We start from the raw sequence: 41,935 nt of genomic DNA, 5'->3' as shown, positions 1-41,935 counted from the left end.
GCGATTCGTTGCTGATCTACAACTACCTGCAGGATGACAGTTATTTCGTTCAGGTAGAAGGCACCAATGAACGCTACATCGACTGGGATAGGGTAAACGGAAGCCGACGGTCGCTGTGGAATTCCCGTGATCAGGCGGTGCGGGAACGCACGCGCCAGATGTATTACCAGGGTGATGACCGGGTTTTCGGTAAAGATGAACTGGATGTCCGCCTGCTGCGCTACCACTATGAGTGGTATGACCTGCGCGCGGCGACTGCCGCTAAAAATGACCCAACCAAAACACGGTCGGACTTCATCCGGCGGGATACCATCCTGGTGTATCCGGATACTACGGTATGGCTGAACGACTTTAGCTACGCGCAAAACGAGCCGATGGTCGAAGGCTATTTTTCCCATCCGTCTTTTGACGAGTATCCCGTCGTAGGGGTAACATGGCGGCAGGCACACGCGTTTAACACCTGGCGCTCCAGGCTGTTTGAGAATTATGAAAGAAGCCGGAAATCCACCCGCAGGGAGATCCGCCAACCTTATATGCTTCCGTCGGAAGCTGAATGGGAATATGCCGCCCGCGGCGGCAGGATCGGGTCGCAATACCCCTGGGGCGGTCCGTCAGCCCGCAACGCCAAAGGCTGCCTGATGGCTAATTTTAAACCAAGCAGGGGGAACTACATTGATGACGGCGCGGCATATACCGCCCCTGTTTATTCCTATTTTCCCAACGATTTCGGACTATACAATATGGCGGGAAACGTGGCGGAATGGACGTCTTCCACATTCAATGAATCGGCCTCTTCTTTTGTGCACGACATGAACCCGACGTATCGGTATGACGCCACTTCCGGCGATCCCGAATCGCTGAAACGCAAAGTGGTTCGCGGCGGTTCATGGAAAGATATCGGCTATTTCCTGCAAAATTCGGCACGTGCATATGAATATCAGGATACTGCCAAATCATATATCGGCTTCCGCAGTGTATCTGCTTACCCGGGCGTAGACCCCATGAATAATTAACAGAATAAATCTAGCTAACGAAAAGACGAAATATACCATGGCAAAAAAAGGTAAATTCAAAGTAGGCATTAACAATGTGGTTTCCTGGGGAGCAACCGTTGTGATTATCGGGCTCATGGCCAAGTTACAGCACTGGCCATGGGGTGACTGGATGATTGTGGTAGGACTGGGTACCGAGGCGTTCCTTTTCCTTATTCTGGGTTTCCAGCGGGAGGGAGATGATGTCGACTGGACACGGGTGTACCCCGAACTGGCGGAAGATTATGACGGCGAATTACCGAAAGCCACCACCCGGCCTGCACCGGTTTCCGCCATTGGTCATACGGCGGCGCTGGATAAAATGTTACAGGATGCCAAAATAAGTCCGGACCTGATCGGCAACCTTGGAGACGGTCTCCGTTCATTCGGCGATAAGGTCTCGGCTATATCCAACGTATCGGATGCATCACTGGCAACAGCGCAGTTTACGGAAAAAGTAAAAAGCGCCGCCAGCGGATTTGACCAGTTAAATGTTGCCTTTGAAAAGGCTTCTTCCGACCTGGCTAGCATTGGCAGCGCCAGTACCGACGCGAAAACCTACCAGGAACAGGTAGGGAAGCTGGCCAGCAACTTACAGCAGCTGAATGCTGTATATGAGCTGGAGCTGAACGAATCGGGCCAAAAGCTGAAAACCATTACGCAGCATTATGACAGTATTGCGGAAACGTTGAAGAACTTCAACGACTCCGCAGCAGATACACAACAGCTCAGGGAACAGGTTAGCCACTTGAATAAAAACCTGGCTTCGTTAAACGCCATTTACGGAAATATGCTGGCCGCGATGAATCAGCCCCGTGTGTAATTTACATTTTTAAACACCGACAACCATTTAAAAAAGGGATTACACGATGGCAGCAGGAAAACAGACGCCGAGGCAACGAATGATGGGGATTCTTTACCTCGTATTGTTGGGATTGGTGGCCTTGAATGTGAGTGATTCAGTACTCGATGCCTTCCGGAATCTCGCAACGAGCCTAGGCACTTCTACGCAAAATACGCAGACTACGATTGACAACATGTTCAGCGCCTTCAAGGCTACTAAGCTGAAAGACGAGCCGGAACGGGCCAAACCAATTCTTGGCCGTGCGGAACAGGCCAGCCAGCTGGCGAATAGCCTGACCGGCTATATTGATTCGCTGCAGCAGCTGCTCGAAACCGAGGGCGGCGGTTATAATGAGTCAACCGGCGACCTGCAAAAAAGAGACAACCTCAGCATCAGTCCGCGTCTCATGATTAAGGATAACGAAAAACGGGCAGAAAAATTACGCGCCCGCATCCGCGATACCCGTGCCCGGTTACAGGAGCTCTCTAATAATGAAGTTGGTTTTTCGCTGGATGCGCAGGACCCGCCCGCCCGCGGAGGCATTAAAAAATCATGGGAACAGGCTAATTTCGGCGACGGCATACCGCTTACGGCGGCCGTGACCGCGCTGGAGAAAATACGGGCAGACGTAAAAAATGCGGAAGCAGCGGTGGTGAAGCATGTTTTTGGGGAAATGGATATGGCCATTGTGAACCTCGACCGCTTTGCAGCGGTGGCCGTTGCACCGTCTTCCTATATTATACAGGGCCAGCCTTATACAGCAAAGGTTTTCCTGACGGCATATGATTCCAAATCCAACCCAGAAATTATCGTAGGCGGCAGCCCGCTTCCCGTCGTTGACGGGCAGGCTACCTATACCGTAAATACTTCGCGGGAAGGTGTATTTGACTGGACGGGTACCATTCGTGTGCAGCAGACCGACGGAACGGTGAAAGAATACCAGACTGCGCCGCAAACATACCAGGTAGCCCGGCCATCTGCTGTAGTTTCACCCGATGCCATGAACGTGCTGTATATCGGCGTAGACAACCCGATTTCCGTATCTGCGCCGGGTATTCCGAAGGAAAGCCTCGCCGTAAGCGGCCAGGGAGCCACGGTTGCCGGTTCCGCCGGTAAATACGTAGCGCGGGTAACGCAACCGGGTACCGCCCGCATCAGCGTATCCGCAAGGATTGGCGAACAAACACAGTCGTTAGGGACTACGGAATTCCGTGTAAAACGTATTCCCGCGCCACAGGCACGGGTAGCCGGCCGTTCAGGAGGCACGGTAGCAGCCGCGCAGATCCGGGGACAGAATCGTATTTTCGCAGGACTGGAAGATTTTGAGTTTGACGCCAAATTTAACATTTCCCGCTTTTCCATGCTGGTACAGAAACCCCGGGTTGACCCAATGGGACCTTATCAGGGCACGAACGGGACATTTTCCGGACCAATGCAAAATGCACTCAGCACCATCACACCGGGCTCTTTCGTGTTCTTTTATAATATCATAGCCGTAGGGCCGGACGGCCTGCAGCAGGAGTTGGACCCCATATCGTTCCGGGTCAATTAAAAAGGAGGTTAGGATGAACAGGTATTATAGCTTTTTAACGCTGATGCTGCTGGGTACGGCAGCGATGGCTCAACAGGAAAACCTATCGAACAGTACCACGCCGATTGAAGCGGAGGAACCTCCCGTTGATGGTTATTACGTAAAGTCAGACATTTTAGATAGGGAAGTAGTACCGTACGCCAATATCCGGCCGACCGACGTTGCCTACGTGAAACGGGTTTGGCGGGAGTTCGACCTGCGGGAAAAGATGAACCTGATTTACGCATCCCCCAAATCGCGGTTGATTGATGTGATCATGGAAGCCGTAATGGCGGGTGAGCTGACGGCGTACGACCCTACGCCTACTCCTGATGATCCCACAGGCGATAGCTTCAAAACACGTCTTTCGCCCGACCAAGTGATGGGGCGTTTCGGATCAGACAGCACTCTGGTGGAAGAGTACGATGCGGAAGGTAATGTGATTGCCTCTCGATTCGAGGCCACTGCATTCAACCCGGACGACGTGGTGCGATTCCGTATTAAAGAAGATTGGATATTTGATAAACAGCGCTCCGTCTTTGAACCCCGTATTATTGGCATCGCTCCGCTTGTAACTCCGAAAATGGATGAAATTACCGGTGATAGCGGAGTGAGTGACGATGCATTGGCCGGGTTGGACCAAATGCCGGAGATCGAAGGGTTATCCACCGGCAATGATGCCGCGGCAATCGCTGCGGATGCCTATCCCGCATTCTGGATCTATTTTCCAGAGGCCAGGCACATTTTTGTCAATAAAGAAGTGGCTTCCCGCCACAATGACGCGACCGGCCTTAGTTATGACGATGTCTTTATCAAACGTCTTTTTGCCAGTTACATCGTAAAACAGTCCAACCCCGAAGACCTTCGGATCCGGGATTATGTGGATAACGGGATCGATCGTCTGTATGAAGCGGAACGCATAAAAAAAGAACTTGTCGATTTCGAGCAGGACCTTTGGTCCTACTGATAGAATCAGTCAACAAGACAAATAAAAAAGCGTTAAAAGTTTGATTTTGAACTTGTTAACGCTTTTTTATTTTTTGGCACGTTAATCGTAGTGTTGCCATTATAATGCAAATGTAAAATTAAATAGACACCGGTACAGTTGGGAAAGATTTCCTAAGTTTGTACTATTGTATATAACAATATTGGTTTATTATCAACTATTAAGTCGTGCAACTCAAAAAAGTAGAAAAGATCTCCGGAATTAGCTCGGCTGACTTTATTAAGGATTATTTTAATAAGGGTATTCCTGTAATTATGGACGATTTCGTACGTAAGGACAGTCCGGCCTGGACCAAATGGAACTATGACTATTTCAAGGAAATAGCCGGAGACGCCATGATTTCGCTACACGGCAAGGAAGATGCATCCAATGACCGAGCGGCCAGTGCCCCTGTTGCCAAGATGAAGTTTGGCGAATACCTGGATATGATTGAACGCGGGCCAACGGACCTGCGGATCTTTCTTTTTAATTTGATGAAGCTCAAGCCTGAGCTTAACGACGACCTGATTTACAACGATGTCACTGGGGGCAAAGTGCTTAAATGGCTGCCATATCTCTTTTTCGGAGGAGAAGGCTCAAGCACCCGGAACCATTTTGACATTGACATGTCCCACGTATTCATCACCCAGTACAAGGGGGTAAAGAAAATTTGGCTGTTCCCGCTGGAACAATCCGATTTAATGTATAAACTGCCTTATAACTTCCACAGTATCGCGAACCTGAAGGCGCCGGATTATGAGAAATTCCCAGCATTAAAATACCTCAACGGTTACGAGGCGGAGATTCATCCGGGTGAGACCCTGTTTATGCCTTCCGGATGGTGGCATTACATCCAGTATGCTACGGAAGGATATTCCATCAGTGTACGGGCACTTCCTTCCAAGGTATATGACAAATGGCGGGGATTCCGGAACCTGGTGATTACGCGGAATTTTGATAATACCATGCGCAAGATTTTCAAAGACCGCTGGTTTCATTATAAAATTAATGCGGCGAACAGGCGGGCCGAAAAAGCATTAAAGAAAGTAAGGTAATTCAGCGGTTTGTGGACAGTATGCCTCCGAACCGTTCAATCCATAATGGAAAAATTCGCTACATTAATCAATGGCAGTAAACCGGTACTGGTCGATTTCTTCGCGACCTGGTGCGGTCCATGCCAGCTGATGCCGCCGATTCTGGATCAGGTTAAAGCGGCTGTTGGCGACCAAGCGGTCATTATCAAAATCGACGTGGACCGTAACCCTGCCGTCGCATCGAAATACGGCATCCGGGGCGTCCCGACCTTAATTCTTTTCAAAAACGGCGAAATTAAGTGGCAGCAGAGTGGAGTTGTCCAAGCACGCGAATTAATACAGGTAATTACATCAAATCAAACGATATGAAACGGTTCGCTTTCAGTCTGCTGGCAGTAGCCTTGCCTTTTTTTCTGTGGGCCCAGGAATCAGCCAAAACAGTGCAGGCCGACCGGTTTGCCCACTATATGGACAGTTTAGCTGTCTACCAGCTGGTGGATGTCAGGACAAATGCCGAATTTAAGGAAGGCCATATCTCCGGCGCCAAGCAGCTCGACATCAACAAAGCGTCATTTGAGCGCCGGGTCAGCCGGCTCGATCGCGATCAGTCGGTATTGCTTTATTGCAGGACGGGCAAGCGCAGCCACCGGGCAGCCCAGTTGCTTGAACAGCTGGGATTCCGGGAAATCATCGAGTTGGATGGGGGAGTCACTTCCTGGAAAGAGAGCGGTCATGACCTACAGGTCAAGTAATGGCAGGATGACGGAAAAATCGCATGGATATATTGCGATTGCCATCAACTGGCCGTAACTTCGTAATATGTATTTTTTCAGAAAAAAAGACCCCAATCGGCCCCACAGTTTTAATCTCAAGGTCATGCATGTAATCAATGCTACGGCGATCATTCTGTTTTTGCTGGCCATTTTATACAAGATTGTGGAGTATCTCTTTTTCAAGTAATGTCTGGTAAGTTTCTATTTCATGAAAACTGTTATCAATACGCCGAAGGCGCCTGCCCCCATCGGGCCATATAACCAAGCCGTTCTGGCCGGAAATCACCTGTATGTTTCGGGGCAGATTGCATTATCACCGGAAACAGGTGAGTTAACCGGAGACACGGTGGCCGATGAGGCTCGTCAGGTGCTCAAAAACCTTGATGCTGTACTGACAGCCGCCGGGTACACATTTGCAGATGTGGTGAAAACAACCATTTTTTTACGTGACATGGATGATTTTTCGGCAGTTAACACCATTTATGGCGAATACTTTACGGAAAATGCCCCCGCCCGTGAAACGGTGGCTGTGGCGGGACTGCCTAAAAATGTACGTGTCGAGATTTCGTTGATTGCCTGGAAGGCTTAGGCTTAATACCGGTCAGTCTGTTCCCGCACGTATCCGGTCTGTCATGGATCAGTATTCCCGTATAACCGGAATGCACTTCGGAAAGTTTTGCATAAATTCGCATAAACTAACGTGTACTGCCGGCAGCAGGGCCATCCGCTGTAATTGGTGGTTTACCAGCGGGCACGTTTTAACAGGAAAACCTTATAGTGACACCATTCAGCACCATAACTCCCATTGAATATCTAAAAGGGGTCGGTCCGAGCCGTGCTGAAGTACTCAAATCCGAATTAAGCATCTATACGTTTGGCGATCTGCTGCGCCATTATCCGTTCCGGTACATTGACCGTACGCAGTTTCATAAAATCAGCCAGCTCAGGCCCGAAATGGCGGCCGCGCAGGTAATCGGACGGCTGGTGCAGCTGGAAGAAAGAGGGGAACGGCGTGGAAAACGGCTGGTGGGTCAATTTATGGACGACACCGGCATTATGGAACTGGTATGGTTCCAGCACATTGGGTGGCTCAGAAAAACACTAACCGTTGGTGCGCCTTATGTCATCTACGGCAAGCCCGCTATTTTTAACAACCAACTTTCCATGACTCATCCGGAAATGGAAAGCTACCTTCCCGGAGCCAAAAATACCGGCAATATGAGCCTGCAGCCGGTATATAATTCAACTGAAAAACTGAAGAAATTATCGTTGGACAGCAAAGGTATCCAGAAATTACAGGTTGCCCTGTTGGAGGCCATTGCGGCACAGTTCCGGGAAACGCTCCCGGAATACCTACTGCGCCGGCACGGGTTAATGCCGCTACCACAGGCCCTCGAAGCCATTCATTTTCCCGCCAACCAGCAGGTACTACACCGTGCTGTCCACAGGCTCAAATTCGATGAATTGTTTTTTATTCAGCTGAAGTTATTGAAGAATAAACTGCTGAATACCCAGCGCTTCAAGGGACACCGTTTTGATTCGGTAGGAGAAAAGTTTAACCGGTTTTACTACGAAAGGTTGCCGTTTGATTTAACGAATGCGCAAAAACGTGTCGTTCGGGAAATCCGTCGGGATACGGCCTCGGGGGCACAGATGAACCGCCTTGTCCAGGGCGATGTGGGCAGTGGAAAAACAGTGGTAGCATTAATGAGTATGCTCCTGGCTACCGATAACGGGCTGCAGGCCTGCCTCATGGCACCCACGGAAATTCTGGCCCAGCAACATTACCACAGCATCAAAAAGCTGCTGGGTGAAGGGATCGCTTCGGTACAGCTGCTTACCGGTTCTACAGCCAGGAAAGATCGCCGGATTATCCATACACAGCTGGAGGATGGTTCGTTATCGCTTCTGGTGGGTACGCATGCATTAATCGAGGATGCCGTGAAATTTAAGAATCTCGGGCTTGTGGTTATCGATGAGCAGCATCGTTTCGGTGTAGAACAACGCGCAAAACTGTGGCGCAAGAATGATATCCCGCCCCACATGCTGGTCATGACGGCCACGCCGATTCCGCGTACCCTGGCAATGACCCTTTACGGGGATCTTGACAGCTCCGTGATCGATGAGCTCCCAGCAGGGCGCAAACCCATTAAAACGACGCATCTATATGAACATAGCCGACTCCGGATGTTCGGCTTACTGAAAGAAGAAATCGCCAAAGGCAGTCAGGTATATATCGTATACCCGCTCATTAAGGAAAGCGAAAAAATGGACCTACTGTACCTGGAAGCCGGCCTGGAAACGTTACAGCAGGAATTTCCATTACCGCGGTACCGCATCAGCATCGTCCACGGGAAGATGCCTGTCAAAGACAAGGAGTTTGAGATGCAGCGGTTTATCCGTGGGGAGACGCAGATTATGGTGGCAACCACAGTCATCGAAGTAGGGGTGGATGTACCTAATGCTTCGGTGATGGTCATCGAAAACGCTGAACGCTTCGGCCTATCGCAGCTACACCAGCTACGTGGGCGGGTGGGACGTGGGGCGGCACAGTCCTATTGTGTCCTCATGTCCGGAAATAAGTTAACCAAAGAAAGTAAGCTTCGGCTGGAGACCATGGTCCGCACAAATGACGGCTTCGAAATTGCCGAAGTGGATTTGCAGCTTCGCGGCCCGGGTGACCTGGCCGGCACCCAGCAGAGCGGCGTGCTGGACCTCAAACTGGCCGATCTAACCACCGACCAGGCCTTGCTGACCGAAGTGCGCAATAGCGTAATCGAGGTTTTCCATAATGACCCACAGTTGGACAGCGGCGAGCATATGCTACTCCGGGATTACCTTTTCCGAAAGGAAGCCGGTATCCAGTGGGAGAAAATATCGTAAGCGCAAAATCTTGTAAATGTGCCAAACAATTATTTACTTGCAGGCACATAAGGCATAATGGAAAATCATTCAGCGGAAAATGGCAAGCAATACGCCCTGATTACAGGGGCCAGCCAGGGGCTTGGAAAGGCCTTCGCACTGGAACTGGCCAAAAGAAAATTCCACCTCATCCTGGTCAGCCTGCCCAATGAAGGATTGCCTTTTGTAGCCAATCAGGTATCCGAGCTGGGGCAGGAAGCCCACGTTTTTGAGACCGACCTGACGCAGAAGGAAAATATTGTGGCGTTGGCCAACTGGGTAAACGCTCATTTTCCATTGTATGTACTCATCAATAACGCCGGATGCGGAGGAACGCAGAGTTTCCAGGATGTATCCATTGATTACCTGGATCGCATTATCCAGCTCAATATCAGGGCGACTTCACTGCTTACCCATCAGTTGTTATCCAACCTGATCAAACGCAACCAGGCATTTGTACTTAACGTGGGCAGCGTGGCAGCTTATAGCCCCATCGGTTACAAAACCGTTTACCCAGCTTCTAAGGCTTTTGTACATAATTTTACCCGGGGGCTGTATCAGGAGTTTGCCGGCAGCAATGTGTTTTTCAGCGTAGTCAATCCCGGACCGATGATGACCAATGCCGACTCATCCGCCCGATTGCAAAAACAGGGATTATTTGCGTCTATGGGACTGCTGCCTCCGGAAAGGGTGGCAGAAATCGCCATCCGGCAATTGTTTCGACGGGATACGTTGATTATGCTGAATTGGGCCAATAAGCTTACCTGGATGGTGATGAAGTTTTTACCAGTCTACATCCGGCTACCCTTACTCACCAATGCCATAAAAAAAGAAATTAACCGCACATGAATGTATTGGTTACCGGAGCCAATGGGTTGTTGGCCACCAACATCATCGTCCAACTACTCGCCCAGGACTACGGGGTAACCGGACTGATCCGGGATCCGCGTAAATTCCTCCTGCCCGCTCATCCAAAACTCCAGTTAATACCCGGCGATATCACCGATAGCGCATGTGTCATGCGCGTGGCAGCGAATTGCGATTACATCATCCACTGCGCGGCCTCTACCAGTCAAAACCTACTGCGGTATGCCGATTATTCGCTGATCAACGTCACCGGTACGGAACATATTATTCAGGCTGCTATAGCGAACGGCATTAAGCGTGTGGTTTACGTTGGTACGGCAAATACATTTGGCTACGGATCGCTGACGACCCCTGGTGACGAGACCTTGCCGCCTCGTGAACCGTTTGCCAGCGCGTGGTACGCTAAAAGCAAGCTGGAGGGACAGTATGTGGCAATGTCCGCCACGGGGAATATCGAAGTCGTGGTCGTAAGTCCGACTTTTATGCTCGGTCCTTACGACAGCAAGCCAAGTTCAGGCGCAATTATCCGTATGGGATATGGCAAGCGGGTTGTCTTTCACCCACCTGGTGGAAAAAATTTTGTGCATGTCGACGATGTTGCGCGTGGAACGGTGGAAGCATTGACGGCCGGAAAAAGCGGGGAGGCCTACCTGTTAGCTGGCGAAAACCTAAGCTATCGGCAGTTTTTCTCCCTATTAGCACAACAGACAAACCAGCGGACGTTGCTGGTGTGCCTGCCTAAGCTGTTGCTTATCGGCATAGGCTATATCGGCGATCTGCTGCGGACCATAGGGATAAAGACAGCCCTGTCATCCACAAATATGAAGATTCTTTGCGTACATAACTATTATACGAACAGGAAGGCACGGGAAGAGCTGCACATCAGCTTCCGCCCGGTTGCGCAGGCGATTGACGACGCCGTTGATTGGTTCAAGAAGCAAAAAATGCTCTAAATGTTGCCGTGGGGCAAAGGGCTACCCGGATTTCCGATCCCGGAATTTCTTATACCACTTGACGGCAACCATGAGCATAATGGCCAGTAGCAGGAGGCCGATTACACCATAAATCCAATTAACCGCACTTTTAAGTACAACAGCAAAAACGATGGCAAATAGCAACACCGTTGCCAGTTCATTCCACATCCTCAGCCGGTTGGACGTCCAGCTACTCTGCTCCGATTTCAATTGATACATGATCCGCTGGCAAACGAAATGGTAGCCAATGAGCCCCAATACAAAAACGAGCTTCACGTGCAGCCAGCCTGCCTGAAGCAGGCCCGGGGCATCGGCTAACATAGCCAGACCGGCCAAAACGGCCAGGTACATAGAAGGGGTGGTAATGATCCACCACAATTTGTGTTCCATTACCATAAACTGCCGGTGCAATACGGCGTATTCCTCCGTTCTTTTTTGCCTCGCCTCGGTATGGTAGATGAATAGCCTGACGATATAAAATAAGCCGGCCATCCAGCAGATGACGAAGATGATGTGTATGGCTTTAGCGTAAAGGTATATCATCATTCCCTGTATTTATCCGGAGGATATCAATACCGGAATTCCCGCACCACTTCAACGGCGTACTTTACGTGATCAAACGGAATATCCGGCATGATGCCGTGTCCTAAATTAAAGATGAACCCCGGCTGCCCGCGCATCCGCTCGAACAATTCGGTTATTTTGGTTTTGATTACACGTTTATCCGCGTACAGCACAAAGGGATCTAAATTCCCTTGTACGGCCACGCTTTTCGGCAGGCGGTCTTTGAGCTGGCGCAGGTCTGCATTCCAGTCAACCGACACAACATCGGGATTCGCCTCCGCCATCAGTGGTGCAAACACAGAACTTCCTTTGCAGAACGAGATCACAGGAATATCTTTCCGGTCGATTTTGGCAATAATTTCCGTATTATATCGGTGCGCAAAATGCCGATAGTCATCCCACGACAGCGCCATCGCCCAGCTATCAAAGAGCTGCACCGCATTTACGCCCGCCGCAATCTGCATGTTCAGGTAAGCTACCGTGACATCTGTAATTTTCTGCAGCAGCAGGTGCGCCAGCTCGGGCTCGTTGTTCAGGAGCAGCTTAGTCCGCTTAAAATCTTTGGAAGATCCCCCTTCCACCAGGTAGCTTAGCACGGTGAATGGCGCCCCCGCAAAACCGATCAGCGGAATGCGGCCCTGTAGCCGCTGCTGGATCACCTTTATTGCATCCGCCACGTATTGCAGCTTAGGTAGCACCTCGGTTTGCAGGGCTTCCGCCCCCGCCCTGTCCCTGACCGGATTAGCAAACCGGGGACCTACTCCATCTTCAAAGCTCAATATGCCACCCATCGCCTCGGGGGTAACCAATATGTCGGAAAATAGAATAGCGGCGTCTACACCCAGCAAATCCACAGGAAGCATGGTAACATCCGCGGCAATCTCCGGTGTTTTGCACATTTCGAGAAAGGAGTACTTATTTTTGATTTCCCAGTATTCCTTCATAAACCGGCCAGCCTGGCGCATCATCCATACAGGCGGGCGTTCCGTCTGCTGCGAAAAGGCAGCACGTATCAATAAATCATTCTGCAGTTTGTTTGTCACGATTGGTCTTTAGGTATTTCGTTTTCTATTTTGTTAATGATCTGTGCTATTCGCGAGGTTACTTCCAGTTTACGGGCCACTGCGATGTAGGCCCTGACCCGTTCATAATCCTTTTTATGAAGATTAATATTAGCCAGGTTTACCAGGATAATGGCCTTGTCATTGGGCCTGCGGAAAGGCAGCCTTGAAGCAATCTGGAAATGCCTTTCAGCCGCGTCGTAATCGCCCGCTTTTAACGCGAGGTTGCCACTCATGAACTCGTAATAGTTCCGTCTTTTTTTACGCAGGTACTCGGGCTTCTTTATATCTGCGAGCAACCGCCGCGCTTTTTCAAAATCATGTTGCTGGAAAGCCTGCGAGGCGAGGAAGACTGTGCCTTCCCTGAAATGGCTCCAGATTAGGTACCCCATTCCGCCTATGATAAGTGCGACCGACTGGTAAACATGGGCATAAATGGCATAGATTAACAACAGTAAAGCAAGCAATAATACGACGATACGTACTTTTGTCGTCATCATAGCTACTGGGGATTATCGGTAAACTTATACCCTACCCCGCGTATTGAATGAAAGTAAACCGGGTGTTTCTGATCAGGTTCGAAATACTTTCTGAACGTGAGGATGAAATTATCAATGGTCCGGGTGGAAGGGTAAACATCATAATTCCAAACCGTTTCAAGTATCTGTTCGCGGGAAACGGCTTCGTTACGGCGCTCAATCAGCAATTTGAGCAACATGGTCTCCTTTTTAGTCAATGATGTGACCGTTCCATCGGCGTGGTGGAGTTCATAGGAATTGAAATAGATGGTTTTGTCGCCGATCTGATACGAATTGAGTTCCTTGAGCTCCTCCCCTTTCATACCGCGGCGCACCAGGATGCCCACCCGTAGAATCAATTCTTCCAGGTTAAACGGCTTTACCAGGTAATCATCCGCTCCCTTCTTAAGACCGGTGATGCGATCCTCGCTGCTGTTTTTAGCAGTTAGGAACATAATAGGCACTTCCGAATTCTGCAGCCGTATCGTTTCTGCCACCTGGAATCCGTCGATTTCGGGAATCATGACGTCCAGTATGACCAAGTTGAACCGTTCTTCTTTAAATACCTTCAGGGCTTTTTTACCGTCGGTGGCTGTAGACACCCGGTATCCCTCCAACTCCAGGTTGAGTTTAATGGCTTCCAATAGGTGTTCCTCATCTTCCACCAATAAAATCCGTTGCTTAGTTTGCTGCATAATGGTTATTAAATATGACTTCAAAAACGCTTCCTGAGGGGCTATTGTCTCTTACTTTAATCTGCGCTTGGTGTTTTTCCAATACCGTCTTCACAATATACAATCCCAGACCCGTACCCTTTGTTTTTCGGGTTTCTTCCTGTCCTACCCGGTAAAATTTATTGAAAATACGCTTCTTTTCCTCTTCCTTTATTCCGATACCATGATCGGCCACTGAAAACAGGACATTTCCATTGTCTTTTGCTAACCGGACAAATACATGGGCGCAGGGTGGTGAATACTTCACTGCATTTTCAATAAGGTTAGTTACCGCATTAGTCAGGGCAAACCGGTCGCCTTCGATATACACCTCTTGTTCCAACTCGGTCTTGATGACCTGTGAAGTGCAGGAATGGATCTGCAGCCGGTCGGACACATGCTGTACCAGCTCGGTCAGGTTAATATCTTCCTTTGGAAAATTAGGCCGGATACCCTCCAGCTTGGTAGCAATAAGCACATTTCCCACGAGGTCGTCCAGCCGTTCAATGTCTTTTAACGAATTGGATAAAAACTGTTCCTGCTGTTCTTTGTTCAAATCGCGCTTTAGGATGGTTTGGATGTACAGTTTGATGGAAGCTAAAGGCGACTTAAGTTCGTGGGTAACGGCTAGCAGGAAGTTCTGCTGTTGCTTCTGGAGTTTATGTTCCCGCACAAAGGCCTTTTTCAATTTCAATGCCCCGACGAGGAAAATCACCATAAAAAAAATTCCCTCGCCAATAATCATCGACTTCCGGTGTGGCTGGGTCTCAATAAGCAGCACGCCCCACCAGACTAACTGTGCTGAAGCATAAAAAAGCAGGAAATAAAACAACACTATTGGTTTCCGCATATTAAACTCCTGAAAGGCAATCACAAAAGTATCGATTTATAGCCGTTAAAAACAAATGATGGGCTACATTATGACAATATTAAGAAAATTGGCCAGGGTGGCCGGCACAGAATGTATTATCTTTGCCCCGTGCAACCACGGAATAAAACGGATATTTTCTTCGACCTGGATCACACGATCTGGGACTTCGAAAAAAATGCGGAAGAAACCCTGATGGAACTTTTTGACATCTACCATTTCCGTAACCTCGGAATCCATGCTCCCGACCGGTTTATTGAAACCTATAACCGGAACAACCATCGTCTCTGGGCGATGTACCATCACGGGAAAATAAGCAAAAAAGAGCTCCGGGAGGCTCGTTTCGCCGACACATTCAGGGAATTGGGAATTGACCCGAAACTGTTTCCAAGTTCATTTGAGACGGATTACCTCCGCTTGTGCCCGCAGAAAACGAACCTTTTCCCACATAGCCATGAGACGCTTGGGTACCTGAAAGAAAAATACACCCTGCACCTTATTTCAAATGGGTTTAATGACGCTGCGCAGGTTAAGGTAGTCAAGTGTGACCTGAAGAAATATTTCAACACTATGGTGATCTCCGAACTGGTTGGCGTACACAAACCGCATCCGGAGATTTTCCATTATGCCGTGAAGCATGCAAACACGGATATTGCGAAAAGCGTCATGATAGGCGATAGCCTAGAAGCGGATATACAGGGAGCCCAGCGTGTGGGCATGGATGCCATTTATTTCAACCCCTGCGACGCCACTGTTCCGGAATATGTTACGCAAAGCATCCGTAGCCTCGATGAACTGACACGCCTTTTTTAAAACCGGCGCAATGTGGTTTAAGGGATATCGAAGGACCTGTTCCTTAAATGCTATTTCAGCTTCTCGTTGTTTTTATGCCGCTCGCCATCGCGAATGGCTTTCTTGGCGAAGTTTTTTTCAAGCGCGTCGGTAAGGTCAATACCGGTCTGGTTGGCCAGGCAGACCACTACAAATAATACATCGGCCAATTCATCGGCCAGGTCCACCTGTTCATCGGATTTTTTAAACGATTGTTCCCCATACTTCCGCGCCATGATCCGGGCTACCTCACCCACTTCTTCCATCAGCATAGCCGTATTGGTTAATTCGTTAAAGTAGCGGACGCCCGTTGTGTTAATCCATTGGTCTACCCGCAATTGTGCTTCTTTGATCGTCACGTTTTTGTATTTAAAGATGATGTGACCGGTATGGCGACCGGCCTTAGTGATTCTCCCTGTCTTTGGTGTCCATAATGATGGTTACGGGACCGTCATTTACCAGCGAAATTTTCATGTCTGCACCAAACACCCCTCTTTCCACTGGCTTACCGAGATGACTGGAAAGGCAAGCTGCCAGCTCCTCGTATAACGGAATGGCCTGGTCTGGTTTAGCCGCACGGATAAAAGACGGTCGGTTGCCTTTTTTCGTCTGTGCAAAAAGCGTGAACTGCGAGATCAATAAAATGTGGCCGTCAATATCATGGAGGGACCTGTTCATCAGCCCCTGGTCGTCACCGAAAACACGCAGGTTGGCTATCTTCTGTGCCAGCCATTCCAAGTCTTCCCGGCCGTCGTCCGCTGTTATCCCGACGAGCACCAGAAACCCTTCCCTGATCGCCCCCGTAATACGGCCTTCCACGGCACAGGAGGCCTCGGTCACCCGTTGGATTACGGCCCTCAATGATCCAGCGTGTTATTTTTTGCCAATGCGATACAACCTTCCTCCATCGGTAATGGCATAAAGCGCGCCATCCACCCCTTCGATAATGGCGCGGAAACGCTGGCCTTGGTCTGCAAGCAGGCGTTCCTCACCCACGACTTTGTTATTTTCAATCACCAGCCGCGCAATGTGGGTGCCACTTAACGAGGCAACAAATAAGTTGTTTTGCCATTCGGGAATAGCATTTCCTGCATAAAACGTAATGCCGCTGGGCGAAATCGAAGGATCGTAGTAATATACGGGCTGTTCCATCCCCTCCTGTTGCTGGATGCTGTCACCGATTTTTTTGCCGCTATATTCAATACCATAGGTAATGGTGGGCCATCCGTAATTTTTCCCCGCCTCGATCCGATTGATTTCATCTCCTCCGCGCGGGCCGAACTCGGCTTCCCACAGGTCTCCTGTTTCCGGGTGGATGGCGAGCCCCTGCACATTCCGGTGGCCATAAGAATAAATCTCCGGCCGTGCATCCGCGCGTCCTTCAAATGGGTTGCCCGGGGCCGGGTTTCCGTCTTTGGTAATCCGGATGACCTTGCCCAGTCCCGATTTGAGGTCCTGGGCCTGCGGCCTGGTTTCCAGGTCAGAGCGTTCTCCCGTACTCAGGATAATGTTACCCGTGCCGTCGAACAGGATGCGTGAACCGTAGTGCAGCCTGCCATCATAGGCCGGGGAAGCACGGTATATTACCTGTACATTTTCCATTGTTCGTTCATCGGCCGACAGCTTGCCTTTGCCTACTGCCGTAACTGTGCCGTTCGATGTATTGTCAGAAAAGGTCCAATAGACCATGCGATTTGATTCAAAACCCGGGTCAATAGTGACGCCCAGTAACCCCCCCTGTCCATCCGCATTCACTTTCGGCAAGCCTCCGATGGCTTCACCCAGCGCACCATCTGGCGCAACGATCCGCATGGTGCCTGCTTTTTCGGTAACTAAAAAGCGGCCATCCGGCAGGGCAGCAATTCCCCAGGGGCTTTCCAATGCTTCACTGAGTATGGTAACCGCATAATCAGTGGCTGTTTTTACGCCACCGACACGGGTTTGTCCCGCAAAAGCCGGTTGATAGTCGCTGTTCGGAGCATTGGTTTCGACTGGCGCAAGCGTCGAATCGGCACCGGCATTTTGCCCGTCCGTACTGGGAGACGAATTGCATGATGTCGCCAGCACCATGAATGTCGAAGCCACTCCCAACAGTTTAAATGTGTTCGTCATACCGCATAAGTTTTCCGTAAAAGTAATAAGTACTTACCAGTAAAACCAACAATAAGTTTCCAAAATCGTTTTATCAGAATTTCAGGTTCAGTCCCAATAAGAAATTAGCGGTTGCCTGCGGGAAATAATAATTGAAATGCTCACGGGCACCAGCTTCATTAATATACCCCCAAGTATAGCCATTTGCTTCATATTTTTCACGGAAGATATTATTGATCAGCAGGGTGAGACCCACATTTTTTATCCCCTTAAATTTCGTGTTATAGGCCAGCCTTACGTTGTTGACGAGAAAGGCATCCAGGCTCCGTTCCACAGTCGAGGTATTATCCAGGTACTGGCGGGACACGTATTTACTTATTAAGGCGATCTCGGCATTGGTGAACGGCCGATAGGCCAGTTCACTGGAGCCAACAAACGATGGGGACATGGCGATGTTTGTGCTTTCGTAAAAAAATTCCTGTTGGCTCTGGTAGTCATACAGGTCGACGTACTCTGTAAAATTCCTGATTTTATTGCGGCTTACTGCGGCCGTGACCAACCAGGTAAGTGGCCTAACAGGCTGCCATTGCCCATCCAGTTCAAGGCCGAGACGGTAACTATCGGGCACATTTTGCCGGATTGCACTGCCTACATCATTAATCTGTCCGGTTACAATAAGCTGGTCACGGTACAGCATGGCATAACCGTTGGCTCCCAGATTAAAGTTGCGTCCCGTTATGCGGTACCCCGCTTCGATATTTTTGAGGTGCTCGGGCCGGGGCCGACTGTTGGTTGACGATTCCGTATAGTCTTTACGGATCGGCTCTTTGTTACCAATGGCTAACGATGCGTATACGTTACTGTTGTTATCAAACTGATAACTTACCCCAACCTTAGGGTTGAAGAAATTGAGGTAATCCGTTTGATCAAGCTGGATCAGGTTACGATCGAATCCTAAAAAGGTGTATGCCACACGGCGGTACTGGAAATCCGCAAAAAGGTTAAGGCGATCGATACGGTACTCGGCTTTACCGAAAACATTGAAATCTTTTTTTACCGCATCGTCTTCATAATACCGGTCGCCCAATGTGCTATTCGATGCGTATTGTGCCCAGATCACCTCACCGAAATGCTTGCCGCGGTATTCATTGTATGCGCCCCCAAGCGTAAGATTCAAATTAACGCCGGTTTGGTAGTTAAGTGAATAAGTAAGTCCGTAGAAATGGTTATCAAGCCACCTGCGGCGAACCAGATCGGTCGCTGAAATCGTTTCTCCGCCGATAGTCACGTCGTCCAACCCATAGGATTTGAATTCATCCCCCTCCCGGTATTCTTCATAATATCCCGCGCCTCTGGTGTAGTGCAGCGCCGTGTTCAATGTCAGATTGTCGGCAAGTGCATTGGAATAGTGCAGCTGATAATGGGTCTGCGTATAATTATCAGTCTGACCTTCATAGGTAAATTCATTGTAGGTCCGGTCTGTTGCCAGCAAAGCTTCCGGCACGCCGTTCCAGGCTTGATAGGTACGTTCCTTTCCTGAAAACACGTTGGCCCGCAGGAGACTGCGCTCACCATGCCAGGCGCCGCTTAAAAAGAAGGATTTCAGGTCGGATGATGCCCGGTCTATGTAGCCATCGCTCTTGACTCGCGAAAGCCTGCCGTCGAAGCTGAATTTATTGTTAATAAGCCCCGTACCCAACCTGACCGTGTTTTTCAACGTGTTGTATGATCCGAGCGAATTGTCCAGTTCCGCGTAAGGTTCCTCATTAAGCGTGGTTGTCTGAATATTGATACTCCCACCGAATGCACCCGCCCCGTTAGTGGACGTTCCAACGCCCCGCTGAATCTGGATATTATCTACCGAAGAAGCGAAGTCAGCCATATTTACCCACACCACGGCCATACTCTCAGAGTCATTTAACGGAATGCCGTTTATCGTTACGTTTACCCGTGTGGCGTCGCTTCCCCGGATGCTCATACCCGTGTAACCGACCCCCGCACCGGCATCGGAGGAAACGACCACTGATGGCGTCTGATTGAGCAGAAAAGGCAGGTCCTGCCCGATATTATTTTTAGCGATATCCTCCTTACTGATGTTTTTATAGGTCGTGGCCGTCTGCTCGCTGGCCCGGGTGGCCCGAACAATCACTTCATCCGTGAGCACATTGCTGCGCCGCATTGAAAAGCGGGTTTGCTCGTTGTCACTAACGGTAACCTCGCGGGCCTGGGTATGAAATCCCACAAAGCTGACCTGCACTTTATAAGTTCCCGGGGCGACGTTACGGAATACCGCCAAACCGGATTGATCGGTATGAACAGTGGACAGGGTGCCCGTTAACTGTACGGAAGCACCGCTTAAAACCTCATCATTTTCATTGGAAACGACTTCGACAGTGAGCGAATGCTGAGCCAAAGCAGTACCCATTAGCACGAAAAACGCACTGGTTGCGATTAAATTTTTAATCATTTAAACTATTATTTTTTAGTTAAACATAACTACTGCAAGGGGTTCGCAGTGGTTGTCCTTATTTAACTTACCTTCCCTACGCCGGCATTATCCGGATCAGGTGCTCCCGATATATATCGGGATGGGTATAATCTCAGCCTTAATTTGTGTTTGATTGAACCAAACAAGGCACCCCTATATGATGGGGGCAAAGGTAAGCATAATTTCACAAAAACCACTTAATTTATAAACATTCTAAATATCTGTGTTTGACACATTTTTGACATACTACTGGTACCATATGTTGTACTTTTGTTACCGAAAAATTAAGTGAGCGGAATACAACCTTGAAAAATCTCAAAGTCATAGCATTCACCCATAAGCATGTTGAGCTGAAAGATTTGGGCAATTTGGTGATTTGCAATGAAGAGCTGGAAAGCCGGCTGATTCATCTTAAGCATAGCTTTGATATACCCGAAATATTTTACATCGGCACATGCAATCGTGTGGAATTCGTCTTCTACGGGCCGCATGAATTGACTCCGGGTTTTATCAAGGACTTTATGCACAGCCTTAATTTTTGCGTGCCGGCCGAGCGCCTGGAGTGTTTCCTTGGCCAGGTAACCACCTACGAGGGTTTGGACGCACTGAATCATCTGTTCCGCATGTCCTGCTCGCTTGAGAGTCTGGTCGTTGGTGAAAAGGAAATTCTGGCACAGGTCCGCAAAGCGTATGAACGTTGCCGAAAAAGTGGTTTTACCGGAGACTTCCTTCGACTGATGATGGAACGCCTGGTCAAAACAGCTAAGGAAGTATATACCCATACCCGGATCTCCCGCAATCCGGTTTCCGTCGTTTCGCTCGCGTACCGCAAACTCCGCGAAATCAAACTGCACGAAAACCCACGGATACTTATTATCGGAGCCGGCGAAACCAACCAGAATATTGCCAAATACCTACTCAAACATAAATTTTCAAATTTCGTCGTATTTAACCGTACGCTGGAAAATGCACAGGCACTGGGAACAGAGCTGAATGCACAAACCTATCCGCTAAGCGAACTGGGGAACTACAACGGCGGATTCGATATTCTGATCACCTGTACCGGAGCCCCCGAAGCCATTATCGATCAGGACACTTATCAGTCTCTTCTCAATGGAGAAACCGACAAAAAGGTGATTGTGGACCTGGCGGTGCCGAATGACATCCACCCCATTATCCTTGACAATTATCCGGTTCATTATATCGAAGTTGGCGGCCTACAGGCCATCGCTTCTAAAAACCTGCAGGAACGCTACGACGAACTGGTTCATGCCGAGCAGATCATCGCCGACAATATCCGCGACTTTTTACCGGCACTAAAGCAACGCCGGGTAGAATTGGCCATGCGCCAGGTCCCGGAAAAGGTAAAGGAAATTCGTGCATTGGCACTTAATGAAGTTTTTGCCAACGAAATAGGCACCTTGGATGCCAATTCCCGGGAAGTGCTGGAGAAAGTGATCGACTACATGGAAAAGAAATACATTAAGGTGCCCATGGTGATGGCAAAGGATATACTGGTAAAGACAAACCATACGGATCTTAACTGATTCACATCCATCGCACCAGCCCATTTCGTGTATATTCTAGGTAATCTTTTGACATATCCGTTCGGATAATGCTTTAATTCACTAATTTTGGCTATGATAATTGCGGAACCTTTGACTGAAAATGAAGTACCGGCGGCCCCACTTGTAGACCGTACACTGATTATCGGCACCCGGGGCAGCGAATTAGCCTTATGGCAAGCCAACTATATTAAGGATAGACTGGCCGAAATCGGCGTACCGGCCGAGCTTAAGATCATCAAAACCCAGGGTGACATTGTACAGCACCTGCGGCTTGATAAGCTGGAGGGGAAAGGCTTTTTCACGAAAGAGCTGGAAGAAGAACTCCTCAGTGGTGGCATTGACTTGGCGGTGCATTCGCACAAAGACCTTCCGACCGCCCATCCTGAAGGCCTGACGATCGCGGCTGTATCAAGCCGGGAGGACCCTGCGGAACTACTGATTATCCATAAAGACTGCGTCGATTTCAAAAAACGGCTTGCGCTGAAACACAATGCTATTGTAGGAACATCTTCCAACCGCCGCAAAGCCCAGTTACTGGCCATGCGTCCCGACCTCGAGTTCGATGACCTGCGCGGGAATGTCTTGACCCGTATTCAGAAACTCCGTGATGAAGACTACGACGCCATTATGCTGGCTAAAGCGGGCATCACACGCATTGGTGCCGACCTCAGCGATTTTCATGTAGAAGAACTGCCGCCCACCGAAATTATACCGGCCCCGGCACAAGGGGTGCTGGCCGTCCAGATCCGGGAAAGTGATCACAGCCTGTACAAAATCCTTCAAAAAATACACGATACGGAAGTTGCGGAAACCATCGCGGTCGAACGTGAGGTATTGCGCCTTTTTGACGCGGGATGCCATGCGCCACTGGGCTGTTATTGCCAGAAAAACAACGACAAATACGAGGTTTGGACGTCCAAAGCCGACGAAGATGACGAATTTCCGGATCGCCTGTTTTTAACTGCGACGGAAAGCGAAGGATTGGCCGAACGAGTAGCCGCCAAATACAATAAAAGCCGAAAATTACCAAGCCAGGTATTTATCACGCGTGATGTAGCCGAAAACAGCTACTTCCACCGTGCCATGGCAAAACACGGTATCAGCGTAGATGGACGGTCTCTGATCCGGATCTTCCCCATCATCAATAAGCTTGATCCTTTTATTCTAAAATATGTAGACTGGATTTTCTTCAATAGTAAAAACGGTATTGAGAACTTTTTCAAACTTGAACCGCGGCTCAGCAAACGGACAAAATTTGCTGTTATTGGTCGGGGTTCGGAAGAGACGTTACGGCAATACGGACATGCCCCGGACTTTTCGGGCGAACAGCAGGGCATCGACATGAAGAAAATTGCCGATGAATTTGCAACGATAGCGGCTGGTAAGACCGTGTTGATTCCCCGGGCGAAAGACTCACTGGAGACCATTCAAAAATCACTCCACGCGGACACTAAAGTCATTAATTTGCCGGTTTATCAAACCCGCATTGACACCGACGTTTCCAAATCAAATGCCGATGTACTTATCTTCACCAGTCCTTCCAATGTGGAGGCATATTTTGCGGACAACCTCGTAGAACCCGGACAGCAGATCATCTGCATTGGCCATTCCACAGGGCGGAAAATCGAAGAACTGGGACTTTCCTACAGCCTTCCGTATTCGCCGGATGAGATTGGCCTGGCCGAAGCTGTATTTGGACTGGACTATTAGCAGAAGGCATTGTTCCGTGAGCGTCAGCATGGCATTATTGCAATGGCAATCCGTGAGCGTAAATAAAAATAATTGTAGGTATGTTGATTAGACCAAGAAGGAACCGCAAATCTGCGGTCATACGTAATATGGTGCAGGAAACCCATATTACGGCTGCTAATCTTATTTTTCCATTGTTTGTTATTGAAGGGACAAACGTCCAATCAGAAGTGACGTCCATGCCTGGTATTTATCGGTACTCCATCGACAACCTGTTGCGCGAAATCGAACAATGCATGGAACTGGGTTTGCAGGCGTTTGACCTATTTCCCAACATTGACGAGTCGTTAAAAGATAAATATGCAACAGAAAGCACCCGGGAAGGGAGCCTCTATCTCCGGGCTATTGCCGAAGTAAAAAGCCGCTTTCCGGAAGCATGTGTCGTGACCGATGTGGCAATGGATCCTTATAGCAGCGATGGCCATGATGGCATTGTGGAAAATGGGGAGATCCTCAACGATGAAACGCTGGAAGTACTGGGCAGGATGGCCCTCGCCCATGCACAGGCAGGGGCGGATATTATCGCGCCCTCCGATATGATGGACGGCCGGATAGGCCATATCCGAAGCGTATTAGACAATAATGGGTTCACCTCGGTGTCCCTCATGTCGTATACAGCAAAATATGCCAGTGCCTTTTACGGCCCATTCCGCGACGCGCTTAATTCGGCACCAAAACACGGCGATAAGAAAACCTACCAAATGAACCCCGCCAACCAGCGGGAAGCCTTAATAGAGGCCGAACTGGATATGCGTGAGGGTGCGGATTTCCTAATGGTGAAACCCGCCTTGGCCTACTTGGATATCATCAAATTGCTTGGTGACAAGTTCGAATTGCCTATTGCGGCTTATAACGTCAGCGGAGAATACGCGATGATAAAAGCCTCGGCCCGTAACGGGTGGCTTGATGAGCAACGGGCAACCATGGAAGTACTGACGGGGATCCGGAGAGCCGGCGCCACCGCAATACTCACCTATCATGCCAAAGAAGTGCTGGAGAAAAAGTGGCTATAGCAAACTAACAAAACAACCATGTTAAATTCATTGAAGAAAGCCTTTTCCACGCAGGAAGAAGGCACGGTAAATAACGGCAAAAAGGGCGATATTTCAAGGGAAACATCGGCTAGGTTATACGAAAAGGCCAAGCAGTATTTCCCGGGAGGTGTAAATTCACCCGTAAGGGCTTTCAAGTCGGTATATGGAACACCGCTCTTCATTGAACGGGGCGACGGCTGCTTCATCTGGGACGCGGACGGCAATCAATTTATTGATTTCTGTTGTTCATGGGGACCGTTAATCCTAGGGCACAATCATCCAAAAATCAGGGAGAAAGTAATTAAAACAATGGAGAATGGCCTGAGTTTCGGCGCGCCCACCCGACTGGAAAACGAACTTGCCGAGCTGATTCTCAAAAACAACAAATACCTTCAGAAGATCAGGTTTGTCAGCTCCGGCACCGAAGCGGTTATGTCGGCCATCCGCCTGGCCCGGGGCTACACGCGCAAAGACAAGATCATTAAATTTGAAGGCTGTTATCATGGCCACTCGGACTCGCTGTTAGTTAAAGCAGGCTCGGGCTTGGTTACATTCGGTGAAACCTCATCGGCAGGGGTACCCCGGGCGTTTGCTGATGAAACCATTGTCGTCCCATTGAATGACCAGCACGCCGTAACCGAAGCGTTTTCACAATTTAGTGGTCAGATCGCTGCAGTCATTATTGAAGGCGTACCTGCAAATAATGGCTTACTGCTGCAGGATAGGGAATACATTCATTTCCTGCGCACACTCACACGCGAACATGAGGCATTGCTGATATTTGACGAAGTAATTACCGGATTTCGGCTGGGATTCGGCGGCGCAGCAGCGTATTATGAAGTCCAGCCCGACATTGTTACCTACGGAAAAATAATCGGCGGTGGCATGCCAGTTGGTGCTTATGGGGCATCGGACGAATTGATGAGCCATATTTCTCCGGACGGGGGGGTGTATCAGGCCGGTACGCTATCGGGAAACCCGGTGGCCATGGCAGCCGGTATTGCCCAGCTTACCGAACTCAAAAACAGTGGTTTTTATAAAAGCCTGCATACCAAAACCGATGAATTTGTCGCGGCCATTCAGCGCTATGCTACGGCCAAAAATTACAAGTGCAGGATATTCAGCGTCGGATCTATTTTCTGGTTTGCATTTACCGACAAAACAACAATCAAAGCAGCCAGTGATATTGACCCTTCCAGCATGGAACTGTACAAAGTCTTCCACCGGGAGCTGCTCAACAGGGGGATTTACCTAGGGCCTTCCGGTTACGAGGTCGGATTTGTATCGGCAGCACACAGCAAAATGGAGCTGGAAAAGACAAAACGGGCTGTTTTCGAAAGTCTGGATGAAGTGTTTCGTCCGAATAAATAACTTGAAATGACTAACAGGTCGGGTTAAAATCCTACGCTTTTTAACCGCAGGCCCGCAGTTTCATCCAGGCCAAAAAGCAGGTTCATATTTTGCACTGCCTGACCGCTGGCTCCTTTAAGCAGATTGTCTACGATACTGATGATAAACAGCTTACCATCGTGCTTCTCCAGGTGAATGATACACTTATTGGTGTTTACCACCTGTTTAAGATCCACATTTTCCGTGCTAAGATGGGTGAACGGATGCGTCGCATAATAGGATGTATACAACGCATATGCCGCTTCCTCTGAAAGGTCGCTATTGACGTATATAGCAGCTAATATCCCCCTCGGAAAATTGCCCCGCTGCGGGATAATATTGATCCGTTGCTGTGCACGTTGAAGCAAAGATCCGTCCGATGCAGGCAGAAAGCCCGGCTGTAGCCGCTCCAGCGACTCGCTGATTTCCTGTAAATGCTGATGATCAAATGCCTTATATACCGAAAGATTATTGCTGCGCCAGCTGAAATGCGAAGTAGGTGTCGGTTTCTGGCCCGCCCCGGTAGAGCCGGTAGTAGCATTGATATGGATCTCTTCCGGCAATAACCCACTGGCCGCCAACGGGAGTAACGCCAACTGAATGCCCGTCGCAAAACAGCCTGGATTAGCAACGTACTGTGCGGTTCGAATCATCTCTCGTTGTAATTCCGGCAAGCCGTATACAAATGACTTCCCCTGATATGTGGTATTGGCGCTGAGGCGGTAGTCCTGTGAGAGATCAACAATCTTAATGTGCGGCACAACGGGATTCGCTTCTAAATATTTACGCGCATCACCATGGCCCACGCACAGGAAAAGTACATCAATTTCATTGCTCACCTGATCGGTGAATTGCAAGTCCGTATCGCCAAGCAGATCAGTGTGTACATCGGATAGCTTGCGGCCCGCACTGCTCGCACTGTGGGCAAATACGATTTCCACCTGGGGGTGGTAAATCAGTATCCGCAACAACTCCCCTCCGGTATACCCCGCAGAGCCAACAATACCTACTTTGATGTTTGCCATTTCTTTTTACTTTCCGTTCACTTTGTGCCAAATAGACACCTGGTTACCAAATATCTTGGAGAATCCCTTCACGTCATCGCCCGTCCACGTATTATTCATTTCACCGTAACTGCCAAATTTGCTCGACATCAGGTCGTGTGCGGATTCAATTCCGATCACAGTAAACCGGTAGGGGTTCAGTTCAACAAACACCTTGCCACTGACCGTCTGCTGTGCGCGCTCCAGGAACGCTTCAATATCGCGCATCACCGGGTCGTGCATCTGTCCTTCATGCATCCAGTTACCGTAAAACGCCGCCAGCTGGTCTTTCCAGCTCAGCTGCCATTTGGTGAGGGTATGCTTTTCCAGGGTATGGTGCGCTTTGATGATAATCAATGGAGCAGCAGCCTCGAACCCTACGCGTCCTTTAATGCCAATTATGGTGTCACCCACATGGATATCGCGTCCGATACCGTATGGCTGGGCAATGGCCTGTAATTCCTGGATGACTTTCACCGGGCCAATCCGGTTGCCATCCAGCGCCACGGGTTCGCCATTTTCAAAATCAAGCGTGATACGCCGCGACTGTGTCGAAGTAACCGGGGTTGGCCAGGCCTCCTCCGGCAGCGTATCATGTGACGTCAGTGTTTCCTTCCCGCCGACAGATGTACCCCAGATTCCTTTGTTGATCGAATATTTAGCCTTTTCCGCATTAAATTCAACACCGTGCTTATGCAGGTATTCAATTTCGGCCTCCCGGCTCAGTTTGAGGTCCCGTATCGGCGTGATGATCTCCACATTCGGGATCAGGGTATTGAAAATCATATCAAACCGTACCTGGTCATTTCCGGCGCCGGTGCTACCATGAGCGACGTATTCCGCACCGATTTTCTTGGCATAGTTGGCAATTGCAGTTGCCTGGCTTACCCGTTCAGCGCTTACCGAAAGCGGGTATGTGGCATTCTTAAGTACATTGCCAAAAATGAGGTATTTGATACTGCTTTCGTAATAACGCTGTGTTTCGTCGACCACCGCATGTGATTTTACACCCAATGCATACGCCCGCGACTCGATCTGCGCCAGTTCTTCCTCAGAAAATCCGCCCGTATTGACAATAACGGAGTGGACTTCCAGTCCCAGGTCCCGGGATAGATAAATGCAGCAAAACGAGGTGTCCAACCCTCCACTGAATGCTAATACAACTTTCTTCATTTACTTTACATTAAGCAGTGCCCCAAACGGGGCAATTTATAAAATTAGTATAATTCGATCCATTACACCGTCCTCGGATGACGGGTAATAAATGCCGAGACCATTTTTTTAGTCGACTTCCAGAGTTTTGCCTCAATCCGTTTTAGCAGCGATGATTTCTTTGTGATCTGTTTCAGTCGTTCTTTCGCCTTGGCTTTCATCTCAATGCGCTCACGCAGCTCCTTCTCCTTTTCCACCGGGTCCCACAACATGGCCGTACACATACAGTTTTTACGCTGCTTCATGGTCAGGATATCGTAGTTGACGCAACTTTGGCAACCTTTCCAGAATTCCTCGTCCTGTGTGAGTTCCGCATAGGTAACCGGCTCATATCCCAAATCGGAATTAATCTTCATCACTGCCAATCCCGTAGTGAGTCCAAAGATCTTGGCTTTGGGATACTTTTCCCTAGAGAGCTCGAAGATACGCTTTTTTATGGCTTTAGCCAACCCCACCTTCCGAAATTCAGGATTGACTACCAGACCGGAGTTGGCCACAAAATCACCATGGCTCCATGTCTCGATGTAGCAGAAGCCTGCCCAGGTGCCGTCCCGGCGTAAAGCGATAACAGCCTTACCCTCCTGCATTTTATTGGCAACATATTCAGGACTGCGGCGAGCAATCCCCGTCCCGCGCGCCTTGGCTGATTCGGCCATCTCGTCGCAGATCTGCTGTGCATACCCGACATGTTGGTCGGTTGCAGGTATAATTACAAAATCTGAAATTTCCATTGGAATAAACGACCCCAAAAATTAGAAACGATCAACATCAGTTGTGTTTCAGTACGAAAAGAATACATTAAACTCGTTGGTATTGTACGGCAATCGGACTTTATGCCATACACTTGGAGAGGAATGCCCCACTTACTAAGCCCGGGGCAATATGGGTCGTCGGAGCCGGAGCACCGGTCTTTCGGCAGTATAAAATTCACAAAAAAGGCCATTAATGCTGTGCTGCGAGCAAAACATGTGAGCGGACAATATGATTTTTTTTGTGTTCATTTTAAATTGTATTACAGTCAAAACCGTAATGTAAGATGCAAAAATATGAAACAATTTTCTTTTTCCACAAGATTTGTTAAACATTTAACAAAAACAATGCCGCTCCGGTGCATATGCCGCTAATCGCATTTGGATACCGTCAGTTTTCTTCCGACCTTTGTTTATTCGCCCGCGCTGTCGCAGGTCATATTACAATTTTAAGCTGATGACATCAACCAGTTGGTTTTTCATTTTGATTTTTGCCATTCCGCTGATCGCCTTTCTTATCTGGCTTGTAAAACAGGATAAACGGAAGGGCATATGGGGGATTATCATCGTAATTCTCTTAACGATTGGTGCTATCTTTGCCTCCTCCAGGGCGAGTAAAAATGCCGTAACCGGCTTTGAGCTACGAAAGAAAGAAGCGCAGCAAAAAAGCCATGAGTAGCAGCTCGCTAACCCGCCGATTTATCATAATTTAACAAATTACTTCGTGTAATTACAATATATTTGCTGATATCCAAAAGTACCATACGATATGGCGTTTCGAAATTTGCTTAATCTCCTCCTTGCAGTTAGTATTCCTTTAGCTTCACTTGGACAATCCAAAGACACCCCCCCAAAAAACTGGTTTAACCTGGATCTTGAACAGGACGGTGTGATGGGTATCAGTACGGAAAAGGCGTATAATTTGTTATTGAAAGACAAAGAAAGCACACCGGTTGTCGTTGCGGTAATCGATGGTGGCGTTGATGTCCAACACGAAGACCTTAGGGATGTCATCTGGGTCAATGTGCAGGATAGTGCAGCTACAGGCAGCGATGCGGACGGAAATGGCTACATAAACGATAAATACGGCTGGAATTTCATTGGTAATGCAAACGGCGAAAACGTACATTACGATAACCTCGAAGTAACCCGCCTTGTCCGTGAACTGGAACCCAGGTATGTATCGGTACTGCCCTCCACTGCCCTTGATGGCGAAGAGCGCCGCGAATTTGCCGAATACCAAAAGATGGTCACCTATTATGCCAACAAAACACAGGAGGCCCGGATGGGACAGATCAGCTACCTGGGTCTAAAACGTGCTGTAGACTCTATTGTCAATAAGATTGGCAAGGAAAATCCTACGGCTGCCGACTTCGATGCTTATAAATCCAATGGCGACCTCGAAAGAATGGCGTTGCACGTGATTAAAAAGGAATTAAAGGACGAACCTGACTTTTCGAAATTTTACAAACAGGTCACCGAAGGGGTGGAGTATTTTAATAACCAGGTAAACTACCACCTCAACAAAGAATTCGATCCCCGCCATATCGTGGGCGACGATTATGAGGATAGCAGTGACCGGTACTATGGCAATGCCGATGTCACCGGTCCCGATGCCGATCACGGCACGCACGTCGCAGGTATCATTGGAGCCGTCCGCGACAACGATATCGGCATCAAAGGGGTGGCGGACAATGTGCGTATCATGGTATTGCGCACCGTTCCCGACGGCGACGAACGGGACAAAGACGTTGCTAATTCGATCCGCTACGCCGTAGAAAACGGCGCGAAAGTCATTAATATGAGTTTCGGAAAAGCGTTTGGCAAGGATAAGCAGGCGGTGGATGACGCGGTCCGGTTTGCAGCAGAAAACGACGTACTGTTAGTGCACGCGGCGGGCAATGATGGCCAAAACAATGATGAAACCCCCAATTTTCCAAACCGGAATTATGTGGATAGCCTGGGCATAAACAAAGGCGAGGCCCCAACCTGGATTGAAGTGGGAGCCAGTCAATGGACTAACGATGGCGACCTGGTTGCTTCGTTCTCCAATTACGGCCGCCGGTCCGTGGATGTTTTTGCTCCGGGGGTTAAGATCCATTCCACCATGCCGGGGTCTACCTATGAAGACCAGCAGGGTACCAGTATGGCTGCCCCTGTCGTAGCGGGGCTGGCCGCCTTGATCCGTTCTTATTATCCTGAATTGCCGGCTACCGAGGTCAAGCGCATCATTATGCAATCGGTAACACGGGTCAATCAGCGCGTAAAGGTAACCGGGCCAGATGGCCGGAATATGCGTGTGTCCATGAACGACATCTGCGTGACTGGGGGGGTGGTTAATGCGTATAAAGCAATCCAATTGGCCGAAGCGGCCGTGTCAAAAGGCCGTAAGTAGATAAAAGCAACCAAAAAACGGCCGCTATCATACTATTCATCCGTTAATGGCGTTATACGTTATACATGCCAAACAACGGCTTATGACAGAAACAGATACTACTAAAACAGCTCCTACACATGTTGTCATCAAAACATTAAGCCAGGAAAAACCCCAACTTGACGCTGATGACAAGGTGTTTTATGATTTTCTTAAGTACCGCATGGATGCGCTGCTACGGAAACCACGGGAGGAAAGCATTCACAAAGTCCTTGCTTATTCCAATAATCACCGACCGCGCTGAACAACGTGACCTTCCTACGCGGGGTTTGCCAATCCGCCACACCCAATCGGAGCAGGCGCATTGATCTTCCCAACAACGGTTGGTTTTTCCGCCGGATCTTTACATTTGGCGTTGGAAATAAACTGGCTTTTCGGTAAGTTTGGCTATGCTCAAAAAAGACCGTTACCGCGCGTTTGTGGACTATTTCTCCACACATAATCCGGATGCACAGACCGAGCTGAATTACCGCAACCCGTATGAGCTGCTCGTGGCCGTCATACTCTCGGCCCAATGCACGGATAAACGGATCAATCAGGTGACCCCAGCCCTATTTGCACGCTATCCCGATGCCGAAACACTGGCATCCAGCTCGGTCGATGAAGTCTATACTTATATCAAAAGCGTAAGCTATCCAAACAACAAAGCAAAGCACCTGGTTGGCATGGCTCAGAGACTACTGGCTGATTTTAACGGCGTTATTCCCGAAGAGGTAAACGATCTGCAAAAACTGCCGGGCGTGGGCCGGAAGACAGCCAACGTCATTGCTTCGGTCATTTACCAGGCGCCCGCAATTGCAGTGGATACCCACGTGTTCCGGGTAGCCAACCGGATCGGGCTGGTCGATGCGAAAACGCCATTGGCGGTGGAAAAACAGCTGGTCAGGTATTTACCCCGGGAAACACTTGCCATTGCCCATCACTGGCTCATCTTACATGGACGATATGTCTGTATCGCGCGGAAACCGAAGTGTGAGGAATGCCCTATCACCTGGATGTGCCGGTATTATGAGCGGAACCGGATGCCGGGAACGAAACGGAAAAAAGCCGTTGATACCCCCCAATAAGTTGTCAACTGCCTGAAAACGAAAAAAATTAGTAAAATAAAAATACAAACCTTACCTTTGGACAAACAATTACTAAAGTTATGAGTAATCAAGACAAGTTAAAAGCGCTGCAGCTCACCCTGGACAAACTGGAGAAATCATACGGCAAGGGTACCATTATGAAGTTAGGTGATGCGGCCGTTGAGCCAATCGACTCCATTTCCACCGGCTCCATTGGTTTAGATATTGCATTGGGAATTGGCGGGGTACCGAAAGGCCGCGTCATTGAAATTTATGGACCGGAATCCTCCGGTAAAACCACCCTGGCGACTCATATTATAGCAGAAGCCCAAAAGAAAGGCGGCATTGCCGCTATTATCGACGCGGAACATGCTTTTGACAAATATTACGCGCGCAAACTCGGCGTGGATATCGAGAACTTACTGATTTCCCAACCGGATAACGGGGAGCAGGCGCTGGAAATTGCCGACAATCTGATCCGTTCCGGAGCAATCGATGTAATTGTCATTGACTCGGTTGCCGCATTGGTACCCAAAGGGGAAATTGAAGGAGAGATGGGTGATTCGAAGATGGGACTTCAAGCTCGGTTAATGTCACAGGCACTGCGTAAACTCACTGGCACCATTTCCAAAACCAACTGCTGCTGCATATTCATCAACCAATTACGTGAAAAGATTGGCGTGATGTTCGGCAACCCGGAAACCACAACCGGCGGTAATGCACTTAAATTCTACGCATCCGTACGTCTTGATATCCGGCGCATGGCGCAGATTAAGGATGCCGATGAGGTAGCCGGAAACCGGGTAAAAGTGAAGATCGTCAAAAACAAGGTGGCGCCCCCATTCCGCGTCGCGGAATTTGATATCCTATTCGGCGAAGGCATTTCCAAAGCAGGCGAGATTATCGACCTCGGCGTCGATTTCAACATCATTAAAAAATCCGGTTCCTGGTTCAGCTATGGAGATACCAAGCTTGGACAGGGTCGTGACGCCGTGAAGAGCCTGTTGCTGGATAACCCCGACCTGATGGATGAGCTGGAAGGTAAAATCAAGGCCGAAGTTTCCGCAGAAAAACTGGAAGAATTATAGCCTTTATATGGTGGGCGTTTTGCCTCCATCCACGGGTATGCTTGTCCCGGTCACGTATGATGCCGCCGGAGAGGCCAGGAAGGCAACGACCTGCGCAATTTCCTCCGGCCGGCCAATACGCCGGAGCGGTATACCCATTTCCATTTCTCCCCTCACCGCAGTCACACGCTGCCCACGCTGCGTTGCCAAATGTTCCAATAAACCGGTAAGCCGGTCGGTATCGGTATAACCCGGCAGGACATTATTCACCGTAATCCCATATTGCCCCACTTCATTGGCCAGGGTTTTGGCCCACGAAGCAACAGCTCCGCGAATGGTATTGGATACGCCCAGATTGGGCAATGGTGTTTTCACTGACGTGGAAATAATATTAATAATGCGCCCGTAGCCTGTTGTTTCCATGGATGGAAGTACAGCCATGGCCAACCGTTGGTTACACAGCACGTGTTGCCGGAAGGTACGCTCAAACGCTTCCAAGGTGGCATCCTGCAACGCACCCGGCGCAGGTCCGCCCGTATTATTGATCAATATTTCAACCGGATAATCCCGGATAATCCGATCGATTGCCTGTCCCACAGATTCGATGTCACTGAAATCAGCTACCGCATAATCATGCCGTTGTCCATCGGCATCTGGTAATGAGGCAACAGCCTGCTGTAATTTCTCTTCATTCCGGGCCAGTAAAATACAAGTCGCCCCTAACCCCGCGAGCACCCGCGCCACCTCCAGGCCAATGCCCTGCGTACTGCCGCACACTACGGCATATTTGTTCTCTAATGTGATCTGCATAATTGATAATCTCCAATGAATAAAGATAAAACCTAACTGCCAAAAAAAGAATTTTTACATCTTTTCATTATGCAATGTCCATATCTCCGATAAAGGAAGGCGTTCCAGAACGACCAGAAAGACAGCTAGCGGCAGTCCGCTTAACACTTGCATATTCAGCCAACTTTCCCTAAGTTTGAGTAACATAACCCTAATAACCAATTATATGGCGCTGTACCCGGTACAACGACCTGCACTGATATTATGTTTCAACACGATGATGACTAATCAAGCAAAAATCGGAGGTGCCGCCTTAGTGGCGCTACTTTATACGGGGTGTACCGGTCTCACACATCAGGCAGGACAAACTGAAATCATGAAATGGCCGCAGGGAAAAAAAACAGCAATATCCATTACCTACGATGACGGGTCAATCAACCAGTTCAAAAAGGCAATACCTGTGATGAACGCACTGGAGTTGCCCGGCACATTTTTCATCATCACCGGCCAGATTCCGGGATCCAGTTACCAGGGCCGGTTTATCGGCCGGCCGGTGGCCGAAATAATTGCAGAGACCGCAAAAACAGCCACCAATAAGCATAATTTCTTTGAACGTGCTTCTGCCGTGGCGTTTACGGGATACAAAGGCGGATTAGCCTATCATACCCAGGCAGGCGGGCGGTTTGAAGCAGGCGATACAACCGCAGCTTATCAAGTAATATACGAAGCGTATAACCGGATCAGGAAGGGCGAGTTGCCTTCCGGAAGCGAACAAAGCAATGAAGTATCGGAAGCCGCCGGTATTACCTGGGATGATCTAAATACGTTTGCTGATCAGGGGCACGAGTTTGGAAGCCATACCGTTACCCATCCCTATCTCGCCGTACTCGATGAGGAAAACATGCTGTACGAACTGGAAAAGAGTAAAGAAGACATCCTAACGCATCTTGGCCCCGCCCATACGTTCTCAGCTGAGGGGCCTTACGGTACCGAAGATCCCCGGGCGGTTGAACACATCAACCGATTATATCCCGCGGCACGGAACCGGATGCCCGAACCCTTTCTGGAAGAACTGAATCGTGGAAATAAAACCTCGCCAACCCGATATGCCGATAAGGAATATGTACAATGGCAACGGGGAGCCTATACCCGGACAACCCTTGCCGAAATGAAAGCCTGGGTAGATACAGCGACAGCTCAGGGGAATATTTGGCTGGTATTGGTGTTCCACGGAATAGACGGCATCGGCTGGGAGGCAGTAGACAGTGAATTACTTAAGACTTATTTCCAGTATATCAAGGCGGAAAATGACGCTTGGGTCGCTACTTTCGGAGATGTTGCCCGATACATGAGGGAGCGGATGGACGCCACGGTCGACACCCAAATGGAGGATGCCCGCGTTACGGTCAGGCTGACCCACCGGCTGGACACTTCGAAGTACGCCATACCGCTTACCTTAAAGACCTATCTTCCTGCCGCGCTCGACACGGCCGGCAACACCGTAAAAGTCAGGCAGGGAAATAAGGAACAGTTGGTTCCGACAGTACAGGACACCGCGGGCGTGTATGTGCAATATGCCGCCCATCCAAACCAGGCACCTATCGAGATCACCAAACCATAGTCCATGTCCGTTATTCCTCCTCCCGCTTCCATGCGCATTGCATCCATCGATATCCTCAGGGCATTGACTATGGTGCTGATGATTTTTGTAAACGACCTTTGGTCACTCAATAATATTCCCGGTTGGCTGGGGCATGTCGAACGGGGAGTCGACGGCATGGGACTGGCAGACACCATTTTCCCTGCCTTCTTATTCATCGTCGGCATGTCATTGCCTTTTGCCATCCGCGCCCGGAAAAAGCAGGGCGCGACATCCCGGCAGCTGGTACAACACGCCTTGGTCCGCACCATAGCGTTACTCGTAATGGGTGTATTTCTGGTTAACGGCGAGTCGATAAATGCAGCGGCCATGCCTATTCCACGATGGCTGTGGAACCCGCTATGTTGCATCGCCTTCATCCTCATCTGGAACAGTTACCCGAAGACGCTGTCGAGGTCGCTGGTTTATGGACTCAGGGGGCTCGGAATTGCGACACTACTTGTGCTGGCGGTGATCTACCGTGGGGGCACACCGGAAACATTACAATACTTCGCTCCGAAATGGTGGGGAATACTGGGACTTATCGGGTGGTCATACCTCGCAAGCGCGCTGGTTGTTATACTATCCGGAGATCGCCTGGCCGGACTCCTTATCGGATGGCTGTTTTTCGCCGCATTGAGCCTCTGCTCCGCAGCCAATTTAATACCCACGGGAGGCATTTTCGCACTGATACCCCATGCAATCCTCGGTGGTACGCTGCCCGGGCTCACCATGGGTGGCGTACTGACTGCTGTAACATTCCGCCACTATCAAAAACAGCAACGCCAGGTAAAGATGACGCTGATTTTTATCCTTGCAGCAGCAGTCCTCGTTGTGCTGGCCGGGGTTACGCGGCCTTATTGGGGGATCGCTAAACTGGGCGAAACGCCCGCATGGCTATTCCTTTGCAGCGCGATCACCCTCCTGGCCTTCGTGGTGATTTACTGGATTGCCGATGGCTATGGAAAGCAGAATTGGTTTAATTGGATCAGGCCTGCCGGGACCGACACGCTGCTGTGCTACCTCATTCCCTATTTGCTCTATGCATTATTCCGGCTGGTCAATTTCAGGTTTCCTCCGGAGTTATTGACCGGTGCGGCCGGGTTGGCCAAGTCGCTCGCACTGGCCATGTGCTGTGTCTTTATCACGCACGGATTAAATAAGGCAGGGATCCGCTTGAAGCTTTAGCCGGGCTATTCGACCACGCGCCGCAGTATATCGATATACAACCCGATGCCCGCCTCGATCTCATCGACATAAATAAACTCATCGGCCATATGTGACCGGGCGGAATCCCCCGGCCCCAGCTTTAGCGAAGGAATATCCAGCAATGCCTGATCGCTGGTTGTCGGTGACCCGTATGTTGTGCGTCCGAGTGCTATCCCTGCCATCACAGCAGGGTGTTCTTTGGGAATGGACGAGGGTTTCAGCCGCGTGGACCGCGGCGTTACTTCGCAGGATACGTGCTGCCGGATGATGTCCAGCACCTCCTCATTGCGGTAAGCGTCCGTCACCCGGACATCCACCACAAACTCACACCTCGCGGGCACCACGTTGTGCTGGGAGCCCGCGTGAATAACCGTAACGCTCATCTTAACCGGGCCAAAGGCCTCCGATTCTTTGGGAAAGTGATACGTGCTAAACCACTCGATATCTTTAAACGCCTTATATATGGCGTTCTCCCCTTCTTCCCGCGCCGCGTGTCCGGCCTTGCCGAGCGCCACGCAATCCAGCACCATCAGTCCACGTTCGGCAACGGCAAGCTGCATCAGCGTAGGTTCACCTACGATAGCAAAGTCCAACGGCCCTAAATCAGGAACAACCAATTCCAGGCCGTTAAGACCCGAAATTTCCTCCTCCGCCGTGGCTGCCAGGCAGAAATTATATTTCAGGTTTTCCTGGGCATAAAAATGCAGAAATACAGCAATCAGGGAAACCAGGCATCCTCCGGCATCGTTACTTCCCAGGCCGAACAATTTACCTTCCTCCACATCCGGAGAAAACGGATCCCGCGTATAGCCGCTATTTGGCTTTACAGTATCGTGATGCGAATTGAGTAATATGGTGGGCTTCGCAGCATCGTAATGCTGGTTATACGCCCACACATTGTTGCACTTGCGATGTGTTTTAACCCCCCGCTGCTGCAGGAAACGTTCGATGGTATCGCCCGTTTGATTCTCTTCTTTGCTAAACGATGGAATTCGAATCAGGTCCCGTAACAGATCCGTGCTATCCCGCACCAGTTTTTCCCGATCAATCATGGTATAATTCGCCTGCCTTAAGTGCAGATAATTTGATGCCTTTAATGAACGCCGAACTGAACCCGTTATGTTCCATTTCATTTAGCCCTGCTATGGTGCAACCCTTTGGAGAGGTTACCTTGTCAATTTCCCGCTCGGGGTGGCTTTGCGTCTGCAACAACAGGTCGGCTGCACCCTTTGCCGTCTGCACGGCCATCTTAAGCGCGTCGTGGGCATGAAAACCAATTTCAACCCCGCCCTGTGAAGCCGCCCGGATACTCCGCAGGAAAAAGGCGATTCCGCATGCGCACAACGCCGTAGCAGACGTCATGAGGTCCTCGTTGATGGTGACCACCGATCCAACCGTTTCAAACATCCTGGTAACGCGCTCCAACTGCTCCTCGTCCGCATTGTCAGAGGCAATGCAGGTCATGGATTGGCCGATGGCAATCGCCGTGTTGGGCATCACCCGGATCACCTGCACAAGATTTCCCAGCTCTTTGCGGATATCCGCGCAGGTCACGCCGGAGATCACCGATACTACAATCTGCCTTTCGGGCACAATCGCAGCCGAGATCTCGTCCAGCACTTTCTTTAACTGTTGCGGAAGCACGGCAAGCACAATGACATCGGCATCATAAATTGCCGCTTTGTTATTGTCACTAACCTTAAATCCCTTCGCTGCTTCTTCGGAAAGTGATTTCAGGTTCCGGCGGGTCAATGTGATTTCCTCCGCACGGCAATACGCTTTATCCACCAGCCCCCTGGCCAATGAAAGGCCGATGTTTCCGCTCCCGATAATGGTTATGTTGTTCATTGCAGTATGATGATTAATCAAATATTCGTTTATTGAACCATGCGTGTGCCGAATTTCCGCTGTCCCAGCAGCTGCAGGTCGCCGGCGCTGCCCACATACACTTCGCTGACCCCTTTTGAAATCGCTTCAAAAGCATTGTGCAATTTAGGGATCATACCGTCCGCGATGACGCCCGTTGCTTTCAGCCGTTCAAATTCGCCTGCGGGAATTTCCGGTATGACCGAATCGGCATCTTCGATATTCCGGAGCACGCCCTTTTTCTCAAAACAATACACTAAAGACGTAGGATACTTTTCTGCCAGCGCCACCGCCAGCGCGGAGGCAATGGTGTCCGCGTTCGTATTCAGCAGTTGACCCTGTCCATCGTGTGTAATAGCCGAAAAGACAGGGGTAAAACCGTCCTCCAGTAGGTTAGCCAAACCCGTGGTATTCACCGAATCCGCATGCAGGTCGCCCACCCATCCGTAATCGATGTCCCTGACCGGTCGCTTCACGGCGGTGATGCTGTTTCCATCAGCACCACTAAGCCCTATGGCATTACAGCCATTTGCCTGCAACGAGGCGACAAGCTGTTTGTTGGTTAAGCCGGCGTACACCATCGTTACCACTCGGAGCATCTGCTCGTCGGTAATGCGACGGCCATCCACCATACTGGCCTGAATACCCAGGTCGGCCGCCATCCGGGTTGCGATCTTGCCACCTCCATGTACCAGGATTTTCCTTTCGGGGAGCGCGGCAAATTTTTCCAGAAACCCCGCTAACTGGTCCGGATCATCAATAACATTTCCACCGATCTTAATAATGAATAGCCTTGACGAAGTCATCGTGTTCTTGTCCATTTACTATAATTATTCACCAGCCTAACCGGCAGTTACAACTGCTCCAGTATACGTTTTAGCACGGTCTGCGCAGCCCACACCCGATTTCCCGCCTCCTGGATCACCAGTGAATGCGGACTGTCCAGCACGTCGGATGCCAGCTCCAGATCCCGGCGTACCGGAAGGCAATGCATTACCTTAGCCCCATTGGTGATATCCAATCGCGACCGGTCCAACAGCCAATTTTCATTGACGGGAATGATTTTCCCGTAATCGGTGTAAGACGACCAATTCTTCACGTAAACAAAATCCGCCCCAGTCAGCGCATCGTCCAGGTTATGGGTAACGGCGGCACCAGCTGTAAATTGAGGTGCAAGCGCGTAGCCCTCGGGATGCGCAATGGTAAACTCAACGAGCCCCTCCTCCTGCGCACGGCACATCCATTCCGAGAAGGAATTGGGTACCGCCTGGGGCAGCGCTTTCACGTGGGGAGCCCATGCCAGCACCACCCGGGGCTTAGCCGGTTGCTGCCAGTGCTCACGGATGGTAATCAAATCAGTAAAGCTTTGCAGCGGGTGCCGCGTTGCGCTTTCCAGGCTAACTACCGGTACCTGGCAGTATCGCATAAACTTCTTAAAGTAGTCCTCGCTGTAATCTTCTTCCCGGTCCTGCAATTTCGGAAACGAACGCATACCGAGAATTTCACAATACTGCCCCATTACGGCGGCAGCTTCCCGGATATGCTCCACCGTAGTCCCGTTCATGGTCACGCCTTCGCGGGTTTCAAGCGTCCAGCCATCTTTATCCATATTCATCACCATCACGTCCATGCCCAGGTTTGTTGCCGCGCGCTGCGTGCTCAGCCGTGTACGTAAGCTGGGATTCAGGAAAATCAATCCCAGCGTTTTCCGTTTACCCAACTGTTCATGCGCAAACGGATGTTTTTTTAACCAGAGTGCCTCGTTTACGATGCCAGACAGGTCATCGACGTCGGCCACCGAAAAAAATTGTTTCATTGATCAATTAATTTAATTCCATTCCGTGCTACAATGCACTAAGTCTTTCCGACAGTGCCTCAAGAAAATGGTCGGCATGGGCCTGTGTTATTCCCAGCGCCGGAAGCAGCCGAATGACGTTCGGTTTAGCTTCGCCCGTGAAGATACGGTTTTTGGCCAATAAATCTTTCCGGACCCCAGCAAGCTCCTCGGGCAGGTCAATCCCGATCATTAAACCCCGTCCCCGCACTTCCTTCACCCGGTCAAACTTCCGCAGCTCATTTATGAGGTAGTCGCCCACGCGTCCGGCATTCGCGATCAGCTGTTCCTGCTCCATCACCTCCAATACCGCCAAAGCAGCGGCGCAGGCGAGGTGATTACCGCCAAAAGTCGTCCCGAGCATGCCATACCAGGGCGTGATGTCCGGCGAAATGGCAATAGCCCCTATCGGAAATCCATTACCCATGCCTTTCGCCATGCTATAGATATCCGCCTCGATCCCCGCATGGTCATGCGAGTAGAATTTACCGGTACGTCCGTAACCGCACTGCACCGAATCAGCAATGAACACCGATCCATATTGTGTGGTCAGCGACCGGATCTTCCGGAGGAAACCGTCGGTTGCCACCCGAATACCGCCAACACCCTGGATCCCCTCGATGATCACGGCCGAAACCGTTTCACCATAAGCAGCAAACGCCTGTTCCAGTGCCGCCTCGTCATTAAAGGGCAAAAACACCACATTTTCGGTTTCGTTAACCGGGGCTACAATCTTCGGATTATCAGTTGCTGCCACCGCAAGCGAGGTACGCCCGTGGAATGCGCCGCTGAATGCGATTATCTTCTTCCTTCCATTGTGAAATGAGGCCAGCTTCAGTGCATTTTCATTTGCTTCGGCGCCGGAATTGCAAAGAAAGAGCTGATAACCTTCCTTCCCCGAAGTCTTTCCGAGGCGTTGTGCCAGTTCCCGTTGCAGCGGCATTTCCACCGAGTTTGAGTAAAAGCCGATCTGCTGCAGCTGATCGGAGATACGTTTTACATAGTGGGGATGCGTGTGCCCGATGGAAATAACGGCATGACCGCCGTACAAATCCAGGTATTCATTACCCTGGGCATCCCAGACGGCGCTACCCTGCGCCTTTACAATTTCGATGGGGTTAAGGGGATAAACATCAAATAGATTCATTTCTTTTTTAGATAATCGTTAACAAA

Annotated in this window: 42 protein-coding genes; 24 read left to right on the top strand and 18 right to left on the bottom strand. The window is 49.8% G+C overall.

Annotated features, from left to right (window positions below; all coding sequences use genetic code 11):
- The 12 genes from porK to ABWO75_RS06480 form a co-directional block, all read left to right on the top strand.
- The coding region (gene porK, locus ABWO75_RS06535) for a T9SS ring complex lipoprotein PorK/GldK (RefSeq protein ID WP_353183776.1) at window positions 1–1,013 on the top strand (1,013 nt) is incomplete at its 5' end.
- 37 nt (window positions 1,014–1,050) lie between these two features.
- Complete coding sequence (porL, locus tag ABWO75_RS06530) at window positions 1,051–1,854, top strand: type IX secretion system motor protein PorL/GldL (protein ID WP_353183774.1); 804 nt, start codon at window positions 1,051–1,053, stop codon at window positions 1,852–1,854.
- Window positions 1,855–1,900: 46 nt separating this feature from the next.
- Window positions 1,901–3,427, top strand: coding sequence for a type IX secretion system motor protein PorM/GldM (gene porM, locus ABWO75_RS06525; RefSeq protein ID WP_353183772.1), 1,527 nt, complete (start codon window positions 1,901–1,903; stop codon window positions 3,425–3,427).
- 13 nt (window positions 3,428–3,440) lie between these two features.
- The gene (locus tag ABWO75_RS06520) at window positions 3,441–4,412 is read left to right on the top strand and encodes a gliding motility protein GldN (RefSeq protein WP_353183770.1); all 972 of its coding nucleotides are present in this window, start codon (window positions 3,441–3,443) and stop codon (window positions 4,410–4,412) included.
- Between the two features lie 206 nt (window positions 4,413–4,618).
- Window positions 4,619–5,485 (top strand): cupin-like domain-containing protein, encoded by an 867-nt coding sequence (locus ABWO75_RS06515; RefSeq protein WP_353183768.1) that lies wholly within the window; start codon window positions 4,619–4,621, stop codon window positions 5,483–5,485.
- 45 nt (window positions 5,486–5,530) lie between these two features.
- Window positions 5,531–5,833 (top strand): thioredoxin, encoded by a 303-nt coding sequence (gene trxA, locus ABWO75_RS06510; RefSeq protein WP_353183766.1) that lies wholly within the window; start codon window positions 5,531–5,533, stop codon window positions 5,831–5,833.
- Window positions 5,830–6,216 carry a rhodanese-like domain-containing protein gene (locus ABWO75_RS06505; RefSeq protein WP_353183763.1) on the top strand — a complete coding sequence of 129 codons (387 nt, stop codon included), beginning with the start codon at window positions 5,830–5,832 and terminating at the stop codon, window positions 6,214–6,216. The genes trxA and ABWO75_RS06505 overlap by 4 nt, the downstream gene beginning before the upstream one ends.
- 67 nt (window positions 6,217–6,283) lie before the next feature.
- Window positions 6,284–6,424, top strand: coding sequence for a DUF6728 family protein (locus tag ABWO75_RS06500; RefSeq protein WP_353183761.1), 141 nt, complete (start codon window positions 6,284–6,286; stop codon window positions 6,422–6,424).
- 21 nt (window positions 6,425–6,445) lie between these two features.
- Window positions 6,446–6,826, top strand: a complete 381-nt coding sequence (locus ABWO75_RS06495; RefSeq protein WP_353183759.1) for a RidA family protein — start codon at window positions 6,446–6,448, stop codon at window positions 6,824–6,826.
- Between the two features lie 188 nt (window positions 6,827–7,014).
- Window positions 7,015–9,120 carry an ATP-dependent DNA helicase RecG gene (gene recG, locus ABWO75_RS06490; RefSeq protein WP_353183757.1) on the top strand — a complete coding sequence of 702 codons (2,106 nt, stop codon included), beginning with the start codon at window positions 7,015–7,017 and terminating at the stop codon, window positions 9,118–9,120.
- A 57-nt stretch (window positions 9,121–9,177) separates the two neighbouring features.
- Window positions 9,178–9,987, top strand: a complete 810-nt coding sequence (locus ABWO75_RS06485) for an SDR family NAD(P)-dependent oxidoreductase (RefSeq protein ID WP_353183755.1) — start codon at window positions 9,178–9,180, stop codon at window positions 9,985–9,987.
- A complete protein-coding gene (locus ABWO75_RS06480) occupies window positions 9,984–10,958 on the top strand; it encodes an NAD-dependent epimerase/dehydratase family protein (protein ID WP_353183753.1) in 975 nt (324 codons plus the stop codon). The genes ABWO75_RS06485 and ABWO75_RS06480 overlap by 4 nt, the downstream gene beginning before the upstream one ends.
- A 21-nt stretch (window positions 10,959–10,979) precedes the next feature.
- Here the strand turns inward: ABWO75_RS06480 and ABWO75_RS06475 are convergent, their stop codons facing one another.
- The 5 genes from ABWO75_RS06475 to ABWO75_RS06455 are packed head-to-tail and all read right to left on the bottom strand — an operon-like array spanning window position 10,980 to window position 14,685.
- Window positions 10,980–11,522, bottom strand: coding sequence for a CopD family protein (locus ABWO75_RS06475; protein ID WP_353183780.1), 543 nt, complete (start codon window positions 11,520–11,522; stop codon window positions 10,980–10,982).
- Window positions 11,523–11,548: 26 nt separating this feature from the next.
- Window positions 11,549–12,586 carry a uroporphyrinogen decarboxylase gene (gene hemE, locus ABWO75_RS06470; RefSeq protein WP_353183751.1) on the bottom strand — a complete coding sequence of 346 codons (1,038 nt, stop codon included), beginning with the start codon at window positions 12,584–12,586 and terminating at the stop codon, window positions 11,549–11,551.
- Complete coding sequence (locus tag ABWO75_RS06465; protein ID WP_353183749.1) at window positions 12,583–13,104, bottom strand: tetratricopeptide repeat protein; 522 nt, start codon at window positions 13,102–13,104, stop codon at window positions 12,583–12,585. The genes hemE and ABWO75_RS06465 overlap by 4 nt, the downstream gene beginning before the upstream one ends.
- Window positions 13,105–13,106: 2 nt before the next feature.
- Window positions 13,107–13,817, bottom strand: coding sequence for a response regulator transcription factor (locus tag ABWO75_RS06460; protein WP_353183747.1), 711 nt, complete (start codon window positions 13,815–13,817; stop codon window positions 13,107–13,109).
- On the bottom strand, window positions 13,804–14,685 hold the full coding sequence (locus ABWO75_RS06455; protein WP_353183745.1) for a sensor histidine kinase: 882 nt from the start codon (window positions 14,683–14,685) through the stop codon (window positions 13,804–13,806). The genes ABWO75_RS06460 and ABWO75_RS06455 overlap by 14 nt, the downstream gene beginning before the upstream one ends.
- A 129-nt stretch (window positions 14,686–14,814) precedes the next feature.
- Here ABWO75_RS06455 and ABWO75_RS06450 point away from each other — a divergent pair, with 129 nt between their 5' ends.
- Window positions 14,815–15,516 carry a YjjG family noncanonical pyrimidine nucleotidase gene (locus tag ABWO75_RS06450; protein WP_353183743.1) on the top strand — a complete coding sequence of 234 codons (702 nt, stop codon included), beginning with the start codon at window positions 14,815–14,817 and terminating at the stop codon, window positions 15,514–15,516.
- Between the two features lie 50 nt (window positions 15,517–15,566).
- On the opposite strand, the gene ABWO75_RS06445 is transcribed toward ABWO75_RS06450, so the two are convergent.
- The 4 genes from ABWO75_RS06445 to ABWO75_RS06430 form a co-directional block, all read right to left on the bottom strand.
- On the bottom strand, window positions 15,567–15,893 hold the full coding sequence (locus tag ABWO75_RS06445) for a nucleotide pyrophosphohydrolase (protein ID WP_257658419.1): 327 nt from the start codon (window positions 15,891–15,893) through the stop codon (window positions 15,567–15,569).
- A 43-nt stretch (window positions 15,894–15,936) separates the two neighbouring features.
- A complete protein-coding gene (gene dtd, locus ABWO75_RS06440; protein WP_353183740.1) occupies window positions 15,937–16,395 on the bottom strand; it encodes a D-aminoacyl-tRNA deacylase in 459 nt (152 codons plus the stop codon).
- 12 nt (window positions 16,396–16,407) lie between these two features.
- A complete protein-coding gene (locus tag ABWO75_RS06435; RefSeq protein WP_353183738.1) occupies window positions 16,408–17,646 on the bottom strand; it encodes a PQQ-dependent sugar dehydrogenase in 1,239 nt (412 codons plus the stop codon).
- Between the two features lie 73 nt (window positions 17,647–17,719).
- Window positions 17,720–20,092 carry a TonB-dependent receptor gene (locus tag ABWO75_RS06430; RefSeq protein WP_353183736.1) on the bottom strand — a complete coding sequence of 791 codons (2,373 nt, stop codon included), beginning with the start codon at window positions 20,090–20,092 and terminating at the stop codon, window positions 17,720–17,722.
- A gap of 326 nt (window positions 20,093–20,418) precedes the next feature.
- Between ABWO75_RS06430 and hemA the strand changes: the two genes are divergently transcribed.
- The 4 genes from hemA (at window position 20,419) to hemL (ending at window position 25,835) form a co-directional block, all read left to right on the top strand.
- Complete coding sequence (gene hemA, locus ABWO75_RS06425; protein WP_353183734.1) at window positions 20,419–21,660, top strand: glutamyl-tRNA reductase; 1,242 nt, start codon at window positions 20,419–20,421, stop codon at window positions 21,658–21,660.
- A gap of 93 nt (window positions 21,661–21,753) precedes the next feature.
- Window positions 21,754–23,391, top strand: coding sequence for a hydroxymethylbilane synthase (gene hemC, locus ABWO75_RS06420; RefSeq protein ID WP_353183778.1), 1,638 nt, complete (start codon window positions 21,754–21,756; stop codon window positions 23,389–23,391).
- 80 nt (window positions 23,392–23,471) lie between these two features.
- Window positions 23,472–24,443 (top strand): porphobilinogen synthase, encoded by a 972-nt coding sequence (gene hemB, locus ABWO75_RS06415; RefSeq protein WP_353183732.1) that lies wholly within the window; start codon window positions 23,472–23,474, stop codon window positions 24,441–24,443.
- 18 nt (window positions 24,444–24,461) lie between these two features.
- The gene (gene hemL, locus ABWO75_RS06410) at window positions 24,462–25,835 is read left to right on the top strand and encodes a glutamate-1-semialdehyde 2,1-aminomutase (RefSeq protein WP_353183730.1); all 1,374 of its coding nucleotides are present in this window, start codon (window positions 24,462–24,464) and stop codon (window positions 25,833–25,835) included.
- Between the two features lie 23 nt (window positions 25,836–25,858).
- Here hemL and argC read toward each other — a convergent pair whose 3' ends face one another.
- The 3 genes from argC to ABWO75_RS06395 all read right to left on the bottom strand — a co-directional run bounded on the left by argC (window position 25,859) and on the right by ABWO75_RS06395 (window position 28,839).
- Window positions 25,859–26,878: an N-acetyl-gamma-glutamyl-phosphate reductase gene (argC, locus tag ABWO75_RS06405; RefSeq protein ID WP_353183728.1), complete on the bottom strand. Its 1,020-nt coding sequence runs from the start codon at window positions 26,876–26,878 to the stop codon at window positions 25,859–25,861.
- 6 nt (window positions 26,879–26,884) lie between these two features.
- Complete coding sequence (argG, locus tag ABWO75_RS06400) at window positions 26,885–28,069, bottom strand: argininosuccinate synthase (RefSeq protein ID WP_353183726.1); 1,185 nt, start codon at window positions 28,067–28,069, stop codon at window positions 26,885–26,887.
- Window positions 28,070–28,131: 62 nt separating this feature from the next.
- Window positions 28,132–28,839, bottom strand: coding sequence for a GNAT family N-acetyltransferase (locus tag ABWO75_RS06395; RefSeq protein ID WP_257658429.1), 708 nt, complete (start codon window positions 28,837–28,839; stop codon window positions 28,132–28,134).
- 475 nt (window positions 28,840–29,314) lie between these two features.
- Between ABWO75_RS06395 and ABWO75_RS06390 the strand changes: the two genes are divergently transcribed.
- The 5 genes from ABWO75_RS06390 (at window position 29,315) to recA (ending at window position 33,446) form a co-directional block, all read left to right on the top strand.
- Window positions 29,315–29,536, top strand: coding sequence for a hypothetical protein (locus tag ABWO75_RS06390; RefSeq protein WP_257658430.1), 222 nt, complete (start codon window positions 29,315–29,317; stop codon window positions 29,534–29,536).
- Window positions 29,537–29,626: 90 nt separating this feature from the next.
- Entirely contained in the window at window positions 29,627–31,252 is a 1,626-nt protein-coding gene (locus tag ABWO75_RS06385) for a S8 family peptidase (protein ID WP_353183723.1), read from the top strand.
- 82 nt (window positions 31,253–31,334) lie between these two features.
- Complete coding sequence (locus tag ABWO75_RS06380; protein WP_353183721.1) at window positions 31,335–31,535, top strand: hypothetical protein; 201 nt, start codon at window positions 31,335–31,337, stop codon at window positions 31,533–31,535.
- Between the two features lie 145 nt (window positions 31,536–31,680).
- Complete coding sequence (gene nth / locus ABWO75_RS06375; RefSeq protein ID WP_353183719.1) at window positions 31,681–32,358, top strand: endonuclease III; 678 nt, start codon at window positions 31,681–31,683, stop codon at window positions 32,356–32,358.
- 80 nt (window positions 32,359–32,438) lie between these two features.
- A complete protein-coding gene (recA, locus tag ABWO75_RS06370; protein WP_353183717.1) occupies window positions 32,439–33,446 on the top strand; it encodes a recombinase RecA in 1,008 nt (335 codons plus the stop codon).
- 3 nt (window positions 33,447–33,449) lie between these two features.
- Here the strand turns inward: recA and ABWO75_RS06365 are convergent, their stop codons facing one another.
- Window positions 33,450–34,235, bottom strand: a complete 786-nt coding sequence (locus tag ABWO75_RS06365; protein WP_353183715.1) for an SDR family oxidoreductase — start codon at window positions 34,233–34,235, stop codon at window positions 33,450–33,452.
- Window positions 34,236–34,491: 256 nt separating this feature from the next.
- Here ABWO75_RS06365 and ABWO75_RS06360 point away from each other — a divergent pair, with 256 nt between their 5' ends.
- Together ABWO75_RS06360 and ABWO75_RS06355 are read left to right on the top strand one after the other, a co-directional pair.
- On the top strand, window positions 34,492–35,835 hold the full coding sequence (locus tag ABWO75_RS06360) for a polysaccharide deacetylase family protein (protein WP_353183713.1): 1,344 nt from the start codon (window positions 34,492–34,494) through the stop codon (window positions 35,833–35,835).
- 3 nt (window positions 35,836–35,838) lie between these two features.
- On the top strand, window positions 35,839–37,041 hold the full coding sequence (locus ABWO75_RS06355; protein ID WP_353183711.1) for a heparan-alpha-glucosaminide N-acetyltransferase domain-containing protein: 1,203 nt from the start codon (window positions 35,839–35,841) through the stop codon (window positions 37,039–37,041).
- Window positions 37,042–37,046: 5 nt separating this feature from the next.
- Here ABWO75_RS06355 and ABWO75_RS06350 read toward each other — a convergent pair whose 3' ends face one another.
- From ABWO75_RS06350 to ABWO75_RS06330, 5 genes are read right to left on the bottom strand one after another with little or no spacing between them, the layout of a single operon-like run.
- Window positions 37,047–38,114, bottom strand: coding sequence for a M20 family metallo-hydrolase (locus ABWO75_RS06350; protein WP_353183709.1), 1,068 nt, complete (start codon window positions 38,112–38,114; stop codon window positions 37,047–37,049).
- Window positions 38,107–38,910 (bottom strand): pyrroline-5-carboxylate reductase, encoded by an 804-nt coding sequence (gene proC / locus ABWO75_RS06345; RefSeq protein ID WP_353183707.1) that lies wholly within the window; start codon window positions 38,908–38,910, stop codon window positions 38,107–38,109. The genes ABWO75_RS06350 and proC overlap by 8 nt, the downstream gene beginning before the upstream one ends.
- 29 nt (window positions 38,911–38,939) lie before the next feature.
- Window positions 38,940–39,749, bottom strand: coding sequence for an acetylglutamate kinase (gene argB, locus ABWO75_RS06340; protein ID WP_353183705.1), 810 nt, complete (start codon window positions 39,747–39,749; stop codon window positions 38,940–38,942).
- Between the two features lie 32 nt (window positions 39,750–39,781).
- Entirely contained in the window at window positions 39,782–40,744 is a 963-nt protein-coding gene (locus ABWO75_RS06335) for a Rossmann-fold NAD(P)-binding domain-containing protein (RefSeq protein WP_353183703.1), read from the bottom strand.
- 28 nt (window positions 40,745–40,772) lie between these two features.
- Window positions 40,773–41,909: an aspartate aminotransferase family protein gene (locus ABWO75_RS06330; RefSeq protein WP_353183701.1), complete on the bottom strand. Its 1,137-nt coding sequence runs from the start codon at window positions 41,907–41,909 to the stop codon at window positions 40,773–40,775.
- Between the last annotated feature and the right edge of the window lie 26 nt (window positions 41,910–41,935).

Origin of the sequence: Parapedobacter lycopersici (genome assembly GCF_040395035.1) — a bacterium.
In the GTDB taxonomy this organism is placed as follows: domain Bacteria; phylum Bacteroidota; class Bacteroidia; order Sphingobacteriales; family Sphingobacteriaceae; genus Parapedobacter; species Parapedobacter lycopersici_A.
This window is presented reverse-complemented; position numbering and strand designations above follow the sequence as displayed.

Excerpts from the sequence above, each read along its gene's own strand:
- porL (WP_353183774.1), top strand. The coding sequence starts at position 1,051 with ATGGCAAAAAAAGGTAAATTCAAAGTAGGCATTAACAATGTGGTTTCC.
- porM (WP_353183772.1), top strand. The coding sequence starts at position 1,901 with ATGGCAGCAGGAAAACAGACGCCGAGGCAACGAATGATGGGGATTCTT.
- ABWO75_RS06520 (WP_353183770.1), top strand. The coding sequence starts at position 3,441 with ATGAACAGGTATTATAGCTTTTTAACGCTGATGCTGCTGGGTACGGCA.
- trxA (WP_353183766.1), top strand. The coding sequence starts at position 5,531 with ATGGAAAAATTCGCTACATTAATCAATGGCAGTAAACCGGTACTGGTC.
- ABWO75_RS06505 (WP_353183763.1), top strand. The coding sequence starts at position 5,830 with ATGAAACGGTTCGCTTTCAGTCTGCTGGCAGTAGCCTTGCCTTTTTTT.
- ABWO75_RS06500 (WP_353183761.1), top strand. The coding sequence starts at position 6,284 with ATGTATTTTTTCAGAAAAAAAGACCCCAATCGGCCCCACAGTTTTAAT.
- ABWO75_RS06495 (WP_353183759.1), top strand. The coding sequence starts at position 6,446 with ATGAAAACTGTTATCAATACGCCGAAGGCGCCTGCCCCCATCGGGCCA.
- ABWO75_RS06485 (WP_353183755.1), top strand. The coding sequence starts at position 9,178 with ATGGAAAATCATTCAGCGGAAAATGGCAAGCAATACGCCCTGATTACA.
- ABWO75_RS06480 (WP_353183753.1), top strand. The coding sequence starts at position 9,984 with ATGAATGTATTGGTTACCGGAGCCAATGGGTTGTTGGCCACCAACATC.
- ABWO75_RS06475 (WP_353183780.1), bottom strand. The coding sequence starts at position 11,522 with ATGATATACCTTTACGCTAAAGCCATACACATCATCTTCGTCATCTGC.
- ABWO75_RS06465 (WP_353183749.1), bottom strand. The coding sequence starts at position 13,104 with ATGATGACGACAAAAGTACGTATCGTCGTATTATTGCTTGCTTTACTG.
- ABWO75_RS06460 (WP_353183747.1), bottom strand. The coding sequence starts at position 13,817 with ATGCAGCAAACTAAGCAACGGATTTTATTGGTGGAAGATGAGGAACAC.
- ABWO75_RS06455 (WP_353183745.1), bottom strand. The coding sequence starts at position 14,685 with ATGCGGAAACCAATAGTGTTGTTTTATTTCCTGCTTTTTTATGCTTCA.
- ABWO75_RS06435 (WP_353183738.1), bottom strand. The coding sequence starts at position 17,646 with ATGACGAACACATTTAAACTGTTGGGAGTGGCTTCGACATTCATGGTG.
- ABWO75_RS06430 (WP_353183736.1), bottom strand. The coding sequence starts at position 20,092 with ATGATTAAAAATTTAATCGCAACCAGTGCGTTTTTCGTGCTAATGGGT.
- hemC (WP_353183778.1), top strand. The coding sequence starts at position 21,754 with ATGATAATTGCGGAACCTTTGACTGAAAATGAAGTACCGGCGGCCCCA.
- hemB (WP_353183732.1), top strand. The coding sequence starts at position 23,472 with ATGTTGATTAGACCAAGAAGGAACCGCAAATCTGCGGTCATACGTAAT.
- hemL (WP_353183730.1), top strand. The coding sequence starts at position 24,462 with ATGTTAAATTCATTGAAGAAAGCCTTTTCCACGCAGGAAGAAGGCACG.
- argC (WP_353183728.1), bottom strand. The coding sequence starts at position 26,878 with ATGGCAAACATCAAAGTAGGTATTGTTGGCTCTGCGGGGTATACCGGA.
- argG (WP_353183726.1), bottom strand. The coding sequence starts at position 28,069 with ATGAAGAAAGTTGTATTAGCATTCAGTGGAGGGTTGGACACCTCGTTT.
- ABWO75_RS06395 (WP_257658429.1), bottom strand. The coding sequence starts at position 28,839 with ATGGAAATTTCAGATTTTGTAATTATACCTGCAACCGACCAACATGTC.
- ABWO75_RS06390 (WP_257658430.1), top strand. The coding sequence starts at position 29,315 with ATGACATCAACCAGTTGGTTTTTCATTTTGATTTTTGCCATTCCGCTG.
- ABWO75_RS06385 (WP_353183723.1), top strand. The coding sequence starts at position 29,627 with ATGGCGTTTCGAAATTTGCTTAATCTCCTCCTTGCAGTTAGTATTCCT.
- ABWO75_RS06380 (WP_353183721.1), top strand. The coding sequence starts at position 31,335 with ATGACAGAAACAGATACTACTAAAACAGCTCCTACACATGTTGTCATC.
- nth (WP_353183719.1), top strand. The coding sequence starts at position 31,681 with ATGCTCAAAAAAGACCGTTACCGCGCGTTTGTGGACTATTTCTCCACA.
- recA (WP_353183717.1), top strand. The coding sequence starts at position 32,439 with ATGAGTAATCAAGACAAGTTAAAAGCGCTGCAGCTCACCCTGGACAAA.
- ABWO75_RS06365 (WP_353183715.1), bottom strand. The coding sequence starts at position 34,235 with ATGCAGATCACATTAGAGAACAAATATGCCGTAGTGTGCGGCAGTACG.
- ABWO75_RS06360 (WP_353183713.1), top strand. The coding sequence starts at position 34,492 with ATGATGACTAATCAAGCAAAAATCGGAGGTGCCGCCTTAGTGGCGCTA.
- ABWO75_RS06355 (WP_353183711.1), top strand. The coding sequence starts at position 35,839 with ATGTCCGTTATTCCTCCTCCCGCTTCCATGCGCATTGCATCCATCGAT.
- ABWO75_RS06350 (WP_353183709.1), bottom strand. The coding sequence starts at position 38,114 with ATGATTGATCGGGAAAAACTGGTGCGGGATAGCACGGATCTGTTACGG.
- proC (WP_353183707.1), bottom strand. The coding sequence starts at position 38,910 with ATGAACAACATAACCATTATCGGGAGCGGAAACATCGGCCTTTCATTG.
- argB (WP_353183705.1), bottom strand. The coding sequence starts at position 39,749 with ATGGACAAGAACACGATGACTTCGTCAAGGCTATTCATTATTAAGATC.
- ABWO75_RS06335 (WP_353183703.1), bottom strand. The coding sequence starts at position 40,744 with ATGAAACAATTTTTTTCGGTGGCCGACGTCGATGACCTGTCTGGCATC.
- ABWO75_RS06330 (WP_353183701.1), bottom strand. The coding sequence starts at position 41,909 with ATGAATCTATTTGATGTTTATCCCCTTAACCCCATCGAAATTGTAAAG.